Genomic DNA, 57,252 nt, shown 5'->3' on the forward strand with positions numbered 1-57,252 from the left:
ACCGCCAAACGGACGACGGCCAAGCGGACGGCGGCGAAACGCGCCCCGGCCAAACGCGCCACGGCGAAGAAGACCGCCACCCGCAAGACGGCGGCCAGGTCGAAGACCGCGTCGACGCGTCCACGCACGACCAGGACGACGACCGCCCGGCGCACCGCCACGCGCCGTGCGGCCACACCGGCCAAGGCCGCGTCGAACGGCGCGGTGTCGGCGGCCTCGTCCTCCACGCTGGTCGACCCGAAGACCCATGCGATGGCCTCGGGTGCCTCGTCGCCGAACGGCGGCGTCCTGTCCGGGATGACCCGGACGTCCCACGGCGGTTGACGGAGGTGGGATCCTCGACGGTGCAGAGCCCTGCCCCGCGTCCGAAACGCGGGTCGGGGCTCGGCCGGTGAGTGGACGAGCCTACGGAGGACACATGGACGACAAGCAGATCCTGTCGCGCATCGACGCGTTCGTGGCCGAGGAGGCCGAGCTGCGCGACAAGCTCCAGAAGGGGGAGCTCTCGCAGGCGCAGGAGCAGCAGCGCCTGCGCGCCCTCGAGGTCGAACTCGACCAGTGCTGGGACCTTCTCCGCCAGCGCCGCGCCCGCCGCGACGCCGGTGAGAACCCGGACCAGGCCGCGGCCCGCCCCGCCAGCGAGGTGGAGGGCTACCTCCAGTAACCCCGCCCCGCTCCCCACCCCGACTCGACCAAGGCGCACCACGGCCGGCAAGGGCCCGCCCCGGGTGACGCCTCTCAACCCCCCAACGGGCCCACGTCCTTTCTGGGACGCCTGTGGTCATCCGGTGACAAACCAGGACGCCGCAGGCGTCCTTTCGTCTCTGCGGGACGCACAGGGCTCCGGGGAGGTATCGGCTTGACCGGTGCGCGGTTCGGCGCGTCCAGGACGCGTCAGGGCCTTCGTGTGGGCTGCACCGGCCCGAGTCGTGCTTCTTCTGAACCGTTTCGCAGGCCCGTTGGGGGTTCTGGTCGTGTGGGTTTGGCCGGATTCGGCCGGGGGATAGCGGTCGGACGCCAACCTGAGCCCGCCGTGGTGTCATCTCATGTGCCAAGGACGGCACCGGACGGGACGCCGTCGCCAGGGGAAGAGGGCTTCACCGTGAAGGGCCTGCTGCAAGCCGCGACCGCCGGGACCGCTCTGGCCGTGGCCGTACCGTTCTTGGCGCTGACGGAGTCGTCGGCGTCCGCGTCCGCGCAGGCCGATCTGGCCTCAGCGCCGGGTCAGGCCACCGCGCAGGGACGCGTCCACGCGCCGATCCCCCTGCGCGTGCGCGGTAAGGCGAACCGCTTCGGCCAGACCCACCGGCGCCTGCCGAACGGCACGTCCGTCCCGCTCCGCTGCTCGGTCACCGGCCAGCGCATCTACGGCGACCGCACCTGGTACCGCCTTGCGACCTCCCAGCGCGAATACGTCGCCGCCCACTACGTGGACATCGTCTCCGGCAGCGTCCCCCGCTGCTGACCGGGGCGGATGGCGCCTGAGCAGGGACGGCGCGGGCGTGGGAACGAAAGAGCCGTCCACCTCGAGGCGGACGGCTCTTCGCGTGCGCTCGCCGGGCTCGCGGGCTCGCGGGCTCGCGTGGCTCGCCGGGTTCGCGTGGGCTCGTTACATGCGTTCGGGCGTCGGGACGCCGAGCAGGTCGAGGCCGGTGACCAGGGTGCGCAGGGTGAGGGCGCACAGGGCCAGGCGGGACTGCTTGGTCGGCTCGTCCGGGGCCTTGAGGACAGGGCAGGTCTCGAAGAAGGCCGTGTAGGACGAGGCGAGCTCGAACAGGTAGGTCGCCAGGCGGTGCGGCTCGGCGGTCTCGTAGGCGCCCTTGACGGCGGCTCCGAAGCCGAGCAGGTGCAGGGCCAGGTCGCGCTCGGCGGGCTCCTTGAGCGTGATGGGGCCGTGGGCGTCGTCCGGGGAGATGCCACCCTTGCGGAAGATCGACCTGATCCGGACCACCGCGTACTGGAGGTACGGGCCGGTGTTGCCCTTGAACGAGATCATCCGGTCGAAGTCGAAGATGTACTCGCTGTCGCGGGCGACGGAGAGGTCGGCGTACTTGACCGCGCCGATGCCGACGGCCTCGACGATGGCGTCGCGGGTGGCGGCGTCGAAGGAGTCGTCGGGGTTGAGCTTGTCGTACTCGGCGCCGGCCCGCTCGACGGCCTCGTCGAGGAGCTCGGCGAGCTTGACGGTGCCGCCGGCCCGGGTCCGCAGGATCTTGCCGTCGGTGCCGAGGACGTTGCCGATCTCCGCGTGCTCCAGCCGCATGCCGCCCTTGACCCAGTCGGCCATCCGGGCGACCGCGAAGGCCATCTGGAAGTGCAGGGACTGCGGGGCGCCGACGACGTAGATCACCCGGTCGGCGTGCTCGGTGTCGGACCGGTACCGGATGGTCGCCAGGTCGGTGGTGGAGTAGTTGTAGCCGCCGTCCCGCTTGCGGACGATCACCGGCAGCGGGTCGCCCTCGCGGCCCTTGAAACCGGGCGGGAACACCACGAGCGCGCCGTCGCTGATCTCGGCGATGCCCTTGTCGGTGAGCTCCTGCGCGGTCGGGTTGAGCAGGTCGTTGTAGAACGACTCGCCCTTGATGTCGTCGTCGGTGAGCGTGACGCCGAGCCGCGTGTACACGTGGTTGAAGTACCGCTTGGACACGTCCACCAGGACCTGCCACAGCCGCATGGTGTCGGGGTCGTGCGCCTGGAGCCGGACGACCCGGGTCCGGGACCGTTCGGCGAACTCGGGGTCGGAATCGAACTTCTGCCGGGCGGCCTGGTAGAAGGCGGTGAGGTCGCTGACGGACGAGTCGTCGCGCTCGGCCGCGGCCACGCCGATGTCGAGCAGGTGCTCGATCAGCATGCCGAACGGGGTGCCCCAGTCGCCGACGTGGTTGTCCCGGACGACGTTCTCGCCGAGGAACCCGGCGATCCGGGCGATGGCGTCGCCGACGATCGTGGTCCGCAGGTGCCCGACGTGCATCTCCTTCGCCACGTTCGGCGAGGAGTACTCGACGATCACCTTCTCCGGGTGCTCGGCCTTCGGGACGCCGAGCCGGTCGTCGTCCAGGGCGGCCTGGGCCTGCCCGGCGATCCAGCCGTCGGCGAGGGTGAGGTTGATGAAGCCCGGCCCGCTGATCTCGACCTTGGAGACCAGCCCGTCCACGTCGAGCCTCGCCACGATCTCCTCGGCGATGCCGCGCGGGTTCTGCTTCTCGCCTCGCTCCTGGGTGAGCGGCTTGACCAGCGACATGGCGACGTTGGCCTGCAGGTCGGCGAACTGCGACGGTCGGATGACCGGGTCGGTGTCCGCGAACGACGGTCCGAAGGCGGCGGCGAGCGCGGCCCGGACCCTGTCAGCGAGTACGAGTTGCGGGTCGGACATGTCTCAAGGTTAACGGCGTGTGGGTGTGGATCCGGTAATGGTTTGCTGTTTGAGGCCCTTGAGCACGAGCGTCAGCAGGACGGCCGCGATCGCGGCTATGCCGAGCCCGTAGGCGTCGTTGACGAAGTTGTCCGGCCGCAGCGCGAAGAAATGCCTCAGCCAGGGGACCGCGAGGACGATCAGGAAGGCCGCTCCCATCGCCGCGACCAGCCCGAGCCGCCACCAGTTCCACGGCCGGGCGATCAGCACCAGGACCCACAGGGCCAGCAGGAACAGCGAGATCGTCGAGGAGGACGAATCCTCCTCGAAGGAGCTGTTGAGGTTGCGGGTGGCGATCCAGTAGCCCGCGAACGTCGCGACGCCGCAGGCCACCCCGGCCGGGATCGCGAACCGCAGGACGCGCGGCACGAAACCGGGCCGGGCGCGTTCGGCGTTGGGCGCGAGGGCCAGGAAGAACGCCGGGACGCCGATGGTCAGCGTGCTGATCAGGGTGAGGTGCCGAGGCAGGAACGGGAACCGCACGTGCATGAGCCCGACCAGCACCGACAGGATGATCGAGTAGACCGTCTTGGTGAGGAACAGGTTGGCGACCCGCTCGATGTTGCCGAGCACCCGCCGCCCCTCGCCGACCACGTACGGCAGGGTCGAGAACCGGTTGTCGAGCAGGACGATCTGCGCGACGGCGCGGGTGGCGTCGCTGCCGGAGCCCATGGCGATGCCGAGGTCGGCGTCCTTCAGCGCGAGGACGTCGTTGACGCCGTCGCCGGTCATCGCGACCGTGTGGCCCCTGGCCTGCAGGGCCGCGACCATGTCGCGCTTCTGCTGGGGGGTGACGCGGCCGAACACCGAGTTGGCCTCCAGCACCCCGGCCATCTCCTCGACGCCGGACGGCAGGGACCGGGCGTCCACGGGGTGCTCGGCGGACGCCAGGCCCAGCGTGGACGCGATCGCGCCCACCGACGCCGGGTTGTCCCCGGAGATGACCTTGACCTTGACGCCCTGCCGGTCGAAGTAGGCGAGGGTCTCCTTGGCGTCCGGGCGGATGCGCTGGCGCAGCACGACCAGCAGCGCGGGCCGGGCGGTCGCGGCGACGTCGAGCCGGTCGGGCTCGGCGAACGCGCCGTCCGGGACCCGGACGAGCGCGAGGACGCGCAGCCCGGTGGAGCCGAGGTCCTCGGCCTTGGTGCGGGCCGGGTCGTCGGCGGAGAGCAGCACGTCGGCCGCGCCGATCACCCAGCTGCCCCGCCCGGCGAAGGACGCCCCGCTCCACTTGCGCGCGGACGAGAACGGGACGGCGGTCTCGCGCGTCCAGCCGGGATCGGCGATGTCGAGGCCGTCCCGGACGGCCAGCATCGTGGCGTTCGGGTCGGGGTCGGTGCGCGCGAGCGCGGCGAGCGCCCGGTCGCCGGGGAGGTCGTCGTCGAGCGGGACGATCTGGTCGAGGTCCATGCCCGGCTCGGTGAGCGTGCCGGTCTTGTCGACGCACAGCACGTCCACGCGGGCGAGGCCCTCGATCGCGGGAAGCTCCTGCACCAGCGTCTGCCGCCGCCCCAGCCGGACGACGCCGACCGCGAACGCGATGCTGGTCATCAGCACCAGGCCCTCGGGGATCATGGTCACCACGCCCGCGACCGCCCCGGTCACGGCGTTCGACGCCCCGCCCGCCGACCGGAACTGGCTGACGAACAGCAGGATCGCGGTCGGGACGATCAGCCAGGTGACGTACTTGAGGAACCGGTTGATGCCGTCCATCAACTCCGAGCGGGTGAGGGTGAACCGGCTGGCCTCCTCGGTGAGCCGGGCGGCGTAGGCGTCCCCGCCGACCTTCGCGGCGGTGAACGCGCCGCTGCCCGCGACCACGAAGCTGCCCGACTGCAGCTCGTCGCCGGGCCGCTTGTGGACGGGGTCGGCCTCGCCGGTGAGCAGCGACTCGTCCACCTCCAGGCCGCTGGAGGAGACCACCGGGCCGTCCACGACGATCTTGTCGCCGGTGCCGAGCGTGATCAGGTCGCCCTGGACGACCTCCTGCTGGTGCAGCTCGCGGGCCTCGCCGTCGCGGACGACGCTCACCTGCGCCTCGCCGACCACGGCGAGCCGGTCGAGCGTGCGCTTGGCCCGTAGCTCCTGGATGATGCCGATCGCCGAGTTGGCGACGATGATGCCGCCGAACAGGCCGTCCTGCCATGCCCCGAAGATCATCACCAGCGCGAACAGGCTGCCGATCAGGGCGTTGAAGCGGGTGAGCACATTGGCTCGGACGATCTCCCCGACCGACCGGCTGGTGTTCTGCGGCACGTCGTTGACCCGCCCCGCCGCCACCCGCTCCCGAACCTGCGCCTCACTGAGCCCCCGCGGACTCACTCCACCTGGGCCGCTCGAAGGCGGGTCGGCGTGGTCCGGTGTGGCCGGAGTCGGGCCGTCCGGTGCGGCGTGCTGCGGTTCCGTCATCGTCCCCCCGTTGTTGCCCCATTCCCCATGATCGACTGGGACGACCGCGAGGGGCTCAGCGGCCCCCGGCGCCCCGCTCCGGCCGGTCGGCCGGGTGCCCCGTGGCCGGTCGCGCCGCCGTGTCGGCGTCCGCGTCCGGCCTCCGTTCGTCCTCACCCTGTTCAACGGGTGACGGCGGAGAAACGTTGGGGTCGTTCGTGTCGGGAATTTCACGCGGCCCGGGCTCGTCCGGTTCGCCGGGTTTCCGGGCGTCCCTGCCCTCCCGCGCGCCGTCCTTGGACGCGTCGTGGTTGCCGTGCGGCCAGCGCGGGAACCGGGACGTCCTCGTCGCCGCGACCTGGTCGCGGATGCGCTCCACGATGCGTCCCGCCGCCAGCTCGTGCGCGAGCAGGCAGGCCGAGGTGACCGCGCGGGCCTCCGACGCGCCGTGCGCGATGATCACGGTGCCGTTCAGGCCGAGCAGGACGCCGCCGCCGTAGGTGTCGGAGTCGAACCGGTCCTTCAGCTCGGTGAGCTTGCGGCGCTGGAGCAGCGCGCCCACCCGGGCCGTCCGGGACGAGGTGACCGCCTCCCGGAGCTCCCCGAACGCCGTCCGGACGGTGCCCTCCAGGGTCTTCAGCGCGACGTTCCCGGTGAAGCCGTCGGTGACGATCACGTCCACCTTCCCGGCGAGCAGGTCGTGGCCCTCGACGTTCCCGGCGAACTCCACGCCGTTGTGACCGGACGCCAGCAGCTCGTGCGCGCGCTTGGCGAGCTTGTTGCCCTTGCCCGCCTCGGAGCCGATGTTGAGCAGCCCCACGCGCGGGCGCGCGAGGCCCAGCCGGATCTGCGCGTAGGCGGTGCCGAGCGCGGCGAACTGCACCAGCGTCTCCGGCTTCACGTCCGCGGTCGCGCCCGCGTCCAGCAGGACGGTCGGACGCGGGCGCGTGGGGAGCGTCACCGCGATCGCGGGCTTCATCACGCCCTGCTGGCCCTTCAGGCGCAGCCGGGACGTCGCGACCACACCGGCCGTCGACCCGGCCGAGACCAGCGCGGACGCCCGGCCCTGCTTCACCAGGTGGCAGGCGATCGCGACGGACGAGCGGGGTTTGCGCCAGCTCGCGAGCGCGCCCTCGCCCATGTCGAGCGCCTCGTCCGCGTGCACGATCGGGATCTCACCGGCGATGCCGAGCCGGTCGAGCCGGGCCCGGATCCGCGGGGCCTGTCCCACCAGGACGACCCGCACGCCGTGCTCGCGGAAAGCCTCCACCGCGCCGTCGATGATCTCGTCGGGCGCGTGGTCGCCGCCCATCGTGTCCACGGCGATCGGCGCGGGCCGGAGACGTGGGTCGGCCGTCACCACGCGCGCCCGCGCGTCGTTGGCCTCTCGTGCGCGCGCGTCCGCCGCCGGTTGGGTGCCGCCAGTCGGCGAGGGCCGTGCCTGCTCGCCTTTGCCGGTCATCAGCACTCCAGAAGGGACGGGGAGAAACACGCCGCGCCGCGACGGGGCAGCTCATCGCATGCTATCCAGCGATCGGCGAGCCCCCGTCGTCCCCACCCCGCGCCCCACCGTCCCTCGACCCCGGAGTCGGTCGGGACCTGGCCTGAGGCGCGTTCGAGCGCCCGCGCGCCGGTCCTGGGGCGGGTCAGCTCTTCTTGCGGCAGTCGGCGCCGAGGCAGGTGGCGTTCTGCACCAGGGGACGGCCGTTCACCAGGATCGTGTAGTACTGGTCCTGGGTGGCGCCCTCGCCCGCTCCGATGATCTGCACCCGCTGGTGGTCGGACGTGCTGGAGGTGCAGTTCACCCGCATCTTCCTCTTTGTCCACCCCAGGGAGTCCGCGCAGGTCAGGGTCGATTTCAGGGAGACGCCGCGGTGCGCGAGCTCCTCCCCGCCGGCGCGCGCCACTCCGGTGCGCAGCGCGTTCTGGGACTTGTAGCGCAGCTCCTTGGTGTCGTGGAACGCCAGGTAGGCGAGGCCCGCGGCGCCCACGGCGACCACGATGCCCACCGTTCCGAGGACCAGGGCCTTCGCCCGGCCCTTGAACAGGCCCCTGAACAGGGCCTTGACCCGGCCTGGGATCAAGGCCTTCATCCGGCCCACGACCAGGGCCCTCATCCGCGAGATCTTCACGGCTGTAACGTCACCACTCGGGCACCCGGCCACGCCTGGGCGGCCCCGGATTTTTGTCGATCATGCGATCTCGTTGCGAGCCCTTCACGCCCGGCCCGGCGTGTCGCCGACGACACCAGGGCCAGAAGTCGGTCGGACGCAGGCCGGACTCGGGGACGCCCAGCGGTCTGTGGGACGTGCAGGCGGAGCGCTGCCGCGCCCGGAAGCGGACGTGTCAGACCGAGCGGTGGCAGCCGGTGCCGAGGCAGTCGCGGTCGATCAGCACCCGACCGCCGACGGTCACCTGGTAGCGCTCATGCGGCGTGGACGTGTCGGCGGACGCGACCGTCCCGCTGATCTCGACGGGCTCGCCGGTGGTGGTGCGCGCCATGCAGGTGATCCGCACCTCGTCGAACGCGCCGGTCGGGGGCGTGCTGCACACGGGACGCCTCTGCAGCTGGACGCCCTTGGCGCGCAGGTCGGCGATCGCGCCGTCCGCGACCGCGTTGCGGTACGCGCCCTCGGAGATCCGCTGCATCACGCCGCATCCGCTCAGGCCCGCCACCGTGAGGCCCGCGACGACCGTCACGCCCACCCGGCGCGCCCGGGCTCCCGTGCGAGCACTCCACCTCATCGGACGATCCCGTGGGCGCGGTCGACGGCGTCCGCGACGGCGTCGGGACGGTCGAACTGGACCATGTGCGGACAATCCGGGAGATCGACCTGGTTGCCGAGCGGGGACATCCCGGCGAGGCGGCGGTGGCAGCCCGTCCACTCCAGTGCGTCGCCCGCGTCGGCGAGCGCGGTCAGCACCTCCAGCGGGACGTCCGGGAGGGGACGGCGCGCGCGCAGGGCCAGCAGGTCGGCGGCGGCCTCGCGGTAGGCGACGTCCTCCGCGATCACGGTGCCGAGCACCGCGCCGCGCCCGTACACCGACCGGACGACCTCCGGCGGCACCGGCTCGCCCCGCCCGGTCACCTGTTTCAGCGTGACGCGCCGTCCGAACGGGCCGATCACGCGGGAGAGCCGGGTCGCCTCCAGGCCCGCGCCCGTCGCGCGCAGCACCGGGTGGACGGCCGCGCTGATCCGTAGCCCGGCGCAGTTGACGCGTTCCTCGCAGCTCGGGTCGACCAGCACGAGCGCGCGCACGAGCTCCGGATAGAGCCGGGCCAGCCCCTCCGCGTGGAATCCGGCCATCGAGTGCGCGACGACGGTCACCGGGCCGCCGCTCGTGCGCGCGAGGTCGGCGAGGACGGCCACGTCCCGGCGCAGGCTCGCCGGACGGCGCGCCGCGGGGCTCAGCCCGAGCCCCGGACGGTCGAACGCGAGGACCCGGTACCGGTCGCTGAGCAGGGCGATGACCGGCTCCCAGTCGAACCAGGCCCCGCCGAGGCCCGTGCTGAGCAGCAGTGTCGGCGCGTCCGGCGGCCCGGACTCGACGACGTGCACGCGTTCGCCCCCGGCCACGGCGATGCGCCCGCCCTCGGCGACCGGCTCGTCCGCCGTGTCGGCCCACTCCGCCGGTACCCGCTGGCTTGCCTGTTCGCTGCTTGTCACAGGGACGTCGTCTCCCTCGCCTGGACGGGACGGGCGTGCGGCGCGCGCCGCGCGGCGCGCCAGTCGGCCCAGAGCGCCCACGCGATGGTGAGCAGGCCGAGACACAGGATGCTGATCTGGATCCGCTGCAGGATGCCGAGCCACTCGCCCGCCACCATCGCCCCCACCGTGCCGAGCGCGAACACCGCCTCGACCACCGCGAGCAGCCAGCCGAACCGGGCCAGCGCGGGCCACCAGCCGTACCGGCGGGCCGCGATGGACAGCGTGAGCAGCGCCGCGACCCCGCAGGCGATCACCGCGCTGCTGGTCACCGAGTGGAACGAGTGTGAGAAGGACACCTGGTCGGCGCGCTCGCGCAGCGCGCACCAGGTCTCGAGGCTGGGCGCGCAGTCGAGCGGGAACAGGGCGTCCCCGATGGCGCAGAGCCCGAACAGGCCGAGGAAGGTCCAGCCGACCGTGCTCCAGAACCGGCGGCGCAGCGTGGCGAGCGCGGTGCCCGCGACGAGGATCGACAGCACCCCGGTGACCAGGTCGCCGCCGCTGTAGACCAGGTGGAACGGCTGGTCGCGCGCGGAGAGCTCGCTGACGTAGCCGTTCACGACGTCCAGCGAGGGGCTCAGCAGGTGCTCGAGCATGAACGTGGCGTAGCTGACCCCGGCCACCGCCGCGAGCAGCGCCGCGAACAGCGGCGCCACGCCGGGCCGCACCGCCGCCGTCCCCGCATGCGGCGCCCGCGCCCCCGCCTCCTCGGCGGACCGGGCTGTCTCGACCTCCCGGGCAGTCCCGGCCTCCTGGACGGTCGCGGATTCTTGGACGGTCCTGGATTTCTGGACGGTTCCGCCTTTCAGGACGGTCTCGCCCTTCAGGACGGTCCCGACTTTCGGGACGGTCTCGCGCTCCTGAGCGGTCCCGGATTCCCGGGCGGCCTCAGATCTGCGAGCGGCCTCAGATCTGCGAGCGGCCTCGGACCCCTGTGCGACCTTGGGGTCCTGAGCGATCTCGGACGCCTGAGCGGGTTCGGGCGCCTGGGCGGGTTCTGGTTCTCGGACGGTCTTGGGGTTCTGGGCGTTCGCGTCCAACCGCGCCCCCTCGGTTCGCGCCGCGTCGCTTTCCGTGCTCGCTCGGTCACTGTCCGCGCCCGCCGGGCCGGTTTCCGGACGCGGCGGGTCAGGGGCCCGGCTTGGACGGGGCGTGGCGTCGTTCGGGCGTGTCGGGCGTGGTTCCGGGCGTGCGGCGACCGGGCCGGAGCGGCTCGTGGCCGACGCCTCCGGCCGTGCGTCGTGCCCGGTCGCCTTCACCGGTCCCCCTCAGCGTCGGTCGCGGCCAACAGCACCGGGGCGCCCGCGCGATCCCTCGCGGAGTCGCCCGCACTGCGTCGAACGCCCCGCGCGCACCGAGCGTTCCCTTCGCAAGTATCTCCCCACCAGCATAGGCAGACGGCCCGACTCGCCACTTTTACGCGCCGTAGTCGTTGTACCTGATGCGAGCGGGGGCGCCGTTTCCGGATCGACTTCGGGGAACTCGCGCTGACCTGCATCTTTGTACCGGTTAGGGGGTATCCATTCGGCATGTGCGCATTTTCGACGCTTCAATGGGGGTGGCCCGGACCTGACAGATGACTGTGCGTGACGAAGCGAACCCCCCTGCGGGTCAGGCTTCCCGGACGGTCACGTCCGGTTCAGGCTCCCGCATCCCCGCTGACATCCAAGGAGTACCCACACGTGACGATGGTGAACGACGCGGCTCCCGACACGCGATCCTCTGGTCGCAAGTTCCGCGCCTTCACGGCGAAGCACCTGGACGAGCTGACCGCCCGTGCCGGACTCTCGCCGGACCAGCAGCTCGCGGTACGGGCGGTGGCGACCGTCCTGCCGTTCCGTACGAACGCCTACGTCATCGAGGAGCTCATCGACTGGTCCGCCGCGCCGGACGATCCGATCTACCGGCTGGTCTTCCCGCAGGAGGACATGCTGCCGGAGGAGGACGTCGCGCACCTGGCGGGCCTGCTGCGCCGTGAGGCGCCCAAGGCCGAGGTCGAGGCCGCCGCGCACGCCGTCCGGATGAAGCTCAACCCGCATCCCGCGGGGCAGATGGAGCTCAACATCCCGACGTTCGGCGACGGCAAGATCCCCGGTCTCCAGCACAAGTACGACGAGACCGTTCTGTACTTCCCCAAGCAGGGGCAGACCTGCCACGCGTACTGCACCTACTGCTTCCGCTGGGCGCAGTTCATCGGCGAGGCGGACCTCAAGATGGCCGGTGACGAGCCGGCCCAGCTGCGCGAGTACCTGCTCGCGCACCCCGAGGTGACCAGCGTCCTGTTCACCGGCGGCGACGCCATGATCATGGGCGAGCCGGTGCTGCGCCGCTACCTCGAGCCGCTGCTCGACCTGGAGCAGCTGGAATCGATCCGGATCGGCACCAAGTCGCTGGCGTACTGGCCGCAGAAGTTCGTCACCGACCCGGACGCCGACGAGATGCTGCGGCTGTTCGAGCAGGTCGTCCAGTCGGGCAAGAACCTGGCGTTCATGGCCCACTTCTCGCACCCGCGGGAGCTGGAGCCCCTGATGGTCGCCGAGGCGTGCCGCCGGATCCGCGACACCGGAGCGGTCATCCGGACGCAGGCCCCGCTGATCCGCACGATCAACGACGACCCGAAGGTCTGGGAGGACATGTGGCGCACCCAGACCCGCATGGGCCTGGTGCCCTACTACATGTTCGTGGAGCGTGACACCGGCCCGCAGGACTACTTCGCCGTGCCGCTGGCCGACGCCTACGAGATCTTCCGGGACGCCTACTCGAGCGTCTCCGGCCTGGCCCGGACGGTGCGCGGCCCGTCCATGTCCGCGACGCCCGGCAAGGTCTGCGTGGACGGCGTCCTGGACCTGTTCGGCGAGAAGGTGTTCGCGCTGCACTTCATCCAGGCGCGCGACGCGTCCCTGGTGAACCGGCCGTTCTACGCCAAGTTCGATCCGAACGCGGTCTGGCTGGACGACCTCAAGCCCGCCTTCGCCGACAAGTTCCCCTTCCAGGCGTAGGCACGGGCATGACCGGGGAGTCCGTGGGCGGAACTCCCCGGCCGCCGGCGCCGGGCCCCGGTCGTGACCAGTCGGGGCCCGGTCCAACGACACGCGTGACACGCCGTGTCTCCCTCGCGCGCGAGGGAGAGCCGGACGCGAGCGGCACCGAGCGGCCCCTCGCGCGGGCGCGCGGGGGTCAGCGCAGGTGGCGGGCCAGGGCCAGGGACGCGCATGCCGACGCCAGGCCGAACAGGGACATCGTGACGCCGGGGGAGAGGCCCTCCGCGAGCGCGCCCGCACCGGCCATCGCGCCCGACTGGAGGGTCATCGTGCCCGTGGTGAGCAGGCCGAACGCCTGCCCGCGCCGGTCCTCGGGGACGGCGTCCACGAACCGCTGCTGGATGCTCAGCTCGTAGCTGAGCCCGGCCGCGCCGAGGAGGCCGAGGACGCAGGCGAGCGCGATGCCCGGCCTCAGCAGGAACAGCACCAGCGGCAGCCCGTTCAGCAGTGCCAGCGGCAGCCCGATCCGCTCGCGCGGGCCCGTCGGGACGAACCGTCCGACGACGAGGTTGCCCAGCAGCATCCCGGCGGCGATCGCGGCGAGCACGAAGCCCGCCTGCTCCGGCTTCCCGATGGACGCGGCGTAGGGGATCACCACGCCCTCCGCGCCGGTCGCGAGCGCCGCGGGCAGCCACATCGCGAAGAGGCCGCCGCGCACCACCGGGTCGCGGAACAGCGTCCGGTTGACCCGCCACGTCTCGCGCGCGGCCCCGCCCTCCCGCTCGCCCTGGACGCGCGGCGGGCGGGCCGACAGCCCCACCCGGGCGAGCACGGCCGCGCATCCGGCCGTCCCGCAGGACAGCCAGAGCGTGTTGGACGGTCCCACGGCGGCGATCAGCAGCCCGCCGCACGCCTGCCCGGCGATCTGCGCCCCGCCCGCCGTCATCGTGAAGACGGACCGGCCCAGCACGTAGCCGCCGTCCCCGGGCAGGATCTCGCTGAGCATCGCCCACGTGGACGCGGACGCGAGCGGCATCAGCAGGCCGAGGCCGAACATCACGCACAGCGTGCCGCCGACGGGCAGCACGTCGACGGCGAGCAGGGAGGCCGTCGCCGCCTGGACGAGGTAGACGCCCACGAGCAGGCGGCGCGGCGCGAGCCGGTCGGCGTGCGACAGCAGCAGCGCGCCGCCGATGACGTAGGGGAACATCTCGGCGGTGTAGGCGAGGGCCGCGAGCAGCGGCGATCCGGTTCGCTGGTACACCAGGACGGAGAGCGCGAGCATCCGCACCATGTCGCCGCCGACGAGGATCACCCGGAGCGCGAACAGGACCCGGAACTCGCGGACGGCGAAGATGTCGCGATAGGCGACCGAGGCGGGGGACGTGGTCGAAGTCGTCGTCACGAAACGCACCATCGCGGCATATCGCCGCCGACGCTAAGGTTTCGGGCAGGAGCGAAACATGGCGTGGATCGAGGTCGGTCCAGGGGATGTCACCGCCTCGAGGTTCGCGGTGTCACCCCTGATAGAGGTCACCAGCGCGCTCGGCGTCCTGGCCGGGCGGACCGAGGTCGGCCCGCTGGAGCCCTGGGTGCGGCGCGCGCGCCCGGCGTTCCGCGGGCTGATGGACGACCCGTCGGTGCGGGCGCTGGCCTACCTGCGACGGCGCGGCGGCTACATGGCCGACTTCGTGACGCCGCCGCCCGAACGCGTCCACATCACCCTCGACGAGCAGCTGGCACAGGTCAGGGCCACGCCGCTGGGGCTCGCGCGGCACGAGCTGGCGCAGAACCGGGCGGGTCTCGCCGCGCCGGACCCGGGGGTCCGCGCCGTCCTGGACTCGCCCGAGGTGGTGGCGCTGTTCGCGCACGCCCTGGCCAGGGCCTACGCCGCCCTCATCGCGCCCGACTGGCCCACCATCCGGACGATCTTCGAACGCGACGTCCTGTACCGGGCGGGCCGCTTGGCGGTCTACGGCTGGGCCGAAGCGCTGGCGGGCCTGTCCCCGCGCGTCCACTGGCACCCGTCCGAGACCGGCGGACTGATCGAACTCTCCGGACTGGACGGCCCGCGGGTGACCCTGAACGGCGCCGGACTCCTCTTCCAGCCCTCGGTCTTCGCCGGACTCGGCTACTCGACCGAACCGCCCTGGCGGAACACCCTCTCCTACCGGGCGCGCGGCGTCGCCGTCCTCTGGTCCCGGCACGCGCCGCCGAACGACGGCCTGCCCAAACTCATCGGCCGGACCCGCGCCGAAGTCCTCCGGGCCCTGGACGAGCCGACCACCACGACCCGCCTGTCCGCCCTGCTCACCATGAGCCTCGGCAACGTCGGCGACCATCTGGCCGTCCTGCGCGACTGCGGCCTGGTCGCCCGCGACCGGTACGGACGCGCCGTCCTGTACCGCCGTACCGAGTTGGGCGACGCTCTGCTCAACAGCGAAGTCCCACCCTGAGTCCTGCGGCTAGTAACGCAGAAGCGCCCTGACTTCGAACCCGCCGTCCGGAGTTGACCCGGCCTTGAACTCGCCCTCGTGCGCGAGCGCGCGTTCCCGCATCCCGATCAGCCCGTAGCCGCCACCGGACGTCCCGCCCCGCGCGGGCCCGGTGTCGTGCACCTCGACCTCAACCCGTCCTGGCCGGTTCCGGACAATTACCCGGCACCGCGCGGACGCCTCGGCATGCCGTCCCACGTTCGTGAGCGCCTCCTGGACGATCCGGAACGCCGCCAACTGCACCCCACCCGGAACCTCGTCCTCGTGCAGATCGCCCGGGTGCAGATCGAACCGCGCACCGGCGGCGGCGGCGAGAGCGGGCAGCCCGCCCAGGCCGGGCGTGGGCTCCAGGACGGCCTCCTCGGCGTCCCCTCGCAACACGCCGAGCATCGCCCGCATCTCGCCGAGCGACCTGCGGCTGACCTCCTCGATCACCTCCAGCGCCCGCCGCGCCTCCTCGGGATGCTCGGCCACGACGTGGTTGGCGACCCCGGCCTGGACGGCGATCAGGCCCATTCCGTGCGTCACCACGTCGTGCATCTCGCGCGCGATGCGGAGCCGTTCGTCCGTCCGCGCCCTCTCGATCTCGCGCTCGGCGTTCCGCCGCCGCTCGGCGACGGCCCGTCCCACCGTCCACGCGCCGCCGAGCAGCACCAGCCCGAGCAGCGCGCGCGGCAGGACGGTCCCGACCGCGCCCGCCGGCGCGCCCGCCATCGCCAGGCCCACCGCGCCCGCCGCGGTGAACCCGCCGACGACCCCGGTCGAGGGCCAGCGCGGCGCGATCGGTCCGGACGCGACCGTGTACAGCGCGAGCGCCGCCGCGAGGAACGCGCCCGCGCCGACCGCGATCCCCAGGACCGACATGGCCGCCGACACCGCGAACACCGCGACCGGCCACCGCCGCCGCACGACCAGCGGCGACGCCGCCGCCACCGACACCACCCACGCCTCGGCGTCCAACGGCTGAAGCCCCGCCAGCGGCGGCAGGACGGCCAGCCCGCAGGCCATCGCCACGTCCCAGACCGCGTGCCTCATCGCCCCCACCCCGCCGCCCGGCTCGTCGCCGCCCGTCCGCCTCCGGGGCCACCGGCGTGTCATCGTCCGGCCAGGCCGGACTCGTAGGCCACGATCACCAGCTGGGCGCGGTCGCGCGCGTGGAGCTTGCTCAGCAGCCGTCCGACGTGCGTCTTCACCGTCGGCAGGCTGAGCCGGAGCCGCTCGGCGATCTCGGTGTTGCTCAGCCCCTCGGCGATCAGCCGCAGCACGTCCCGCTCCCGGTCCGTGATCCCGTCGATCGCGACCTCCGACCGTCGCGAGAACGCCTCGACCAGCCGCCGCGCGACGGACGGCGCGAGCATGCTGTCCCCGGACGCCACGACCCGGATCCCCTCCAGCAGGTCCGCCGGACGCGTGTCCTTCAGCAGGAACCCGCTCGCGCCAGCCCGCAGCGCCGCGAACACGTACGCGTCCAGGTCGAACATGGTCAGCACCAGCACCCGCGCGCCGCCCGTCTCCGGGTCGCCGCAGATCCGCCGGGTGGCCTCCACGCCGTCCAGGACGGGCATCCGGACGTCCATGAGCACCACGTCCGGCCGCAGCCGCCGCGCCATCTCCACCGCCCGCTCCCCGTCGCCCGCCTCGCCGACGACCTCGAGGCCGGGCGCGGAGTCGACGAGCAGCCGGAAACTGCCCCGCAGCAACGCCTGGTCCTCCGCGATCAGGACCCGAACCGCCTCGCTCAGAACGCCTCCCCGCCGTCCGGAATGTCGGAAGCGTAGCCCTCAGACGTCCCGTCGCCGCAGCACGGCCAGCCCACCGGCGACCGCCGCGGCCACCCACAACGCCAGCACCGCGCCACCGAGCGCGAGCCCCAGCTCGCCGTGCTCCGGCCGGACGGCCAGCAACCGCGCCCCCGCCCGGTCCGGCAGCAGCCGCGCCACGCGCCGGCTCGACTCGGAGATCGTCAGCAGCTGCGACCCCACGGTGACCAGCGGCAACAGGACCGCCAGCGGCACCAGGGCGTTCTTCGCCATCATCGTGAGCCCGGCGGCGAGCACGCACATCGACGTCAGGAACAGCACGGCCCCGGCCAGCGCCCGCGGCACCCCGCTCTCACCCAGCGACTTCCCGTACGGTCCCAGCGCCACCTGCGTGACCAGGTCGGACACCACCACCGAGAACGCCACGACCGGCAGCGCCGCCACCACGACGGCCAGCAACTTCGCCGCGTGGAACCGCGCCCGCCCCGGCACCGCGAGCAGTGCGGGCCCGAGCGGGTCCCCGGACACGGCCAGCACCCCGAACACGATCAGCGCGAGCATCCCGTACTGGACGCCGTCGAACCCCGCCTGCTGCGCGGTGAAGTCCGGCCGCAGCATCGAGCTGTGGGAGTCGAGCGCCTGCCGTCCGGACAGGCCGTTCAACGCCCCGACCCCGACGCTGACGACCGGGACCAGCGCCAACGCGACGAGCGGCCCCCGGACCGTCCGCAGCTTGACCAGCTCGGCACGCACCAGGTCGATCACCGCACACCACCCGTCAGCCGCAGGAACTCGTCCTCCAGGTCGCCCGTGAACGCGGACGTCTCGGCGTCCGCGACCAGCCGCCCACGGGCGACGACCACCAGCCGGTCGGCCGTCCGGGCCACCTCGCCGATGAGATGACTCGACACGAGAACCGTCCGCCCCTCCGAGGCGAGGCCGCGCAGCAGCCCGCGAAGCCACCGGATGCCTTCGGGGTCGAGTCCGTTCGACGGCTCGTCCAGGATCACGATCGCCGGATCGCCGAGCAGGGCCGCCGCGAGCCCGAGCCGCTGCCGCATCCCCTGCGAGTACCCGCCGACGCGCCGCCGTCCGGCGTCCGCGAGCCCGACCAGTTCCAGCACCTCCCGGACGCGCCGCGCCCCGATCCGCTGGGAGCGCGCGAGCCACAGCAGATGCGCGTACCCACTCCGTCCCCGGTGCGGCGCGGCCGTCTCCAGCAACGCCCCGACCTGGCACAACGGACGGTCCAGCTCCGCGTACCGCCGTCCGCCCACGAGCGCCCGCCCCGCGTCCGGCGAGGCCAGCCCGAGCATCACCCGCATCGTCGTGGACTTCCCGGCCCCGTTGGGACCCAGGAACCCGGTCACCACCCCCGGCCGGGCCGTGAACGACAGATCGTCCACGGCCGAGACCGCCCCGTACCGCTTGCAGAGCCCTTCGACTTCGATCACGCCCCCACGCTCACAGCCTCCGGCTGAGAGCACATCGACCTTAAGTCCCTCAACCCTGAGGACGACGCGGCGGCGCCTGGGACGGCGCTACCTGCGGCCCCTCGACTCCCCGGCTCTCATCCGCGTCGTTCCCCCATGTCCTGCTCGGAGACGACGAGCTGGACGCTTCCGGGGGTGTGACCGCTGGGCGCGAAGGTCACGTACCACGTCCCCTTCACCTCGGCCTGCGGGACGACGTGCTCGTCGAGATCCCAGCCTTCGCCGGGCGCGTTCGCGGAGAGCATGGCGCCGACCAGGCTCGGGGACGCGGGCCACGCCTCCAGTCTCACGGGCAGGTGACGCGCGTCGAGTTCCGCCTGGAGCCGTGCGGGATCGGCCCCCGGATCGCGGACGACGACGTCGACGTACCGTCCGTCCCGGGAGATGCCGAGCGCTTCGGCGGACCGCTGCCCGCCCGGCCAGCCGATCGCCACGGCCACGACCGTCGCCACGGCTCCGACGGCCAGCGCGAACCGCCGCCGGACGCGCACGGCGTTCCGGGCAAGACCAGCTCCTTTCCGACACCCCTCTCATGGCCGGCTCCGCCGATGCATTACAGGCCGCTCCGCGCGCCCGCAGGTCGCCTCTCGCTCCCGTCCCGCTCGGTCAGGAAGGCGCGCACGGCGTCGGCGAAGGGGCCCAGCGCGTCGTGGTGGACGACGTGACCCGCCTCGATCGCGACCAGCCTGGCCACCGGCAGGCGGTCGGCCATCTCACGCGCGTGGGACGCCGACAGCTCGTCGCTGCGCGTGCCGTGGACCAGCAGGGTCGGGCAGGTCAGCGCCTCCCAGTCGGCCCAGTGATCACCGTTGAGCGCCTTCTGGGACGACACCGTGTCGGCGATGTCGAACGAGAGGCCCCAGCCGTCCTCGCGCTGCCGCAGCGAGGTCTCCACATAGGGCGCGAGCGTCCCGAGCGCGGCGACCAGCTCCTCGCGGGAGGCCGCGTGCGTGGGGATCCGCAGCGTGTACTCCCAGTCGGCGTCCACGGCGGCGCCGATGTCCTCCACGATCAGCGCACGCACCCGCTCCGGGTGCCGGGCCGCGAACTGGTAGGCGTTCACACCGCCGAGCGAGTGCCCGAGGGCCACGGCGGGCCCGAGGCCCAGGTGGTCGTGGAAGGCGACGAGATCGGCGACGTAGTCGTCGCGTCCGTAGCCTTCCGCCCGGTCCGATTCACCGTGTCCGCGCTGGTCGAGGGCGATGACGCGCCACTTGGGCGCCAGGGCCCCGGCCAGCGCCGCGAACGCGGACGCCTCGTTGTAGTGGCCGTGGAGGGCGAGCAGCGGTGTCCCCGGGCCGCCGAAGTCCAGGTACGACAGCCGCCGCCCGTCCACGGAGAGGAATTCGCGCATGATCGGAATGCTAGGCCGGGAGGCCCCGGCGGTCACAGGCCGGAGGCGAGCTTCAGGGTGAGCGCCCCGGCGATGATGGCGGCGAAGGACAGGAGCTTGGGGAGGGTGATCCTCTCCTTGTAGATCAGGGCGCCGAACAGGACGGTTCCGATGGAGCCGATGCCGGTCCAGATCGTGTAGCCGACGCTGACGTCCAGGGTGCGGAGGGCGAGGCTGAGGGTGAAGATGCCGCCGCTCGCGGCGAGCAGGGTGAGGACCGAGGGCCACAGGCGGGTGAAGCCGCGGGTCGCGTTGGTGCCGAGGGCGAAGGCGATCTCGAAGACGATGGCGAGCGCCAGGAAGAACCAGGCCATGGGAGGGCTCCGTTCCGGAACGAGGGGGTCAGGACGAGGGAGGGGTCAGGAGGAGGCGGGGGAGAGCTTGTCGGAGAGCTTGAGGCCGAGCACCCCGCCGATGATCAGGACGAAGGCGAGGGCCTTCCAGACCGTCATGGACTCGTGGAAGATCACGGTGCCGAGGGCGACGGTGCCGACCGAGCCGATGCCGGTCCAGACGGTGTAGCCGACCCCGACGTCCAGGGTCTTGAGGGCCTGGCTGAGGAAGTAGATGCCGCCCGCGGCCGCCCCGGCGGTGAGCAGGGACGGCCCCAGCTCGGTGAAGCCGTGGGTGGCGTTGGTGGCGAGCGCGAACACGACCTCGAACACGGACGCGATCAGCAGGTAGATCCAGGCCATCGGGGGCCTCCCAGGTATTTGTATGTATATGCAAGTTCTTGACGAGCAAGAGTATGCATGTACAAGTAAGCTGGTGTCAACGAGCTCGGAGGGGGACGGCGTGATGGCGACGACGCTGCGGGGGCGGGACGACGTGCGGCTGTGGAACCGGGTCCTGGCGCTGCACGCGCGGGTGGAGCAGCGGCTCGGGACCGTCCTGCAGCGGCAGCACGGTCTCGGCCTGTCGGAGTACCGGGCGCTGGCGCTGCTGGCCGAGGCCCCGGACGGCGAACTGCGCATGCAGGACCTCGCCGCCGGTCTCGGGCTCAACCAGAGTTCGGTCACGCGCCTGGTCGGACGGCTCAACGACGCCGGTTTCAGCTACCGCGACCTGTGCCCGGACGACAAGCGCGGCGTCTACACGGTGATCACCGACGCCGGACGGGAGCGTCACCGGCAGGCGGCTCCCGCCTACGAGGAGGTCCTCACCGCGACCCTGGACGAGGCGGAGGAGACGGCCGAGGTGCTCGCCGGTGCCCGCCGGACCAGTGAGGCGGCGAACACCGCGCCCACAAAGTGAAGCGCAGACGGTGAGGACGCCGCGCGGGCGCCCTCACCGGACGGCGGTCACCGGGAGGCGTAGACCGGGACCAGGCTGGCGCGGGCCAGGGTGTGCGCGGTGATGTTGAAGCCGACCGCGGCGGGCATCGTGTCGGACGGGATGCCCAGCGACTCCACGTCCAGCGCGTGGACGGTGAAGACGTAGCGGTGCGGGTCGCCGGGCGGCGGGGCCGCGCCGCCGAACGCCTTGTCGCCGTAGTCGTTGCGGGCCTGGACACCGATCTTGGCGTCGGCGGCGCCCGCTCCGGTGGGCAGCCCGGTCACGTCGGCCGGGACGTCGAACAGGACCCAGTGCCAGAAGCCGGAGCCGGTGGGGGCGTCCGGGTCGTAGCAGGTCACGGCGAAGCTCCTGGTCTCGGCGGGAAAGCCCGACCAGCGGAGCTCCGGCGACACGTTGCCGCCGGAGAACACGTGCTTGTTCGTCAGGTGCGCGCCGTCGGCGATGTCGTCGCTCTCCAGCGTGAACGACGGGACCTGCGGCAGATGCTCGTGCGGGAGCGGCGGCTTACCGGCCATGGTCAGTCCTCCTCCTGATAGCCATATTCCCCATACCTATCAGGCCCCCGCAGTGTCACCGCGCAGCGCTGCACCGGCCCCGCCCGTCCCCCTGAACGCGAAGACCCCGCTCCCGGCCGGGGCGGCCGAAAGGCGGGGTCTTCGGGAAGAGCGTTCTACTTCTGGGTGGCCTCGATGTAGGCGTCCAGGACCGTGTCCGGGTCGCCGTCCATGCGCATCTGGCCGTCGTCCAGCCAGATCACCCGGTCGCAGGTCTCGCGGACCACGTCGAGCTGGTGCGCGACCAGGAAGACCGCGCCCGCCTCCTTGCGCAGCTCCTCGATCCGGCGCTTGGACTTGGTGCGGAACTTGGCGTCGCCGGTGGCGAGCGCCTCGTCGATCAGCAGCACGTCGTGCGTCTTGGCCGCGGCGATCGCGAACCGGAGCCGGGCGCCCATGCCGGACGAGTACGTCCGCATCGGGTAGTTGATGAAGCCCGGCTTGAGGCCCGCGAAGTCGACGACCTCCTGGTACTTCTCCTTGGTCTCCTGCGGGGTCATGCCCATCGCCAGGCAGCCGAGGACGACGTTGCGCTCGCCGGTCAGGTCCTTCATGAGGGCCGCGTTGACGCCCAGCAGGGACGGCTGGCCGTCGGTGTAGACGCCGCCGCGCGCCGGGGGCAGCAGGCCCGCGATGGCCTGGAGCAGCGTGGACTTGCCGGAGCCGTTGGTGCCGATCACGCCGACGGCCTCGCCGCGGTAGGCGACGAAGGACAGGCCCTTGATCGCGTGCACCTCGGTCATGCTCGGGCGCTTCTGCCGCTTGATCACCCGCGACATCGCGGACGCGGCGTTGCCCTTGCCGCCCGCGCCGTACACGCGGTAGACGATGTGCAGCCCGTCCACCACGACGATCGGGTCGCGCGTCGGGTCGATGTCCACGGGGTTCTGTGCCAGGTGGGCGTTAACCACGGCCGTATCGCTCCTCGGCACGGTAGAAGAACATGAACCCGGCCACCAGGGCCACCACGGCCCAGATCAGAGCGTAGATCCACAGCTGGCTGGTCGAGTGGTTCCCCGCCAGATGGTGCTGGACGTGGTGCCGGTACTTGCCGAGCAGGGTGTGGCGGCTCAGCTCCACGTACACATAGCCCGGGTTCATCTTGAGGAGCTCGCTGACCCACGCGTGCGTCTTCAGGAAATGGCTGCTGGTCATCAGGCCCGGGAGCGAGAAGATCACGCCGGACAGGTACAGCCAGGTGCGGGTGACGAACGGCAGCAGCTGGGTGATGTCGCGGTTGAACGCGCCCAGCCGGGCCATCATCATCCCGGCGCCCACGTTGAACATCAGCTGCAGGCCGACGACCGGGACGAACATCAGCATGTGGAGGCCGATGGGCTCGCCGAACGCCACCACGATGATCATCAGGACGACCAGCGACAGCAGCAGCTGCTGGAACTCGACGACCGCGATCGCCAGCGGGAGCGTGGCGCGGGGGAAGTGCAGGGCCCGGATCAGCGACAGGTTGTCGCCGACCGACTTGGACCCCGACTGGATGGAGCGCTGCATGAACCCGAACATGAACACGCCGGTCACCAGGAACGGCAGGAAGTCCGGCAGGTCGCGCGAGGTGTTGAGCAGCAGTCCGAAGATCAGGAAGTAGACGCCGACGTTCAGCAGGGGCGTGAGCAGCTGCCACACCTGGCCCAGGCGCGAGTCGCTGTACATCGCGATGTTCTTCGCCGAGGCGAAGGCCCAGATGAAGTGGCGCCGCTCCCAGACCTCCTGGAGGTACTTGCGAAGCGAGGGGCGCGCCGAGCTCTGCTTGAGGCCGAAGCGGGCGGCGTAGGCGGCCAGGGACTCGCTGCTCCCGAGATTCATGCGTGGAGGTTCCGCGAGTGTGCCGACCGACTCGCCACCCGAGGCGCCGGTCGGTTCCGGGTGACTCATGCTCGGAAGCCTATTGCAGGCCGTGCTCTGTGCGAGACGTTCGCCCTTATTTGAGGCCCCACAAGGACCGAAAAGGGGAGGATCTGGGACGCTCTGCCGGGTTGTGGGCAACATCACACCGAACGTCGCTCCGGACGACCCGCCGAGGAGGCCCTGACCGTCCGCTTGCGATCTGCGGGGAATCTCGGCGCGCCGGTGGGGGATACCGGTGTCATGCCTGCGACACACCGAACGTCACCGTTCTCGCCCCCTTCGCTCACGGGCGGCGGGCCGGGCGGCGGCGGAGGGCCGCTCGCACGTCTCGGCCGCCTCGACCGGGACGCGTTCGAACGGGTCGCCGCGGCCGAACTGCCCGGACTCGAAGGGGTCCTGCCCCGGCTCTCGCGTATCGCCGACCACGGGGTCCTGTGGTTCGGCGCCGCCGCGGCCCTCGGCTCGTCCGGGCGGGCACGGCTGCGCCGCGCCGCGCTCCGCGGCCTGGCCGGGATCGCCGTGGCCAGCCCGGTCGTCAACCTGATCGGCAAGCAGGCGTTCCGGCGCCGCCGTCCGGTCGTGGACCTGGTGCCGCCGGTCCGGATCCGGTGGAAGCTGCCGACCTCGCACTCCTTCCCGTCCGGGCACTCGGCGTCGGCCGCCGCGTTCGCGACGGGGGTGGCGATGGAGGCCCCGCCGGCCGTCGCCCTCCCGGTCGCCGGGGTCGCCGCCGCCGTCTGCTTCTCCCGCGTCTACACCGGCGCCCACTACCCGGGGGATGTCCTGGCCGGAGCGGCGGTCGGCGCCCTGGCCTCCCTCGGCACGCGGCTGCTGTGGCCCGCCCGTCCGGCGGTCGCGAAGGTCTCGCACACCACCACCGAGCAGATGGTCGTCCAGAGCGACGGACGCGGCGTCGTCGCCGTCGTGAACATGGCGTCGGGCTCGAACACGCCCTCCGGCCCGGACGGCCGGGACGACTCGCCGCTGCCCAACCGCGCCGAGTCGGTCGCCAGGGTCCTCGAACGGGAGTTCCCGGCCGCCGAGATCGTCCGGTTCGAGCGCGGCGGCGACCTGGCCGCGACCCTGGACGAGGCCGCCGAGCGGGCCGAGGTCCTCGCCGTCGTCGGCGGCGACGGGACGGTCAACGCCGCCGCCCGCGCCGCGCTCGCCCACAAGGTGCCGCTGCTGGTCGTCCCGGGCGGCACGTTCGACCACTTCGCCCGCGCGCTCGGCGTCGAGACCGTCGCCGACGCCGTGACCGCCTACCGGGACGGACGCCTCGGACGCGTCGACGTGGGCCGGGTCACGCCGGGCGACGTCGTCTTCCTCAACACCGCGAGCTTCGGCGCGTACACCGCCCTGGTCGCCCGGCGCGAGCGGCTGGAGGGACGGCTCGGGAAATGGCCCGCGCTGGCCGTCGCCGCCGTCCGCACGCTGCGCGACTTCGACCCGCACGAGATGATCGTGGACGGGCGTACCCGCACGGTCTGGCTGGCGTTCGTCGGCAACGGCGTCTACTCCTCGCACGGCCCCGCCCCGACCTGGCGGACGGCCCTGAACGACGGGGTGTTCGACGTCCGGGTCGTCGAGGTGGCGCGGCGCGTCCCGCGCGTGCGGGCGCTGGCGTCCGTCCTGGGCGGCGGCGTGCGCCTCGGCCCCGGCTTCCGGACCTGGAAGAGCGGCGCCCTGGACCTCACCGACCAGACCGGCGAGTTCGAGTTGGCCTTCGACGGGGAGATCACCGAGCTTCCGTCCACGGTCCGCTTCACCGTCGACCCCCGGGCGCTGCAGGTCTTCGTCCCGCGCCGTCCGCGCTAATAGGCGCCCGTGAGCGGAAGGGCGCTCAGGCCGGTCACCACGGGTGAGCCGTTCCATCGGGGCGACCCGGCCAGGGCCGGACGGGGAAAGCGGAGCGTGGCCTCCTCCAGCAGGATGCGGATCTCCAGGCGGGCCAGGGCGGCGCCCAGGCAGAAGTGCGGGCCGAAGCCGAAGGCCAGGTTCGGCCCGGACGGACGACGTGCGATGTCGAAGCGGCCCGCGTCGTCCCCGAAGGCGGCCGGGTCGTGGTCGGCCGCGCCGAACAGCAGCATCACGTGCTCGCCCTCGGCGATCACAGCGTCGCCGAGCGGGACGTCCCGGGTCGCGGTGCGCAGGAAGTAGGCCACGGGCGACGTCCAGCGCAGGATCTCCTCGACCGCCGAGGGCAGCAGGCCCGGCCGGTCGCGGAGGGTCGTCCACTGGTCCGGACGCGTCGCGAACGCGTGCAGCCCGCCGGAGATCGCGTGCCGGGTCGTCTCGTTCCCGGCGACCAGCAGCTGGATCAGGAACATGACCAGTTCGAGGTCGGTCAGCCGGTCGCCGTCCAGTTCGGCGAGGGCGAGCCGGGAGATCACGTCGTCGCGCGGGTCGGCGCGGCGCCGGTGCGCGGTCTCCAGGAGGAACGTCCCGCACTCGACGCGCAGGGCGTTCCGCTCGTCCTCGGGGAGGCCGGACGTGCCGGGGACGATCGCCTCGGTCCAGCGGTGGAAGCGCGGCCAGTCCGCCTCCGGGACGCCGAGCAGGAGGCAGATCACCTGGAGCGGCAGCGGGACGGCCAGCTCGGCGACCGCGTCGAACTCGGGCGGCAGGCCCTCCAGCAGGGCGCGGACGCGGTCCCGGACGGCCTCCTCCAGCTCCCTCATGACGGCCGGGCGGAACGCGGGCGCGACCAGCCCCCGGTACCGGGTGTGGTCGGGCGGGTCGGTGTGCATGATCGTCGGCGGCGCGTCGTAGGCGCGCCCGATCTCCGGGATCAGGATCCCGTCCCGGGACCGGAACGCCTCGGGATCGGACGCGATCCGGTGCACCTGCGCGTGCGACCCGGCCACCCACAGCGGCAGCGCCGGATGCCGGACCGGGCTCTGCGCGCGGATCCGCGCGTAGAGCCCGAGCGGATGGCCGGAGCCGAACGCGCCGTCCGGGAAGTCCTCGGCGATCACTGAAGGATGCCGCTCGGGCGCGGGATCCCGGCGGCGTCGCAGAGGGCGAAGTAGGCGCTCAGCGTGGACTCGGCGTCGACGACTCCGCTGATCTGACCTTCCTTGTCGTACTCGATGAACGCGCCCTGGACCACGAAGAGGATGTCGGTGTCGTCGTCCAGGACGGTCAGCGTGTGGACGGACCCGGGCGGCTCGTAGATGTAGGTTCCGGCGACGTAGTCGACGCCGTACTCGGCGTACCGCCAGCGTCCCGCGAACGTGTGCGCGTGGACGCCGCCCGTGTGCTTGTGCGTCGGCAGCTGGAACCCGGCGGCGAACCGGTTGCGGACGACCCAGGTGTCCGCGGACGCCCGCAGCACCTTCAGCCCCACCGGACCCGCCTGGACCCACGGGATGTCGTCGTCGTGGACGTGCCCGACCGTGATCGCCTCAGTCATAAAGCAAACGCTAGGTAGGTGACACGGTCCGCGCAAGGGTCCGACGGCGTTCCGGTCCGGTCCGGTCCGGCCCGATCCGGTCCGGCCCGATCCGGTCCGGCCCGATCCGGCCCGATCCGGCCCGGTCCGGCCCGGTCCGTCCCGGCCGTGCGGTCGCTCAGCGGGTCCTGAGCATCCACCGGATGGCGCGGCGGGCCTGCGAGGTGAACTGGGCGCTGTCGTTGACCTGCGGGAACGGGCCGTCCGGCACGGGCACCTCGAGGAACTCGCAGAGCGGCTCCCAGCCCTGCCTCACGTCGTAGACCAGCAGCCGCTCGGCCGGGACGGCCTCGACGACCTCGGCCGTGTGCCGCTCGAACCACGCCACCAGCCCCTCGTCGTCCAGCTGGACGAGGCTCTGCAGTTCCGGCAGGGACGAGACCATGTCGAGGATGAGGGCGAACCGGGTGCCGAGCAGCGAGGACAGCTTGTACAGCACCTGTCCGGGCGGGCTGTGGAGCGCCTTGTGCTGGGCCAGGATCGTGGCGCGCATGCTCGCCACCCAGGACCGCGGGTCCCGGACGCTCAGCACGACCTTCGCCTCTTTGTAGTGGGCGGTCGTCTCGCGCCAGTACGCGGCGGACGGCCAGTCCACCGACGAGCGGTAGCCGCTGAACAACGTCTCCCAGGGGACGGGTTGGCCGTGTGTCTTGGCATGCCATGCCCGGGCCTGCTCGGAGTGCACCACCTCCGCCATGTGGTGGCACGGACCGAAACCGAGCTGTTCCAGTGCGCTCTTCAGGGACAGGGTGCCGGTGCGCCCGTATCCCGCGCCGATGACGTCCACGTGACGACCGTCACATTCCACCTTGATCCGGTCAAGACGGTCGCGGGGCGTGTGACGGAGACCTGACAGAAAAGGGGATCATCCGGGCCTCGGGGGCATTTCGGGACGTCCGAAGAGGGATCACTCCTCTCCGCGCCGAAATGATCACCCTCTGAGGCTGGCGGCCTGACCTGCGAAGACGCCATGACGACGGCTGAGGGGGAGGATCGGTTTACCTCGGGTGAGCTATGTCATTCGGGACGTCCGAAAGTGGGCACTCTGCGGTCGGCTGTGCGTAACGTGAGCCGGGTTGTCCACTTTTGGGGGTGCTGCCTGATCATGGTTCGGCATCGGAGGAGGCGCCCGAAACCGAGGGAACGGATGCGCCGGTGGGTGCCCGTGATGATCGGTGTTCCCGTCGCGGTCGTGGCGCTCGGCGGGGGGTACGCGCTCGCGTCGGGAGGCGGTTCGGAGTTGCGGGCGGCCATGGGGACGGACCCCGGAGGCGACGGCCGGGCGAAGCCGACCAGGGCGCGGCCCGCGGTCGCCGGTCCGCGCGACGGATCGCGGCAGCTCGCCAGCTACACCACGGAGTTCAAGCCCGGCGAGGCCCGGGTGAAGAACATCCGGATCGGCGCGAAGGCCATCGACGGGCACGTCGTCCCGGCGGGCGGCGCGTTCTCGTTCAACAAGGTCGTCGGGCCGCGCGGCGCGCGCCAGGGCTACGTGCCCGCCCCGACGATCGTCGGCTCCCGCCTCGTGGACGACCTGGGCGGCGGCATCTGCCAGGTCTCGGCCACGCTGTGGAACGCGGTGTTCGAGGCCGGACTCAAGATCAAGGAGGCCCATCCGCACACGCTGTGGATGGAGGAGTACCCGCAGGGCCGCGAGGCCGCGGTCGCCTGGCCGTCGCTCGACTTCGTCTGGCGCAACGACTCCGGCAAGCCGATCCGGGTGCAGGCGCGGGTCACCGGGAACGCGCTGACCGTCTCGCTCTGGGGCACGCCGAAGTACCAGGTGAAGACCACCTCGTCCAAGCGGTACGCCCTCACCCGCGCCGGGACGTTCACCGACGCGGGCCGCCGCTGCGTGCCGATGCCGGGCGGGCCCGGTTTCCAGGTCGACGTGTACCGGACGCTGTCCCTCTCGGGCCGGAAGGTCCGCCGCGACCGCTTCCACACCGTCTACCAGCCGGAACCCAAGGTCACCTGCACCGGGCGCTGACCGGCTTGTCGGGATGTTCCCGGCAAGTCCGATGAAGGTGCGCTACGGTCGCGGACCATGGAAACTCCGGATTTCAGGCGAAGGGACTTCGGCAGACTCGCGGCGCTCGGCGTGGGCGGACCCGCGCTGCTCGCCGCGTGCGGCGAGGGCGGCGGCGCGCACGACGCGTCCTCGGTGGCGGCGACCCGCAGTTGGAAGGTCAGCGGGCAGGCCCTCTCCGGGATGGGCGGCTTCGACGCGACGGTCAAGAGCTTCATGCAGGCGCGGAACATCCCCTGCGGCCAGCTGGCCGTCGCCCGCAAGGGCAAGCTGCTGCTCGCGCGCGGCTACACCTGGAGCGCGAGCACCACGCTGAAGACGTCCCCGACGTCGCTGTTCCGGATCGCCAGCATCTCCAAGCCGATCACCGCCACCGCGGTGCTTCGGCTCATGCAGGAGGGCAAGCTCAAGCCGACCGACAAGGTCGCGACGCTGCTGAAGCTGCCGACCACCGCCGACCCGCGGCTCAAGGACGTGACCGTCCTGCGGCTGCTGCAGCACCTCGGCGGCTGGGACCGCGACAAGTCGCCCGACCCCATGTTCCAGGACGCCGCCATCGCCAAGGCCCTGAGGAAGGGCCTGCCGGTCAGCCGCGCCGACATCATGAAGTGGGAGTCCGGCCGCAAGCTCGACCACAAGCCCGGGTCCACCTACTCCTACAGCAACTACGGCTACATGCTGCTCGGCCGGATCATCGAGAAGGTCTCCGGCCAGTCCTACGCCGCCTACGTCCAGTCGAAGGTGCTCGGGCCGCGCGGCATCAAGCGGATGAAGCTCGCGCACGGCCTGACCAAGGCCACCGGCGAGGTTCCCTACTACTCGTCCTACAAGGGCGCGACCGTCTACGACAACAGTGGCAAGCAGGTCGCGTTCCCGTACGGCGGCTTCAACATCGAGAACATGGACGCCCACGGCGGCTGGCTCAGCACCGCCGTGGACCTGACCCGCTTCGCGCAGATCTACGACGGCGGCACGTCCGTGCTGAACACCGCGTCGATCTCCCGCGCGTTCGCCAAGCCGGAGACCGGGGTCAACGCCAGCGGCTGGTACTACGGCACCGGCTGGATGGTCCGGCCCGTCACCGGCGGGCGCAACACCTGGCACGACGGCAGCCTGGCGGGCACGAGCACCCTGCTCGTCCGCCGCTTCGACGGCCTGACCTGGGCGGTCCTGTTCGACCAGCGCCAGGAGGGCAGCCAGCCGTCCTACGGCGACATCGACGGTGCGCTGCACAAGGCCGCGAACGCCGTCAGGACGTGGCCGACCGGCAACCTGTACGGGTCGTACTTCTAGCCTTCCAGGGCCCGGACGCGGGCGGCGCGCGCGAACTGGTCGTCCAGGCGACGCGGGAACGGCATGATCCGGTGCCGTTCCCGCCACGGCGCGAACTGCCGGACGGCGTTGAAACCGCCCGCCGTGACGATCCGCTCCGCGCGCGCGCCGAGCGGCCACGCCGGATAGACGTCGTGATGGACGACCTCCACCGGCAGATCGTCCGGACGTCTCGGAGCGACGAGAGTGAACCGGGGCGTCCGGACGCCTTCGGCGGCGGCCATGTCGGCGGCGTAGGCGACCAGTTCGCAAATCTCGTCGTCAGGCCCCGAATGGACGATCAGCCACCCCTCGACCTCGACGCTGGGCTCGGCAGGCGGGTCGACCAGCTCCAGCGTTCTCACCTCGCCGGAGACCGCACGCAGGTAGTCCTCGTGCGCGCGCGACAGCGGCTCACAGATGTAGGTGACGTCGATTCGCGGACGGACGTCAGGCAGCAGCTTCTCGTAAACGGGCCACCGCAGCAGCCGAGCCAGATGGACGATCCGAAACCCGCCCTCCGGAACCTCCAGCTCACCGTTGATCCCGGCCGGGAACGCATCGATCCACACCTCGTCCGCCTCCACGCCGGACAGCGACGGCACGACCGGCCACTCCGGGACGACCCGCGCGGCGAACGGCGAGTCCGACACCAGCGTCACCGGCTCGCCGTCCCGCCCGAGCGCGCGCAGCGCGGCCCGGACGCGGGTCAGGTGCCCGAGGCCCGCGCCGCGCGCATAGCAGGCGATCACTCTGTCTCGGCGAGAACGCGCAGGTATCCGGCCGTTTCGGCGTCCGGGGTGAAGTCGCGGCGGATCCGCTCGGCCGCGGCGGCGCCGAGCTTGGCCAGCTCGGCGTCCGACGCGGACACCGCGCGCCGGACCGCGTCGCGGCAGCCGTCGGCGTCGCCCGCCGCGAAGGTGAAGCCGATCTCGTCGTCCGCGACGTCCGCGAGGCCGCCCGCGTCCGAGCACAGCAGCGGGACGCCCAGCGCGGCGGCCTCCAGCGCGACGTTCGGCATCCCGTCATAGAAGGAGGGCAGCGCGACGAGGTCGCACGCCGCGTACACCGCCGGGAGGTCGTACCGCTCCTGGAACGGCAGCACAGAGTGCGCGAACCGGCCGAGCCGCGTGGTCACCGCCTCGTCCGCCTCCCCGGCGAGCACCAGGTGGAAGGAGCCGGAGGGGAGCGCGTCGAGCAGGAAGTCCACGCCCTTCTTGGCCTTGAGCTGCCCGACCAGGCCGAGCGTGCGGACCCCGTCCGCGACGTTCGCCGCCCGCCACTCGTCCGCGCGCCGCCGCTCGGACGGCAGCAGCTCCCAGGACGAGGTGTCCACGCTGTTCGCCACGAACGCCACCTCGGCGTCCGGCACGAGGGCCTTGACCAGCGGAATGTGCGACCGTGCGACGACGCAGACCCGCGCGGACGCCCGCAGCGCGTCGGTCAGCGAACCGCGCCGCCGCATCGAGAAAGGGCCGACGTCGATGTCGTTGCCCCGCAGGAGCGTGACCAGCGAGGCGTCCAGCAGCGAGGCCAGGACGGTCGCGGCCAGCGGCGCGAGCACGCCGCCGAACGCCACGACGTGCGTGTATCCGGTCATGCGCGCGGCGGTGAGCTGCGTCCAGAGGCGGCGCAGCGCGTGCTCGGGGTCGGTGCCGAGCGGCGCGGTGAGCCGCCGCCCGCCGACCTCGCGCCGCAGGTCCCAGGGGAGGTCGCGCCTGGTCAGGTGGACGAGGTCGATCTCCACCCCGGCGGCGCGCAGCCCCCGCACGATCCGGTCGCATGACTCGGACATGCCGCCCTTGCTGGGCGGATAGTGCTCAGTGACCCAGAGGACCCGCGCCATCAGCTGTCCACGAGCCCGTCGCCGTCGGAGTCCCAGTCGCCCCCGGCGTCCCCGTCCGAGCCGTCCCATTCGCTCCCCCCGGCGAAGTCGCCGGACGCCGCCGCCCAGTCCCCGCCGCCGGGCTCGAACGCGTCGCGGTCATTCTGGTCGAAGGACGGATACCAGGTGCTGGAGCCGTACACGGTCGGCGTGTTCTCGTAGTGCGTGCGCCGGTAGCCGTACGTCCACGACCGGTGGTAGGCGCTGTCGGCCACCTGCCGTGAGCACTCGGGGCAGAGGCCGTCGGAACCGAAGTGCTCCGGGCAGACGGGCCGTCCGCACGACGGGCAGGCTCCGGCGGCGGGCCGGCCGCAGCGGCGCAGCACGAAGAACCCGCTGAGCAGCGAGCAGGCCACCGGACGGTTCGGCGGCGGAGCCGGAGGCATCGGCGGCGTGGTCAACGGGACCTCCTCGTGGTGGCCGCGGACGCGCGCGGCGGCGTCCAGCGGAACAGCTCGCCGGTGACGGTCAGGATCTGCCCGAGCGTGCGGTGGTCGTCGTGCGTGGACACCTTCGCCGACGCCCGCAGCACCGTCCGGCCGTTCTCCTTCTGCTGGACGCGCACGGTCAGCCACCCCGGAGCGCGCGGCGCGGGCTCCGCCACCGCCATGCCCTTCGGCAGCCGTCGCGTCGCCCGGACGGCCCGCGCGGGCTTGCTCTTCGTCTTGGTCTTGATCTTCCCGTTGCGGTTCTTCTTGACGATCCGCCGCTGCCGCACGCGATCGACGACCGCGAGCTCCAGCACGCTCCCGTCGCGCAGCTCGGCCCGGACGACCAGCCAGGGGTCGGTGTAGAACGTCTCCCTCACCGACCGGATCGGCGGCCGGACGCTGAGAGTGCGGGATTCGCCGCTCTTGTCCGAGACGACCGGGCCGCGCAGGTCCGTCGTCACGCCGAGGAACGCGCCCGGCTCCATGTCCTCCTGGAGGACGCGGAGCATCGGGACGACCGTCGAGGCCGCCCGGTCCGGGACCTGCCACTTCCGCCGCGTGATCGCCTGCCCGTGCGCGGCGAGGCTCGCCACCAGCGCCGTCCAGTCGGCGGACGGGAGCGTCGCGGAGAACCGGCGCTCCTCGACGAGCTGCCGGTGCAGGGGATGCAGGCGCTCCAACGCCTTGCGCTGCTTACGCCAGAACATGCGTCACCACCGATCGACGGGCAGGAGGGACAACGTACGGTAAACCTCCGCGAGCCGGGCACGCGAGTCCGTCCAGGTCAGCGTGCGCGCGACGTGCTCTCGTGCGCGCGCGCCCATGGCCCGCGCCTGCTCGGGATACTCCAGCAGCACCCGGACGGCACGGGCGAGTTCGGCCGGACGGTCCGCCGGGACGAGCCGTCCGTGCTCCCGGTCCGTCATCAGCTCGCGCACGACCGGGAGGTCGGACGCGACGACCGGGGTCCCGGCCGCCATCGACTCCAGCACCTTCAGCGGCGCGCAGCCCTGGTCGAGGTTGCGGGCGCAGGCGGTGAGCGGCGCGACCGCCAGCTCGGCGTGCTCCAGCCAGGCCGCGACCTCCGCGTGCGGGACGGTGAAGCGCCACTCCACCCGGTCCTCGACGCCCAGATGCCGGGCCAGCCGCCGCAGCGGCTTCGCCCGTTTCGGCGGGACGGACGAGCAGACCACCAGCCGCAGGTCGGGCAGGTCGGCGAGGCGCGCGAACGCCCGGAGCAGCACGTCCAGGCCCTGCCAGGGCTGGAGCGCGCCGACGTAGACGATGTACCGGCCGGGCGCGTCCTCGGGCCTCGGACGCGGCTCCGGGACGTCCGCGCCGTTCGGCACGACGGTGATCTTCTCGTCCGGGATCCCGTACGCCCGGACGGCCCGCGCGTTCACCCGCGACGGCACGATGACCGCGTCGGCCGCCTCCAGGCAGCGCCGCTCCAGCTCGCGGATCTTGGCGAGCGTCCGCTCGGGGACGCCCGGACGGGTGTGCCGCAGCTCGATCGACGGCAGCCCGTTCACCTCGTACACGACCTTGTACCGGCGGTCCGGCGCGGACACGACGGGCAGCGCGCCCCACGGATCCCGGACGTGCACCAGCTCCAGCGTCCCGGCGTGCTCGGCGACCAGCCCGGCCACCCACGCCGAGAACGCCTCGAACCGGTCGAGCAGGTTCGGCACGGCGTCCCCGAACCGGACGATCTCCCGCGCGCCCTCGACCTGCCGGGACGGCAGCCATCCGCCGCCGGTCACGCCGAGCAGCCCGCCGCCGGAATGCGTGAACAGCTCGTCCGCCATCTCCGCGATGTGGACGGACGCGCCCTTCGTCGACGGGAACAGATCGAACGCGAAATAGGCCGCACGGTGCTTCATACGGTTCATATCGCTCATAGGACGGCCGGCGCGATCTCCCGGTGCCACGCGATCTGGTCGGCGAGGCCGTCCGCGAGGGCGATCCGGGGCGTCCAGCCGAGCAGGTCGCGGGCCAGCGACGGGTCGGCCCACGTCCGGTCGGCGTCCCCGGCGACCGGCGCGGCGTTCTCGATGTCGGGCCGGACGTCCAGGATCCGGCCCAGCAGCCCGATCGCCGTCCGCACGGTCACCGGCTCCGGATGCCCGACGTTGATCGCGGTCCCGCCCGGCACCCCGGCCGTCACGGCGGCGAGCGTCGCGGCCACGACGTCGTCCACGTGCGTGAACGAGCGCGCCTTGCGGCCGTCGCCGAACACCGGGAGCGGCCGTCCCGCGAGCGCCGCCTCGGTGAACCGGTGGAAGGCCATGTCCGGTCGCTGACCAGGGCCGTAGACGGAGAAGTACCGCAGGACGACCGTGTCCGGACACCGCCGGGCCAGCCGCTCGGCCGCCACCTTGCTGACCGCGTACGGGCTGGCGGGCGCGAGCGGATCGTCCTCGCGGGTCGGACGGTCCCGTCCCGCCGAGCCGTAGACCGACGAGCTGGACGCCACGACCACGCGCCCGCCCGCCGCCGCCAGGACGCGCCGGGTCGCGACCACGTTGTCCCGGTGGATGTCGTCCTCGGCACCCCACGACGACCGGATCCCCGGCCGCCCGGCCAGATGGACGACCACGTCGGCCGAGGTCAGCGGCCTGAGATCAGCGGACGCCAGGTCGAGTTCGACCTTCGGGAGCGTGAGCGCGTCCCACGTCCGGCGGGCGGCGCCGGGCGCGAGGGCGCGGTCGGGCGCGTCCACGGCCAGCACCTCGTGCCCGGCCTCGGCCGCCGCCTCCACCACCCGGCTTCCGATGAACCCGGCCGCCCCCGTCACCACAATCCGCACCGAAGCACCATACAAACCCTGGAATGGTGCCCGGCGACCACGAACGGCCGGCGAAACGCCGCCTCGGCGCTGGTCAGCGTGCGCGGACGACCCGCTTCTCGTCCCAGACCGGCTCCGGCGCCTCGACGACCGACCCGTCCGACCGGAACACCACGAACCGGTCGAACGACCGCGCGAACCAGCGGTCGTGCGTCACCGCGACGACCGTCCCCTCGTAGGACTCCAGGCCCTCCTGCAACGCCTCGGCGCTCGCCAGGTCGAGGTTGTCGGTCGGCTCGTCCAGCAGGAGCAGCGTCGCGCCGCCGAGCTCCAGCAGCAGGATCTGCAACCGCGCCTGCTGCCCGCCCGACAGCGTCTCGAACGGCTGCTCCGCGCAGAACTGCAGCTCGTACCGGGCGAGCGCGTTCATCGCGTCGTTCCTCAGCCGCGCGTGCTCGGTCATGACGATCTCGCACGGCGTGCGCCCGGCCAGGTCGGGACGGGCGTGCGTCTGCGCGAACAGCCCCGGCACCACGCGCGCCCCGAGCCGCGCGACGCCCGTGTGCGCCACCGGCTCGACCGGCGTCGCGCTGCGCGGCAGCTCCTCCGCCACGTGCGCGAGCAACCGCAGGAAGTGCGACTTCCCGGACCCGTTCGACCCGAGCACCGCGACCCGCTCGCCGTACCAGAACTCGGCACCGAACGGCCGCATCAGCCCGGTCAGCTCCAGGTTCTCGCAGATCACGGCCCGCTTCCCGGTGCGCCCGCCGCGCAGCCGCATCTTCAGGCTCTGGTCGCGCGGCGGGACCTCCGGCGGCCCGGCCTCCTCGAACTTGCGCAGCCGCGTCTGCGCCGCCTGGTACCGCGACGCCATGCCGTCGTTGTACGTGGCCTTCTGCTTCATCGTCAGGACGAGCTGCCTGAGCTTGGCGTGCTCCTCGTCCCAGCGGCGGCGCAGTTCCTCCAGCCGCTCGTTCCGGTCCCGGCGCGCGGCGGCGTACGTCGCGAACCGGCCGCCGTGGATCCAGACCGTCCCGCCCTCCACGGTCACGATCCGGTCGGCCGCCCGGTCGAGCAGCTCCCGGTCGTGCGACACCAGAAGGACCGTCTTGGACGTCTCGCGCAGCCGATCCTCCAGCCAGCGCTTCCCGGGGACGTCGAGGTAGTTGTCCGGCTCGTCCAGCAGCAGGACCTCGTCCGGGCCGCGCAGCAGCGCCTCCAGGACCAGACGTTTCTGCTCCCCGCCCGACAGCGTCGACACGTCCCGGTACCGGCACCGCTCGTACGGGACGCCGAGCGCGGCCACCGTGCAGGAGTCCCACAGGACCTCGGCCTCGTACCCGCCCGCGTCGCCCCACCCGGCCAGCGCCTCCGCGTACCGCATCTGCGACGGCTCGTCGTCCCGCTCGACCATCGCGAGCTCGGCTGCGTCCAGCACCCTCGCCGCGTCGCGCAGGCGCGGCGAGGCCGTGGTCAGCAGCAGGTCCAGCACGGACGACCCGTCCCGGACATTTCCGACAAACTGCCGCATCACACCGAGTCCGCCGCTGTGCGCGACCGACCCCTCCTGGGGCGTCAGGTCCCCGGCGATCGTCCTCAGCAGCGTCGTCTTCCCAGCCCCGTTGGGGCCGACCAGCGCGGCCGTGATCCCCTCCCCGACCCGGAACGACACGTCCTCCAGCAGTATCCGGCCGTCCGGCAGCGTGTGACTGACGTGCCCGACCTCGACGTGTCCCATGGCCCAGGATCCTCCGAAGCCGACCCGCCCCCGGTCAACCGCTTTTCCGGAGCGGCTTTTCCGGCCCGGCCATGCGCATCACGTATCGCACTGATGTCATTACGGAGAGTAAGGTAAGGTTCGTTCTGTGCGTGCAGTCCGGTTCCAGCAGGTATCCACCCGGCCGTCGGCCCGGGTGATGCTCGTCCTGCTCGCGCTGGTCACCGCCCTGATCGTGCCCGCCGAGATCGAGGCCGCCGCCCTGACGGGCGAGCCGCCGACCGTCCAGACCGCCTCGCCCGGCTGCGGCGACGAGGACGACGGCCCCGGCCGTCACGGCGGGACGTCCGCCGTCCGTCCCGCGAGCGCCCAACCGGGACGTCCCGGCAGCGTCCGCCTCCCGCGCGCCCAGGCCCGCGCCCTCGCCCCGCCCCTTCCTTCGCCGATCCTCGTCCCGCGCGCGACCACCCCGGTCGTGGCGGCGGGCGGCCACGGCCGCGCCCCCGGCGCGGGGCTCCTCATCACCCTTCGCGTCTCCCGTACGTGATCGTCCCCGGCGGCCGGCCCGCACCGGGTCGTCCGCCCGCGCGCTCACTCACGTGCAGGACGATGCGGAGGACGCCATGCGCGTCAAGGACGTACACACCAGCAACGAGAGATGGCGCTTCCACTGCCCCCGCTGTGTCTGGACCTGGGAGCAGGTGTTCGAAGCGCGCCTGAGCGGTTGCCATACCGCCTGGTACCACGACGGGCTGCCCAGCCAGCCGCCATGGATCGACCCGGGATGCCCCGCCTGCGGGGCGTCCGCGAAGGCGTTCCCAGGCGGCTCGCTGATCCCGCCGCAGCCATGACGCGTCGATCCGCGTCCTGTCCGGAACCTCGGCCGGACGCGGATCGACCAGCGAGGACGAACCTCAGCCTGCGGAGAGAACCGACGTCAGCCGGGCGACGGCGTCCGCGACCGGCACCTTGACGGTCTCGCCCGTGGCCCGGACGGTGTGCTCGACCACGCCCTCCGCGAGGCCCCGGCGCCCGACGGTCAGGCGGTGCGGAATCCCGGTCAGCTCGATGTCGCGGAACTTCACGCCCGCCCGCTCCGGTCGGTCGTCGATCACGGTGTCGACCCCGGCCGCGCGCAGCTCGCCGTACAGGCGCTCGGCGGTCTCGGCCACCTCGGGATCGTCGGTCTGGGCCGGGACGACCGCGACCGCGAACGGCGCGACGGCCTCCGGCCAGACGATGCCCCGGTCGTCGTTGTGGGTCTCCACGATCAGGGCCAGCGCCCGCTCGATCCCGATCCCGTAGCAGCCCATGAGCGGGTGGACGCGCCCGCCGTCCGCCGCCAGGACGGTCAGGTCCAGCGCGCGGGTGTAGCGGTCGCCCAGCTTGAAGATGTGACCGACCTCGACCGCAGGGAAGACCTCCAGGGCCGTCCCGCAGGAGGCGCACGCCTCGCCCGCCGTGACCTCGCGCAGATCCGCCCAGGCCGGGGACGGGATGTCGCGCGCCACGTCAACGCCCCGCAGGTGCACGCCGTCGCGGTTCGCCCCGGTGAACATGTTCCGGCGTCCGCGCAGCGCCTCGTCCGCGAGGACGGGCAGGCCGGTCACGCCGACCGCGCCGAGGCTGCCGGGCAGCGCGCCCAGGGCGTCCCTGATCTCGTCGGGCTCGGCCGCCCGGATCTCGGTCGCGCCGGTCGCGTCCAGGAGTTTCTGCTCGTTGAGGGCATGATCACCGCGCAGCAGGACGAGCGTGAGCTTGCCGTCCAGCAGATGGACGAGCGTCTTGATCTGCCGGTCGGCGGACGCGCCGAACCCGGAGGCCAGGTCCTCGATCGTCCGCACGCCGGGCGTGTCGAACGCCTCCGGCGCGTCCCGGCCGTCCTCGTCGCCGATCTCCGTGTCGCCGGTCTCGGCGAGCCGGGACACGGCCGTCTCGACGTTGGCCGCGTACCCGCAGGACGGGCAGTGGACCACGGTGTCCTCGCCCACCTCGGCCGGGCAGGCGAACTCGGTCGAGTCCGTCCCGCCCATGGTCCCGTTGGACGCCTCGACCGGAATCGCCGGGATCCCGAGCCGCTCGAAGATCCGCGCGTAGGCCGCCTTGTACGCCTCGAACGACGCGTCCAGGCCGTCCTGGTCGGCGTCGAAGGAGTAGGCGTCCTTCATCGTGAACTCGCGCACGCGCAGGAGCCCGCCCCGCGGACGCGGCTCGTCCCGGAACTTGGTCTGGAACTGGTACCAGTGCTGCGGAAGCTGCCTGTAGGAGGTCAGTTCGAGGCCCAGCGTCGTGAAGATCTCCTCGTGCGTCATGCCGAGGGCCAGCTCGTTGCCGCGCCGGTCGGCCAGCCGGAACATCTCCGGGCCGATCTTCTCCCAGCGCCCCGACCTCCGCCACGGCCCGGCCGGATGCAGCGCCGGGAGCAGCATCTCCTGCGCCCCGATCCGCTCCATCTCCTCCCGGACGACCTGGATGATCCTCGCCCGGACCCGGACCGCCAGCGGCAGCAGTGAGTAGTGCCCCGCGTGCAGCCGCCGGACGTACCCCGCGCGCAGCAGCAGCCGGTGGCTTGGCGCGTCGGCGTCCGCCGGATCCTGCCGCAGGGTCGGGACGAACAGGTGTGACCAGCGCATGCGGCGACCATAACGGTGTGGACGCGCCGCGGGCATCGCGTTATTGGACGGTGGCGCGCGTCAGTACCCTTGGGGGCGTGAGTCGAGAAGGTGTGACACCGCAGAGCGAGGATTTCTCCGCCTGGTACAACGAGCTGGTCGTCCGCGCCCAGCTGGTGGACCGTGGCCCGGTGCGCGGCACGATGGTCATCCGACCGTACGGCTACCGGGTGTGGGAGCTGCTCCAGGCCGACCTGGACCGCCGGATCAAGGACGCCGGGCACGACAACGCGTGCTTCCCGATGTTCATCCCGGAGTCCTACCTCAAGCGCGAGGCCGAGCACGTCGAGGGCTTCTCGCCGGAGCTCGCGGTCGTCACCATCGCGGGCGGCAAGCAGCTGGAGGAGCCGCTGGTCGTGCGGCCGACCTCCGAGACGGTCATCGGCGAGTACATGGCCAAGTGGATCGACTCGCACCGCGATCTTCCGCTGCTGCTCAACCAGTGGGCGAACGTCGTCCGCTGGGAGATGCGCCCCCGGATGTTCCTGCGCACCACCGAGTTCCTCTGGCAGGAGGGGCACACCGCGCACATCGACGAGGCCGACGCCATGCGCGAGACCATGTGGGCCCTGGACGCCTACGCCTCGGTCGCCCGCGAGCTGGCCGCGATGCCCGTCATCGCCGGTGAGAAGACGCCCGGCGAGCGGTTCGCCGGGGCCGTCCGGACGTACACGATCGAGGGCATGATGCGCGACGGCCGCGCCCTGCAGGCCGGCACCTCGCACTACCTCGGCACCAACTTCGCCAAGGCGTTCGAGATCCAGTACCAGGACGAGGACAAGAACCTCACCCTGGCCCACACCACGTCCTGGGGCATGTCCACCCGCATGATCGGCGGCGTGATCATGACCCACGGCGACGACAAGGGCCTGGTGCTGCCGCCGCGGCTGGCGCCCCACCAGGTCGTGATCGTCCCGATCGGGCGCAAGGAGCAGGGCGAGCAGGCCGCCGCCGAGGCCCGCCGCCTGGCCGGCGCGATCAAGGCCATGGGCATCCGCGTCCACGTCGACGACAACCGTCCGCAGCTCTCGCCCGGGTTCAAGTTCAACGAGTGGGAGATGCGCGGCGTGCCGATCCGCATCGAGCTCGGCATGCGCGACATCGAGAACGGCGTCGCCACCCTCGCCCGCCGCCTGCCGACCGTCGAGGGCCAGGGCAAGGAGCAGATCCCGCTGGAGAAGGTGCCCGAGCTGCTGCCCGGCATCCTCAGCGACTTCCAGTCCTTCCTGCTCGCCCGCGCCGAGGCGTTCCGCGAGGACCACACCGCCAAGGTCGCCACCTGGGACGAGTTCTCCGCCCAGGTCGCCGGGGGCTGGGCCCGCGCGTTCCACTGCGGCCGCACCGAGTGCGAGGACGAGATCAAGGCCGACACCTCCGCCACCCCGCGCGTCATCCCCATGGACGCCCCGGAGGAGACCGGAACCTGTGTCAAGTGCGACCAGCCGTCCGCGTACGGCAAGCGCGTGATCTTCGGCCGCGCCTACTGATCCATCGAACGGGAACGGGCCGGGGCGATCAGCCCCGGCCCGTTCCCGTTCGCGGTCTCAGTGGAGGGTCGGCGGCAGGACGCGCAGGGCCAGCATGGACACGTCGTCCCGCAGGTCGCCGTCGCAGAAGTCGAGCAGGGACTGCTCGACCGCGCCCAGCATGCCGTCCACCGGCCCGGACGCGTGCGCGGCGAGCGTCTCCAGCAGCCGGTCCTGCCCGTACTGGCGGCGCGCCACGTCGCACGCCTCCAGCACGCCGTCCGAATGCAGGACGAGCGTGTCGCCGGGCGCGAGGTCGAGCGTGTCGAGCCCGGCCTCGAAGTCGTCGAACAGCCCGAGCGGCACGCCGCCCCGGGACGCCGTCCTGATCACGCCGTCCGCGCGGACCACGATCGCGGGCGGGTGCCCGGCGATCCCGAGCGTCACCCGCACGCCCTCGCCGTTCGGCGCGATCCCCGCCAGGACGGCCGTGACGAACCGGTCCTCGCTGAGCAGCGCCTCGTTGACCGTCGCCAGCACCTCGCCCGGATGCTCCCGCCACCGCGACACCAGCCGGACCGCGTGCCGCGCCGTCGCCGTGACCGCCGCCGCGTCCTCGCCCTTGCCGCAGACGTCGCCGAGCACCAGGCCCCAGCCGTCCTTGGCGGGGAACGCGTCGTAGAAGTCGCCGCCGACGTCCGTGCCGTGCGTCGCCGAGGTGTACCGCGCGGCCAGCTCGACCCCGTCGATCTCCGGCAGCGTCCGCGGCAGCAGGCTCGCCTGCAGCGACGCCGCGACCTCGGCCGACCGCCGGTACATCCGCGCCGCCCGGATCACCAGGCCCAGGTACCGGCCGATCCGCTGGCAGACCGACAGGTCCAGCAGCGCGAACGGCCCGTGCTCGCCGCTGCCCGCGAGGGTGATCGTCCCGATCGTCTGGTCGCCGTCGGTCACCGGGACGCACAGCACCGACGTCGCGCCGATCACGCCCAGCACCGGACGTCCGTCCTCGCAGGAGCCGAGCAGGTCGGCCTCCTCCGCGTGCGCCCGCAGCGCGCTGTGCCCGGACTCGAACACCGTCCACGGCAGCGTCCCCGGCGCCGGATCCACCTCAGCGAGCCGCCGCGCCGCGTCCTCGGCCCCCTCGTCCTCGCCGGGGCCCTTGACCACATGCCGCCGCGGCGTCCCGTCCCCGTTCCGGACGCCCGCCGCCTGCCCGCCGCCCTCCGCCGGGCGCTGCGGGACGAGGTCGATGAACACCCACTCGGCCAGCTCCGCAGCCAGCAGCCGCGCGCACCGACGCACCGCGACGGTCTCGTTGAACACCGGCTCGTCCAGCAGCATCTCGGTCACGGCGGCCATGACGTCCATCCGGTGCACCAGCGACGCGACCGCCTCGTCCCCGGTCACCTCCACGCCCGTCGCCGCCGTCTCGGGCGCGGCCCTGGCAGGGGCTCTGGAAGGGGACTCGGGCCTGGACGTGGGCGCGGGGTCGTCGACGGGCGTTGTGGTCGGCCCGGCGACCACGACCACCATCGGGTCGGGTTCGCCGCGGATCCAGACGCGCGCCAGCGTCACCACCGCGTCCACCGGCCGCCCCCCGCCGAGGAACCGCACCGGCACCCGGCAGCGCCGTCCGGTCCGGATCACGGCGGCGAGCTGGGACCGCAGCGGCGCCCGCGTCGCCAGATCGCAGAACGCGGTGAACTGCTTGCCCGACACGTACCCGGTGGACGTGCCGAGCAGGTCAGCCGCCTGCCGGTTCACCCGCCGGACGCCGATGTCGCGGTCGAGCAGGAACAGCGGGACCGGCGCGTCCGAGAACACCGTCTTCAGGACGCGCCGCTCGTCCTCGGCCGCCGCCGCGCGCCCGGCCGCTCCGCTCCGCTCGCCGCCGACCGCCTGCAACGCCGCGACCGCGAGCTCCAGCTCGACCAGCGCCGCGTCCAGCGTCGCCCGCGCGTCGGCGTCGGGCAGTTCCGAGGAGCGCCGCAGCTCCTCGATCCGGTCCTCCAGGCCCGCGACCTCGCGCAGCACGCTTTCGGGGTCGAGCTGCTCGGGCATCGAACCCCTCCCTGTCCTCGGCTCCGCACGCTGACACCGGCCCGCGTCCCGCGACCCACCGGCGCGACCCGCCGGCCGACCTTCGCAGCCTATTCCCGGATTGGCACCCCGTGTACGGGAAGGAACCCAGCGGCCCCGATCATGCCCGGCCCCTCCGAACATCCCGATTCACCCGCCCTGCCCGTTCGCCCAGGCTCCCCCGCGCCTCGCCGTGAGCCCTGCCCCCGCCCCACCACCCCCTCCGAACCCCGCGGCCTCGACACCCCACCCGCCCCGACACAACCCCGCCCCCGGCCCACCGACTGAGACGACCACCACCAGACCGATCCGCCCCCGCCGCCGGGCGGGACACGGGAGCGGCAAGGACCCCGCCGTCAGGTGTTACCGCCTTGACGGGTGGCGACTGCCACCGATCCGCCCCGCCGCCGTGGCGAACCACGAGGGCGGCAAGGACCCGGCGTCTGGTGGCACCGCCTCGACGGGTGGTGACGGCCACCACACGCAGCCGATCCGCACCGCTCCCGTGGCGGGACACGGAGCGCAAAGGGCTCGCTGTCAGGTGGTACCGGTTCGGCGGGCGGGGGTGATCAAGAGCAGGGGGCGTCGATCAAGGGGGGGAGGGGGCTTGGGTCAGGTGACGTCTCGGCCGCCGACGATGCGTTGGGCGAGGGCGGTGAGTTTGAGGTGGCGGGTCTGGGAGATCCGGCGCATCTCGGCGAACGCCTGGTCGGCGTCGCAGCCGAGGGCGTGCATCAGGATGCCCTTGGCCTGGTCGACGATGGCGCGGGACTCCACGGCCTCCTTGAGCTGGGTGGCCGTCCGGTGCACCTCGTCGTACTGGAGGGCGTTCGACACGGCGGCGCTGCCCTGGGCGGCGAGCAGCGACGCCAGGGCGTGCTGGCCGGGGGCGAGGCTGCCCGGCGACACCCCGTAGAGGGTCAGGGTGACCAGCACCGGCGGATTGTCGTGCGGGGTCGTGCTGAAGCACCGCACGCCGCGCCGCAGCATGTCGGTCGTGGCCTCCGACCAGCGGGTCTCGGCCAGCACGTCGTCCGCCGCGAGGGGCCGCCGGGTGGTGACGACCTCGAACACCGGGCCCTTGCCGCGCGCGAGCTGCCGGTCGGTGATCTCGGCCAGCTCCGGATGGCTGGCCGCGTGCGCGAGCGGCTCGGGCGCTTCGGAGCCGTCCGCCGCGTCCGGGACGACCCAGCGCACGCCGGACGCTCCCGCGCACCCCGGCACCGCCTGGGCGGCGAGCTCGGACACGCGGGCGAGCGTCCCCACGTCGGAGGACGCGCCGACCACGCCGAGCCGGGCGATCTCCACGGCAAGACGGTCGGTCAACACGGTGGTGGGCGGCACCCTCCTGACGGTATCCCCTCACCCCACAGAACGGACCAGACCGCCTAAACGTTGGGGGGCGCCCTCCAGATTTCTTCGAGCGCGGGAGCCGACAGCCCGTCCCGGCCCACCAGGTCGCCCAGCGAGACGATCCCGACCGGCCGTCGCGCCGCGTCCACGACCGGGAGCCGCCGGACGGCCCGCTCCCGCATCAGCCGGACGGCCGTGCTCGTGCGGTCGTCCGGCCGGACGGTCACCAGGTCCGCCGTGCAGACCTCCCCGAGCGAGGTGATCCGGGCGTCCAGGTCCTCGGCCAGCGCGCGCACGACGATGTCCCGGTCGGTCACCATGCCGCAGAGCCGTCCGCCCACCGTGACCAGCACGTCGCCTATGTCCTCGTCCCGCATCAGCCGGGCCGCCTCGTGCAGGGTGGCGTCGCGTGGAAGCGACCGCGGCCACACGGTCATCACGTCGCTCACCCGTGGTTCTTCAGGGGACATCGCCGGTCCCTCCGTTCGCGCATATGTCCCTCTACGCGCGCGCCTTACCCGCGGTCGGGCCGGGTATGCCGAACGGCCCGGAGAGGATCCCCGGGCCGTTCGGGAACGGCGGTTCAGAAGTCGAAGACGCGCCCGGTGCGCGAGCGCATGATGCAGTCGTTCCCGTACTGCTCCCGGAAGCGCACCGGCCTGCCCCGCCAGCGTCCCGCGGCCCGCGCGACCACCGGGTGGTAGATCATCGGGCAGACCTCGTTCCGCGTGGGCCTGTGGTCGAACATCCCGCCCGACGCGGCCAGATCCGCGCACGCCCCCGCGGCCTTCGGATGGTTCCCCCCGGCCGGATCGCACTTCAGGACCACGTACCGCGTCCCGGAAGTGTTCCCTGTCGGATAGGCCAGCGTCAGCCGCAGAACCGTCCTCCCGACGACCTCACGTGTCCGGGAGACCTCACGTGTCCCGGAGATCTCGTGTGTCCTGAAGGTCCCGTGTGCTTCGGAGGTCTCCCGCGTTCCGGAGGCCCCGCGCGTCCCACCGGCCCCGTGAGCCCCGCTGCCCCCGCGCCCGCCGGTGACCGCGCCTTCCGCGGGCGCCGCGGTCACACCGACGGTCAGCGCCCCCATGAGGACGCCGGCGACCAGGTGCTTCATATGCACTCCCCACGCTCGGAGAAGAATGGTCGCCCAATGTATCTGAATGACTACGGAACGTGGGTGATATCGCCGAGATCGGAAACGTGGGAAGGTCCCGCCATCACGGGGCTGATGGCGGGACCAAGATCAACGCCCGAAGCGGGCGGTAAAGCGCGAAACAGCGGAACCGGACGCGGCGCGAAGAAGGAGAGCGGACCCCTTTCGGACCGCCCCTGCGGGTATTTCGCCGGACGAGCGGACGCGACTCAGGCGGCCAGTTCGTGCGTGACGCGCGACGGGTGGTCGGCGAGGGCCTCGCGGAGCTGCTTGCGGCCGCGGTGCAGGCGGGACATCACGGTCCCGATGGGGGTGCCCATCATCGCCGCGATGTCCTTGTAGGCGTAGCCCTCGACGTCCGCGAGGTAGACGGCGTCCCGGAAGTCCTGCGGCAGGGAGCGCAGGGCGGTGACGACGCGCTGGTCCGGGATCCGGTCCAGGGCCTCGGACTCGGCGGACCGGAAGCCGGAGGAGTGCGCCTCGGCCTGCGCGATCTGCCACTCCTCCAGCTCCTCGGAGCCGGCGCGCTGCGGCTCGCGCTGCTTCTTGCGGTAGGTGTTGATGAAGTTGTTGGTGAGGATGCGGTGCAGCCAGGCCTTGAGGTTCGTGCCCTCCTGGAACTGGTGGAAGTTCACGTACGCCTTGGCGAGCGTCTCCTGCACGAGGTCCTCGGCGTCGGCGCTGTTGCGGGTCATCCGGACGGCGCTGGCGTAGAGCGGGTCGACGAAGGGCAGGACGTCGCGCTCGTAACGGTCGACGTCGTGGCGGAGGGTCTCGTCCTGTGGACGGACGGCCATGGTCACTGCGGTCATCGTCGCTCCCCGAGGGTCGTGGGCCGGGTGGGCCCAGGTGGCGGACGCGCGGTCGGCGCGTCTGGTTCGGGCGGACGGACCGCCCCTCGTGCTCTCTGGTACGTGCCACCGGCCCGATCGGTTCGGCGCGGACGTGCGTCGCGGTGCGCGTTCGAGCCGGGGGCTCGTGTGCGCACGCGGCTTCTCCCGGAAGGGTGAGCGTTCGCGTCGTGCGGGGTCTCGGCCTCGCATGGAGGGTGGGCCGAGGGAGGGAGTGGGCCGGATCGGCTGCGCCAGGGCGACCCCGGTTCGCGGGACGTCGCGGGCCTTGCCTGATCGAGCCGTCCACTCGATTTCGGTGGCGTTCTCACTGAGTAAGACGCTTGGGACGGTCCAAAAGGTTGCGTGGCGTCGGTCACAATAAGCGGCCAACCGTCCCGATCCACGCCAGATGGACGGTATAGAGCCGAAACGGCCCGCGCAACCCATTTTTCGGACCTTCGCATTCTCGGAGTGGCCATTCGGTGACTCTCTGTGGAAATGGCTCAGGGCCGCCAGACCCTGTGGTCTGACGGCCCTGTTCGGCCACCTCACGCTCACGCCTTGTCGAAGGTCTTCTTGGCCCAGAGGTAGGAGACGGCGGTGAGGCCGGCGCACCAGGCGATGGCGATGGAGGCGCTGTGGCCGATCGGGGTCCCGAGGAGCAGGCCGCGGACGGTCTCCATGATCGGGGTGAAGGGCTGGTACTCGGCGAACCAGCGCAGGACGGTCGGCATCGAGTCGGTGGGGACGAAGCCGCTGCCGAGGAAGGGCAGGAAGACCAGGGGCATCGGGGCGTTGCTGGCGGCCTCGGGCGTCGGGGACTTCAGGCCGAGGGCGACCGACAGCCAGGTGATGGCCACCGCGAACAGGGTGAGCATCCCGACCGCGCCCAGCCATTCGACGGGTCCGGCGTCCGGCCGGAAGCCGATCGCCAGGGCGATGCCGACGAGCGCGGCCATGCCGAGCAGCTGCTGGACGACGCTGGCGACGACGTGGCCGGTCAGGACCGAGGCCCGGGAGATCCGCATGGTGCGGAAGCGGGCGATGATGCCCTCGGTCATGTCGGTGGCGACCATGACGGCGGTGCCGGTCGCGGCCGTGGCGGCCGTCATGAGCAGGATGCCGGGGACGACGTAGTTGATGTAGGCCTCGCGTCCGCCGCCGAGCCCCTTGCCGAGGGTGCCGCCGAAGACGTACACGAACAGCAGCAGGATGATGACGGGCGTGACGACCAGCTGCACGGTCATCGACGGGTAGCGGACCAGGCGCTTGAGCTGCCGGCGGGTCATGGTGGACGAGTCGCGCAGCGCGAGGGCGAGGGTGCTCATCGGGGGGTCTCCTGCTTCTGGCCGGTGAGGGTGAGGAAGACGTCGTCGAGGTCGGGGGTGTGGACGCCGAGGTGGGCCGGTTCGACGCCCGCCGTGTCCAGGCGGGCGAGCAGGTCGCGCAGGGACGCGACGCCGCCGTCGGAGGGGACCTGGAGGGTGAGCCGGTCCTCGTCGGACGGGTCCACGAAGCCCTGGCCGAGCGCGCCGAGGGCGTCCTTGAGCGCGTCGTCGGTCGTGAACCGCAGCGACACGTGGCCGCCGGGGATGAGCCGCTTGAGCTCCTCGGCCGTCCCCTCGGCGATCAGCCGTCCGTGGTCGAGGAGGGCGATCCGGTCGGCGAGCTCGTCGGCCTCCTCCAGGTACTGCGTGGTCAGGAAGATCGTGACGCCGTCCCGGACGAGTTCGCGGACGATCTGCCACATCGAGCGGCGGCTGCGCGGGTCGAGGCCGGTGGTCGGCTCGTCCAGGAAGATCAGGCGCGGGTCGCCGACCAGGGTCATCGCCAGGTCGAGCCGGCGCTGCATGCCGCCGGAGTAGGTCCCGGCCGTCTTGCGCGCCGCGTCGACCAGGTCGAAGCGCTCGAGCAGCTCGGCCGCCTTCCGCCTGCCGTCCTTGCGGGACAGGTGCTTGAGGTCGGCCATGAGGAGGAGGTTCTCCTCGCCGGTGAGCAGCTTGTCGACGGCCGAGTACTGGCCGGTGACGCCGATCGCGCCCCGCACGTCGTCCGGCCTGCGGGCCAGGTCGTGCCCGGCGACCCGGACGGTGCCGCCGTCGGCCGGGATCAGGGTGGACAGGATCTGGACGGTGGTGGTCTTGCCCGCGCCGTTCGGGCCGAGCAGGGAGAAGATCGTTCCTTCGGGGACGGTCAGGTCGATCCCGTCGAGCACGACCTTCTCGCCGTTCTTGTCGCGGTAGGACTTGCGCAGTCCGGTCGCCGCGATGGCCGGGTTCGTCATGATGCTGTTCCTCCGGGGGGCGTGCTGGTCAGAGGCTGCGGGCGACGATGTCGCCGTAGGACGTGGTGGCGTGGATGTCGAGCTCGGTTCCGCCGTCGTTCCTGAGGTCGTTGGTGATGCGGCCGTGGCCGGTCCCGGCGTCCAGGGCGGCCGAGACCCCGGCGGCGGCGCCGACGGAGATCCCGCCGGCCTGGGTGGTGAGGCTGACCGTGCCGCGGACGGCCTCGGCGATGGTGATGTCGCCCTTGCTGGTGGTGACCTCGGCCGGGCCGTTCAGGCGGCCGACCGTGATGTCGCCCGCCTCGGTGGTGAGCCGGAGGGACGCGGCCTCGTCGAGCTTGACCGGGCCGTGCGCGCTCTCGTAGGTGACGTCGCCGAGGCGTCCGACGCCCCGGAACTCGGCGCTGGCGGTCTTCGCCTCGACCCGGGACCCGGCGGGCAGCTGGACGGTCACCTCGATGGCGCCGGAGGAGCCGAAGTACTGGTTCCCGACGGTGGTCTCGATCCGCAGGACGCCGTCGGCGTAGGCGACCGTGGTCTGCTCGGCCGCCTTCTGGTCGCGGCCCTTGGAGGCGTCGGCGGGGCGGATCTCGACGGCGGTGTCTTCGCGGTCGGCGGCGATCAGCTGGACGCGTCCGGCGGGGATGTCCAGGACGGCGGCGATCGGGGCGGGGGTGTCGAACTTCTGCATCGTTCTCTCCTTGCGGCTCGCTTGCGGTTCTTCGTTTCGAACAACGCAAACGCTACGTTGCATTTCCAGATCCCGCAACAATCTCGTTGCGCTGAAAACCTGGTTCTGCAGGTCAGGGCATCGAAATCATTGCAACAGTCTGAAAGACAACGCAACGGACGCGGCCATGAGCGTTGCAACGAAATGACAGTGAACGCTAAGCCGGAGCCGCCAGGGGAAGGCGAGGGGGCACTGCCCGGTGTCGTCTCCAGGGAACGGGGTGGGGGCGGTGGCGAGGGTGGGGGAGCTCGGTAGGAAATTGTCGCTTTTGCGATAGATCGATTTCCGGTGCCCCTCTCGTCGGATCTGTAGTGTCGATCGGGTGGACGCCGGGCTCCGTCGGAGCCGGGGTCGTCGGGGAGTGGGCGCCGTGGGAGAGAGACTGACGCTGCCGGTTCCGGAGAACCTGCACGCGACCTATGCCGTGGCGCTCGCGGCGCCACCCGCCGACCCGCGTGAACTGGCCCGCGAGCAGGTCGCGCGCCTGATCCGGCCGCCGCTGCGCGATCTGGTCCTCGGGATGCTGGCCAGCCCGCTGCTCACCCTCGACCTGCGTCCGGCCGCCGAGTTCCCCCCGCTTCCGATGGACCTGCTCGCCGCGTACGGGGCGTCCCGGGCCGAGCTCGGGGCGCTGTCCGCCGCGTCCCACCTGCTGGCCGTCCGGGCCGCCTACCGTCCGGGATGGCCGCCCGCGCACGAATGGGCGGCGCGGGCCGTCGCCGGGGCGGTCGGGACGGCGCTGAGCATGCCCGTCGTGGACGGCTTCACGCCGCAGGTCCTCGGCCGGGACCGGCTGGAACGGTCCCTCCCCGGCCCGGACGGGACGGTCCGGCTCACCGACTGGATCCTGCTCCCGCACACGGGCGGACCGCACGGCTTCTGGTTCACGACCAACGGGCTGGCCCGTTTCGGCCTGCCCGAACTGCTGACCGAGAACGTCCCGCCGACGCTGGTCGAACCGTGGGGACGGCTGCTGAACGGCCTGTCCCGCCGCCTCCTCGACCTCTGGGTCGAGCGCCTCCACGCGGACGAGCTCCCCGTCTTCGTCGACCTCCCCGAGGTCGTCTCCGTCGGCCTCCAGGACGTCGCCGCAGCTCAGGGGATCGAAGAGCCGATGCTTCGGGAGGTGTCGGTCCGGCTGCGCCTGGACGAGCCGCAGGGCGACGCCCCCGCCGTCCTGACCGTCCTCGCCGCCGAGGACGGCCCCGACCGCCTCGAACACCTCTGCGCCGCGCTTTTCGGTCCGTCTTGAACCTTCGCTGTCGCGGGTGTGCGGCGGTGACCGTCCGAGGAGAAGATGATCAGCTCAGAGCTTGCCGACGATCTTGTTCTCTGCACAGGATCGTGGACGTGAGATTCGGCCCACGCGACCACCCCGGCCCGCCCGACGAGCCCGGCGATCACGAGCCCGTCCGTCCGCCGCGCGCCGTCCCGCCCCCGGCCGCCCCGAACCCGTCCGCGCCCCGGCTCCCGCGCCGCCGTCGGCCGTCCCCACCGGACCGGCCGGTTCCGCACCCCGGCGACGTCCGAGTGGCGGGCGGCCCACCCGGCCAACCCCGCGCCCTCGACCCGTCCGTGGCCCCTCACCTCCCTTCATCACCCCCCACAACACCTCCAGCCCCACCCACTAACCCACCGCCCACGCCCGCCAGCTCGCCATTTCCGCCCGCGCCTGCGGGATCGCCGCCAGCGCCCGGAGGCGCGCCACTTCCGTCCTCGCCCTTGAACCCGCCGCCCGCGCCCGCGAGCTCGCCTCCTCCTGCGGCTGCGGGTTCGCCGCCCCCGGCCTCGCCCATGAACGCGCGGCCTTCGGCGCCCTCGCTGCCGCCTGCGGCTCCTGGTCCGCCTCAGGCGGCGACGCCGTTCGGGCCACCCCCACCGCCTCGGCCGGTTCCCCTGCCGCCTGCGGGTCCCGCTCCGTTCGGCCCGTCCGTCGGGTCGTCTGCGCGGCAGCCCTCCGACTGGACGCCTGTCGCCCCCGAGCGCGGCCAGGACCCGCCCTCGCCCGCATCCGGCGACCTCAAAAGCCCCGCGGAGGCCCAGGCACCCCCGCGCGGACCCGATTCCTCGGCGTCCAACGCGGACGATCCGTGGACGACTGTGCGCGGCGCGGCCGGTCCCACGGCGTCGCCCACCCGCGTCGACCCGCTGCCGACAGACGTCCCCGCCCCGCAGACCCCGTCGCCGGACGCTCCTGACCCTTGGAGAAGCGCGCCCAGGCCCAGCGCACCGGAACGCGCGCAGGCGGTCCCCGAACCCGGCCCGCCCGCTGATCCCGCCGTGGACGACGACGAGCTCTGGATGACCGTGCGCAAGCCCGAGGCCACCGGACCATCCGTCACCCGCCGCGACCCGGCATCGTCCGAGGCCGACGAGGTCCCGACGGCCCCGGAGCCCGCGCCCGCGCCCGCCGTGCCGCCGTCCGAGGTGAGCCCGCCGTCCTTCGGCACGGACACCGCCGCGGAGACCCCCGCCGCATCCGAGCCGGTCACCCCGTCCGAGGACGCGTGGACACCGGCTCCCACAGCCGGACGTCACCGCTCCCCAGAGCCCGCCACCGAACGCCCGTCCGGACATCCCGGCAACCACAGAAGCCCCATGGAAACCAACGGCCTCCCAGACGACCACCCCGCCCTCGAACCCGAGCCGACCGAGGACGACAACCGTCCCCCTGAGCCGCGACGCGACTTCGCCGAGCAGCCGAACCGTCCGTCTCGAACGAGACCGGACGTCACCGCGCGCGACCGCGTGCCCGCCGCGCCCTCACCCTGGCGCGCGCAGCGTCCGAGGCCCGCGGCACCGGCCGAAGACATGTCCCGCCTGGACGCGCGTGCCCGCAGAACCCTCGTGGACGAATTCGTCGGAGCCTTCGTCGGCGGCCCCACGTGGCAGGCGCTGCTGGTCGTGCTCGAAGGGGCGTTCCCGGGGCTCGGCGTCGCGGCCACCCTCGCGACCAGCACGGACGAGATCTGGCGCGAGATCGCCGCACTGGACGAGCGCGGAGCGGTCGCGCGGATCGGCATACCGCTGTGGCTCGGTCCCTCGGGCTTGGAGGTGGACCTCAGCGCGCACTGGCACTCCACGCCCGGCAACGGGGGTCGTCCTCGTCCGCGCGCGTCACGGCCGTACCGGCAGGCGCTGGTCGTCGACACCATCGATCCGCTTCGCTACCACCGGCCGGTCAGCGGCCCCAGCTCACCGCACGACCGTCCCTTCGATCCCGACGCCTTCGACCTCGAAACGGACCCGCCCGAAGGCGTCCCGCCCTTCGACACCGCCAGGTTCGCCCCGGCCTTCGACCAACCGGGGGAGAACGACCACGGGCGGGCCCACGGCGACGACGAGGACGACACGGGAGTCGTGATCGTCGCGGACCTCACCGCGGCCGGCGTCCGCGTCCTGGACGCGGTGACCGTGTGGCGCTTCGCGTCCCGCATCATCGCGGACACCCTGCGCGACCCGCGCCGTCCCGAGACCTGGGCGCGAACCCGCCGCACACTGCGTTCCCTGAGGCGCGTCGTCGTGGTCGACCCTCGCCTCGGCCTGGGCCTGTGCCTCGGCCTGGACGACCGGCACACACCCCGCTGCCTCCTGGTCTTCCGCATCGAACGCACGGAGGTGGCGACGCCCCGCTTCGTCCGCCCCTGAGTCCGAGGCCGAGACCAAGAACGCGCCGGGCGGGCGACAGGTCACCCATCCGGCGCGTCATCTCACAACCGTCACTCCTCGGCGCGAAGCCAGCTCAGGTCGCACTGCTGGGAGTCGGGGAGCGCGCGGACGCGGGCGACGAGTTCCCGGGGGTCGACCTCGTTTTCGGCGAACGACGCCGCCCCGGTGTCCTCCGAGAGCAGGCCGCACAGCAGGTCATCCTGCGCCCGGACGGCGATGAACAGGCCGAACCGGACGAGCGCGTCGCCACGCAGGTGCGCCAACTCGGTGAGCAGCGCAGCCAGCCCCGACGGATCCTGCGGGTCGTACAGTCCGCGCGCGTACGCGAACATCTCCTCCGCCAGCGCCTCGGAACGCCGTCCGGACAGGTAGTAGGACGTCCCCATGAACCCGCCGCCGCCCACTCCGGCGGTTCGCTGGTCGCGGATCCGCACCCGCAGCCCGAACTCGGTGGCGGAGCGTTCGAACGCCTCGATCAGCAGCGCCTCCGCCTCGCCCTCCTCGCTCAGGACGACCCCGGAGACCACGCCCTTCTCGGACGCGAGCCGGTCGAGCATCTCCTGATGCAGTTCCCGGACGTCCTGCTCGACGACGTCCAGGGACCGGGCGAGCGCGCGCTGCGCCTCGCGGTCGAGGTCCAGCTCGGCGACCTGCCCGGACAGCATGCCGAGTTCCTTCTCGACCCGGTCGACCCGATCGGTGAGCGCGTCCAGGTGGCCGACCAGCTCGGGCGACGGGGCCTCGACTCCGAGGGGCTGCGGTGGCTCCTCGGGCGGGGGAGCCTGAACGGACCGGTCCAGGTCGGCGCGCATCGCGTCCTGCCGCCGGGTGAGGTCGGCCACCCGGTCACGCAGTTCGCGCAGCTCGGCCTGCGCGCGGGGGAGTCGCTTGTCGGACGCCAGATACAGTTCGCGCCCGGCGATCGCCAGGCATAGCAGCACCAGGATCACTGTGGTGGTCATACGGCTCCCTCGGGGGCAGGCACCGCACTCAACCTAACCACCCGGGACCGAACTAACCCCAGCCGCGACCCAACTCGCCCGAATCGCACGCCTGTCTCCCGGTCTTCACCCCGTCCCCACCCTTCAACGGACACTCCAAACCCCAATTCCGGACAGCCGGGGTGGCTAGCCGAAGAGGTCGAGCATGTCGGCGAAGAAGTCGGCGCCCTCCACGATGCCTTCCGCCATGCCGTCGACCACCGCGTGCGCCGCCACGTGGGCGGCGGCTCCGGCGACGATGCCGCCCGCGATGACCACGCCTGCGGCGGCCACTTCCGCACCCGGGTGGTAGTACGGCGCATGGTGGTGATGGTGCCCGTGGGCGTACATCGGCGGACCGTGCACGGCCGGTGGATAGGGCGCCATCGGCGGCGGAGGCATGCCGGGGCCGGGCGGCATCGGCGCGGCCCCCGGCGGGAACGGCGCGGCGCCTGGAGGCGGCGGGAACGGTGCCCCAGGAGGACGCCCCGGCGGCATCCCCGGAGGGACGGCACCGCCGGGCGGCCCCGGAGGCGGTGGGTACGCGTGCATGCCGGGACCAGACGCAGGCGCCCCAGGGAAGGGCGGCCCCCCAGGCGCACCATGCGGCACCCCCTGAGGCCCTGGCCCATGACCGGGCATGGGCCCGTTCGGACCCGGCATGGGACCAGGCGGGACGGCCGCTCCTCCAGGCCCCATGGGACCAGGCGACGGCGGGCCCGGAGGCGGCGCACCGGGAACGCCATGGGCCGCCGGGGGCATGCCCGGTGCCGCATGGGCCGCGCCCGGCCCCGGAGGCATGGGAGGAGCGCCGAAGTGCGCCGCGCCAGGAGGCACCCCCGGCCCGGGAGGCATTCCCGCGCCTGGCGGCATGGGAGGCCCACCCGGACCGACCGGATGGGGAGGCATGCCAGGAGCTCCCCCCGCGCCCGGACCAAAAGCAGGCGCAGGCGCGCCAGGACCGAAAGCGGGACCGGGAGCCCCTGAGCCCGGAACCGCTGGCCCAGGCCCGGGCCCCATCGGCCCAGGCATCGGAGCACCCGGCGGAGGCACGGGAGCACCGGGCCCAGGCGCTGGGCCGAAGCCGCCAGGCCCCGGGGCGGCGGGCCCGAGAGGGCCGCCCGGCCCGGGACCACCAGGCGGCATCCCAGGGAGGCCCGGAGGGACGGGGTGTGAGCCGCCGGAGGCGGGGCCGAACCCGGGCGGCAGGGCCGGAGGGCCCGCGACGGGCGAGGCCGCGTGGGCTCCCGGCGGGCCGGGGCTGTGGTCGAGGCTCGGAGGCAGGACGACGGCGGACTCGAGCCACTCGGTGAGGCGGGACGTCCAGTCGCTCTCGCCGGACTCGGGGTGGTCGACGACGAAGACGCCGTAGGAGTCGTCGTCGTAGGGGGCCGAGCGGTCGTGGGCGCGGAGCTTGAAGCCCATCGTGGTCGGGCTGGCGATGAAGGTGAGGCCGACGCCGCCGAGCCGGCCGCGGTACTGCGGCGGCGGGGCGAGCTGGATCTCCTGGTGGAACGGGAGCTGCTGGGACAGGCCCTCCACCCTGGACGTGTGGAAGGCGACCGTGGAGATGGTGAAGCCCATGCGCGCGGCGGCCTGGAGCACCCACTGCTGGGAGCGCAGCGGCTCGACCGAGATGGGGTCGACGTCGCCCGGGTCGTGCCCGCCGCGGACGTCCACCTCGGTGCACAGGCCGAGGGTGAAGCCGGGCAGCTCGTGGCCGAGAACGGTGGTGAACGGCAGCTCGTACGGGAGCGGGATGGAGAACGGCAGCGCCCGCTCCTCGCCGGGGCCGAGCATGAAGGAGCGGGTGAGCGCGCCCCGGTAGGCCTCGGGACCGGCGATGTCGCGGCCGTGCGGGTCGCGCATGCGCGGCATGAGCGCGATCGTGACGTGCCGGATGTCGGTGGGGGCGGCCCCGCCGCGCAGGTGGACGTTGCCCGCCACGACGCCGCCGGGCGCGCAGCGCGGCTCGGCGAGGACGGTGTCCACCGACGGTCCCGCGTATCCCACTGGACGATCCCCTCTCGTCTTCGGACGACCCGTCATCCGACAAGCGGCACACTACGCCCAGCGGATCCCGGCGGCCGAACGGCCGCCGGGACTGTGGATAACTACTTCGCCGTCACGCTCACGGTCGCGTACCCGAGCTTCTCCAGGGGCTCCCGGATCTGCGACGCGTCGCCGACCGCGATGACCGTCAGTCGCTCGGTGTCGACGTGGGTCGTGTACGCGCGTGCGATCGACTCCGGCGTCGCGGCGCGCACGGCGGCGAGGTAACGGGACGGGTAGTCCGTGCCGAGGCCGCTCGCGGACGCGTCGGCGAGTTCGGCGGCCACCGCGCGGGAGGTCTCGTACTCCCCGGGCGCGCGGTCGGCGAGGGCGCTGATCGCGGCGGTCGCCTCGTCCGCCTCGACGCCGCGCTCGCCGATGGAGCGCAGCTGGGTCAGGGCGTCCGCGACGGCGTCGCCGGTCACTTCGGTGTGGACCGAGCCCTGCGTCACGAAGACGCCGCAGTACGGCATCCGCAGGATGCCCGTGCGCACGCCGTACGTGTAGCCCTTCTCCTCGCGCAGGACGGCGTTCAGCCGCGACGTCAGGCCGCCGCCGAGGACGTGGGCCGCGACCGACAGCAGAGGCCAGTCGGAGTTCGTGCGGTCCGGGACGCTGTGGCTGATGTTCAGGTACGTCTGCACAGAGCCGGGACGGTCCACGATGACGATGCGCGGCGCGTTCACGGGCGCGATGGTGTCGGCCGCCGGAAGCGCCGGGCCGGACGAGGCCCAGCCGGAAAGCGCGTCCGCGAGGGTCGCCTCCACGTCCGTGCCCGCGATGTCACCGGCGACGACCGCAGTGGCCTCGGCCGGGACGACGGAGCCGAAGTACGCGCGCACCGCGTCGCCCGTCAGCCCCTCCACGGACGCGCGCGAGCCCCCGGTCGGACGCGACGCGCGCGCCTCTGCCGGGAACAGGACCGCGCGCAGTTCGCGTGCCGCGCGGGAGCCCGGGTCGGCGTCCTCCTGCGCGATCTCCTCCAGGCGCTCGTTCACCAGGCGCCGGACGTCCGAGT

The 57,252-nt window shown here is 72.6% G+C and carries 53 protein-coding genes and 1 pseudogene (2 of these 54 only partly in view); 13 read left to right on the plus strand and 41 right to left on the minus strand.

The features are described 5' to 3' along the window. The 3 genes from P696_RS56325 to P696_RS0129405 form a co-directional block, all read left to right on the plus strand. Window positions 1-324 carry the 3' portion of a histone H1-like repetitive region-containing protein gene (locus P696_RS56325; RefSeq protein WP_157429988.1) on the plus strand. It extends 399 nt beyond the left edge of the window, so the window shows 324 of its 723 coding nt (coding positions 400-723); the start codon falls outside the window, past its left edge; it ends in the stop codon at window positions 322-324. 94 nt (window positions 325-418) lie between these two features. Next, window positions 419-664: a DUF2630 family protein gene (locus tag P696_RS0129400; RefSeq protein ID WP_026415128.1), complete on the plus strand. Its 246-nt coding sequence runs from the start codon at window positions 419-421 to the stop codon at window positions 662-664. A gap of 438 nt (window positions 665-1,102) precedes the next feature. Beyond that, window positions 1,103-1,465, plus strand: coding sequence for a hypothetical protein (locus P696_RS0129405; RefSeq protein ID WP_026415129.1), 363 nt, complete (start codon window positions 1,103-1,105; stop codon window positions 1,463-1,465). Window positions 1,466-1,609: 144 nt separating this feature from the next. On the opposite strand, the gene argS is transcribed toward P696_RS0129405, so the two are convergent. The 7 genes and pseudogenes from argS to P696_RS58420 all read right to left on the minus strand — a co-directional run bounded on the left by argS (window position 1,610) and on the right by P696_RS58420 (window position 10,547). After that, window positions 1,610-3,373, minus strand: coding sequence for an arginine--tRNA ligase (gene argS, locus P696_RS0129410; RefSeq protein ID WP_026415130.1), 1,764 nt, complete (start codon window positions 3,371-3,373; stop codon window positions 1,610-1,612). Between the two features lie 9 nt (window positions 3,374-3,382). After that, the gene (locus P696_RS0129415; RefSeq protein ID WP_084338380.1) at window positions 3,383-5,821 is read right to left on the minus strand and encodes an HAD-IC family P-type ATPase; all 2,439 of its coding nucleotides are present in this window, start codon (window positions 5,819-5,821) and stop codon (window positions 3,383-3,385) included. Between the two features lie 295 nt (window positions 5,822-6,116). Beyond that, window positions 6,117-7,112, minus strand: a pseudogene (gene plsX / locus P696_RS48950) (phosphate acyltransferase PlsX); the annotation flags it as partial. A 334-nt stretch (window positions 7,113-7,446) separates the two neighbouring features. Next, window positions 7,447-7,932, minus strand: coding sequence for a hypothetical protein (locus P696_RS0129425; RefSeq protein ID WP_051468338.1), 486 nt, complete (start codon window positions 7,930-7,932; stop codon window positions 7,447-7,449). Between the two features lie 214 nt (window positions 7,933-8,146). Next, entirely contained in the window at window positions 8,147-8,545 is a 399-nt protein-coding gene (locus P696_RS48955) for a hypothetical protein (protein ID WP_245627858.1), read from the minus strand. Next, a complete protein-coding gene (locus tag P696_RS0129435) occupies window positions 8,542-9,468 on the minus strand; it encodes an alpha/beta fold hydrolase (RefSeq protein ID WP_245627859.1) in 927 nt (308 codons plus the stop codon). Before P696_RS0129435 ends, P696_RS48955 begins: the two co-directional genes overlap by 4 nt. Then, window positions 9,465-10,547, minus strand: coding sequence for a DUF998 domain-containing protein (locus tag P696_RS58420; protein ID WP_245627860.1), 1,083 nt, complete (start codon window positions 10,545-10,547; stop codon window positions 9,465-9,467). The genes P696_RS0129435 and P696_RS58420 overlap by 4 nt, the downstream gene beginning before the upstream one ends. Window positions 10,548-11,195: 648 nt before the next feature. Between P696_RS58420 and P696_RS0129445 the strand changes: the two genes are divergently transcribed. Continuing rightward, window positions 11,196-12,506 (plus strand): KamA family radical SAM protein, encoded by a 1,311-nt coding sequence (locus tag P696_RS0129445; protein WP_034487700.1) that lies wholly within the window; start codon window positions 11,196-11,198, stop codon window positions 12,504-12,506. A gap of 178 nt (window positions 12,507-12,684) precedes the next feature. On the opposite strand, the gene P696_RS0129450 is transcribed toward P696_RS0129445, so the two are convergent. Then, window positions 12,685-13,893 carry an MFS transporter gene (locus P696_RS0129450; protein WP_026415135.1) on the minus strand — a complete coding sequence of 403 codons (1,209 nt, stop codon included), beginning with the start codon at window positions 13,891-13,893 and terminating at the stop codon, window positions 12,685-12,687. A gap of 109 nt (window positions 13,894-14,002) precedes the next feature. Here P696_RS0129450 and P696_RS0129455 point away from each other — a divergent pair, with 109 nt between their 5' ends. Then, a complete protein-coding gene (locus P696_RS0129455; RefSeq protein WP_245627861.1) occupies window positions 14,003-14,944 on the plus strand; it encodes an ArsR/SmtB family transcription factor in 942 nt (313 codons plus the stop codon). Window positions 14,945-14,953: 9 nt separating this feature from the next. On the opposite strand, the gene P696_RS48965 is transcribed toward P696_RS0129455, so the two are convergent. From P696_RS48965 to P696_RS0129495, 8 genes are all read right to left on the minus strand, one after another. Beyond that, on the minus strand, window positions 14,954-16,018 hold the full coding sequence (locus P696_RS48965; RefSeq protein ID WP_157429989.1) for a sensor histidine kinase: 1,065 nt from the start codon (window positions 16,016-16,018) through the stop codon (window positions 14,954-14,956). Window positions 16,019-16,077: 59 nt separating this feature from the next. Further along, on the minus strand, window positions 16,078-16,725 hold the full coding sequence (locus P696_RS0129465; protein WP_026415137.1) for a response regulator: 648 nt from the start codon (window positions 16,723-16,725) through the stop codon (window positions 16,078-16,080). Between the two features lie 39 nt (window positions 16,726-16,764). Further along, the gene (locus tag P696_RS0129470; protein WP_026415138.1) at window positions 16,765-17,508 is read right to left on the minus strand and encodes a hypothetical protein; all 744 of its coding nucleotides are present in this window, start codon (window positions 17,506-17,508) and stop codon (window positions 16,765-16,767) included. Next, window positions 17,505-18,197 (minus strand): ABC transporter ATP-binding protein, encoded by a 693-nt coding sequence (locus P696_RS0129475; protein ID WP_026415139.1) that lies wholly within the window; start codon window positions 18,195-18,197, stop codon window positions 17,505-17,507. The genes P696_RS0129470 and P696_RS0129475 overlap by 4 nt, the downstream gene beginning before the upstream one ends. A gap of 116 nt (window positions 18,198-18,313) precedes the next feature. Further along, the gene (locus tag P696_RS0129480) at window positions 18,314-18,727 is read right to left on the minus strand and encodes a hypothetical protein (protein WP_026415140.1); all 414 of its coding nucleotides are present in this window, start codon (window positions 18,725-18,727) and stop codon (window positions 18,314-18,316) included. A 62-nt stretch (window positions 18,728-18,789) separates the two neighbouring features. Continuing rightward, window positions 18,790-19,590 carry an alpha/beta fold hydrolase gene (locus P696_RS48970; RefSeq protein ID WP_051468340.1) on the minus strand — a complete coding sequence of 267 codons (801 nt, stop codon included), beginning with the start codon at window positions 19,588-19,590 and terminating at the stop codon, window positions 18,790-18,792. Between the two features lie 32 nt (window positions 19,591-19,622). After that, the gene (locus tag P696_RS0129490; protein ID WP_026415141.1) at window positions 19,623-19,943 is read right to left on the minus strand and encodes a DMT family transporter; all 321 of its coding nucleotides are present in this window, start codon (window positions 19,941-19,943) and stop codon (window positions 19,623-19,625) included. 45 nt (window positions 19,944-19,988) lie between these two features. Beyond that, window positions 19,989-20,324, minus strand: coding sequence for a DMT family transporter (locus P696_RS0129495; RefSeq protein ID WP_026415142.1), 336 nt, complete (start codon window positions 20,322-20,324; stop codon window positions 19,989-19,991). A 73-nt stretch (window positions 20,325-20,397) separates the two neighbouring features. Here P696_RS0129495 and P696_RS48975 point away from each other — a divergent pair, with 73 nt between their 5' ends. Beyond that, the gene (locus P696_RS48975) at window positions 20,398-20,883 is read left to right on the plus strand and encodes a MarR family winged helix-turn-helix transcriptional regulator (RefSeq protein ID WP_245627863.1); all 486 of its coding nucleotides are present in this window, start codon (window positions 20,398-20,400) and stop codon (window positions 20,881-20,883) included. A 47-nt stretch (window positions 20,884-20,930) separates the two neighbouring features. Here P696_RS48975 and P696_RS0129505 read toward each other — a convergent pair whose 3' ends face one another. The 3 genes from P696_RS0129505 to P696_RS0129515 all read right to left on the minus strand — a co-directional run bounded on the left by P696_RS0129505 (window position 20,931) and on the right by P696_RS0129515 (window position 23,300). After that, window positions 20,931-21,440 (minus strand): YbhB/YbcL family Raf kinase inhibitor-like protein, encoded by a 510-nt coding sequence (locus P696_RS0129505; RefSeq protein WP_211245890.1) that lies wholly within the window; start codon window positions 21,438-21,440, stop codon window positions 20,931-20,933. Window positions 21,441-21,595: 155 nt separating this feature from the next. After that, entirely contained in the window at window positions 21,596-22,390 is a 795-nt protein-coding gene (locus P696_RS0129510) for an ABC transporter ATP-binding protein (RefSeq protein WP_157429990.1), read from the minus strand. Beyond that, window positions 22,383-23,300 (minus strand): ABC transporter permease, encoded by a 918-nt coding sequence (locus P696_RS0129515; RefSeq protein WP_026415145.1) that lies wholly within the window; start codon window positions 23,298-23,300, stop codon window positions 22,383-22,385. Before P696_RS0129515 ends, P696_RS0129510 begins: the two co-directional genes overlap by 8 nt. 282 nt (window positions 23,301-23,582) lie before the next feature. On the opposite strand from P696_RS0129515, the gene P696_RS48980 reads away from it, so the two are divergent. Continuing rightward, window positions 23,583-25,160, plus strand: coding sequence for a bifunctional phosphatase PAP2/diacylglycerol kinase family protein (locus P696_RS48980; protein WP_051468342.1), 1,578 nt, complete (start codon window positions 23,583-23,585; stop codon window positions 25,158-25,160). On the opposite strand, the gene P696_RS48985 is transcribed toward P696_RS48980, so the two are convergent. The 3 genes from P696_RS48985 to P696_RS0129535 all read right to left on the minus strand — a co-directional run bounded on the left by P696_RS48985 (window position 25,157) and on the right by P696_RS0129535 (window position 27,583). Continuing rightward, the gene (locus P696_RS48985) at window positions 25,157-26,320 is read right to left on the minus strand and encodes a cytochrome P450 (protein WP_051468343.1); all 1,164 of its coding nucleotides are present in this window, start codon (window positions 26,318-26,320) and stop codon (window positions 25,157-25,159) included. The two genes, P696_RS48980 and P696_RS48985, sit on opposite strands and share 4 nt — an antisense overlap. Next, a complete protein-coding gene (locus tag P696_RS0129530; protein ID WP_026415146.1) occupies window positions 26,317-26,757 on the minus strand; it encodes a 2,4'-dihydroxyacetophenone dioxygenase family protein in 441 nt (146 codons plus the stop codon). The genes P696_RS48985 and P696_RS0129530 overlap by 4 nt, the downstream gene beginning before the upstream one ends. Before the next feature lie 157 nt (window positions 26,758-26,914). Continuing rightward, window positions 26,915-27,583 (minus strand): sulfotransferase family protein, encoded by a 669-nt coding sequence (locus P696_RS0129535; protein WP_026415147.1) that lies wholly within the window; start codon window positions 27,581-27,583, stop codon window positions 26,915-26,917. Window positions 27,584-27,964: 381 nt separating this feature from the next. Here P696_RS0129535 and P696_RS48990 point away from each other — a divergent pair, with 381 nt between their 5' ends. After that, the gene (locus tag P696_RS48990; protein ID WP_170026606.1) at window positions 27,965-28,786 is read left to right on the plus strand and encodes a VanW family protein; all 822 of its coding nucleotides are present in this window, start codon (window positions 27,965-27,967) and stop codon (window positions 28,784-28,786) included. A 57-nt stretch (window positions 28,787-28,843) separates the two neighbouring features. Continuing rightward, a complete protein-coding gene (locus P696_RS0129545) occupies window positions 28,844-30,118 on the plus strand; it encodes a serine hydrolase domain-containing protein (protein ID WP_064744152.1) in 1,275 nt (424 codons plus the stop codon). Here P696_RS0129545 and P696_RS0129550 read toward each other — a convergent pair. From P696_RS0129550 to P696_RS0129580, 7 genes are all read right to left on the minus strand, one after another. Next, window positions 30,115-30,888, minus strand: a complete 774-nt coding sequence (locus tag P696_RS0129550; RefSeq protein ID WP_026415149.1) for a hypothetical protein — start codon at window positions 30,886-30,888, stop codon at window positions 30,115-30,117. The two genes, P696_RS0129545 and P696_RS0129550, sit on opposite strands and share 4 nt — an antisense overlap. Next, window positions 30,885-31,982 carry a glycosyltransferase family 4 protein gene (locus P696_RS0129555; protein WP_026415150.1) on the minus strand — a complete coding sequence of 366 codons (1,098 nt, stop codon included), beginning with the start codon at window positions 31,980-31,982 and terminating at the stop codon, window positions 30,885-30,887. The genes P696_RS0129550 and P696_RS0129555 overlap by 4 nt, the downstream gene beginning before the upstream one ends. Further along, window positions 31,982-32,422: a hypothetical protein gene (locus tag P696_RS48995; protein WP_051468345.1), complete on the minus strand. Its 441-nt coding sequence runs from the start codon at window positions 32,420-32,422 to the stop codon at window positions 31,982-31,984. Before P696_RS48995 ends, P696_RS0129555 begins: the two co-directional genes overlap by 1 nt. Further along, entirely contained in the window at window positions 32,419-33,159 is a 741-nt protein-coding gene (locus P696_RS0129565) for a hypothetical protein (RefSeq protein ID WP_026415151.1), read from the minus strand. The genes P696_RS48995 and P696_RS0129565 overlap by 4 nt, the downstream gene beginning before the upstream one ends. Window positions 33,160-33,162: 3 nt before the next feature. Beyond that, the gene (locus tag P696_RS0129570; protein ID WP_245627864.1) at window positions 33,163-34,344 is read right to left on the minus strand and encodes a glycosyltransferase family 4 protein; all 1,182 of its coding nucleotides are present in this window, start codon (window positions 34,342-34,344) and stop codon (window positions 33,163-33,165) included. Between the two features lie 5 nt (window positions 34,345-34,349). Further along, on the minus strand, window positions 34,350-35,261 hold the full coding sequence (locus P696_RS0129575; RefSeq protein WP_026415153.1) for an NAD-dependent epimerase/dehydratase family protein: 912 nt from the start codon (window positions 35,259-35,261) through the stop codon (window positions 34,350-34,352). A gap of 73 nt (window positions 35,262-35,334) precedes the next feature. Next, on the minus strand, window positions 35,335-36,978 hold the full coding sequence (locus tag P696_RS0129580) for an ABC-F family ATP-binding cassette domain-containing protein (RefSeq protein ID WP_026415154.1): 1,644 nt from the start codon (window positions 36,976-36,978) through the stop codon (window positions 35,335-35,337). 127 nt (window positions 36,979-37,105) lie between these two features. Here P696_RS0129580 and P696_RS0129585 point away from each other — a divergent pair, with 127 nt between their 5' ends. Next, a complete protein-coding gene (locus P696_RS0129585; protein ID WP_157429991.1) occupies window positions 37,106-37,504 on the plus strand; it encodes a hypothetical protein in 399 nt (132 codons plus the stop codon). Window positions 37,505-37,871: 367 nt separating this feature from the next. On the opposite strand, the gene P696_RS0129595 is transcribed toward P696_RS0129585, so the two are convergent. Next, the gene (locus tag P696_RS0129595) at window positions 37,872-39,590 is read right to left on the minus strand and encodes a proline--tRNA ligase (RefSeq protein WP_026415157.1); all 1,719 of its coding nucleotides are present in this window, start codon (window positions 39,588-39,590) and stop codon (window positions 37,872-37,874) included. Window positions 39,591-39,667: 77 nt separating this feature from the next. On the opposite strand from P696_RS0129595, the gene proS reads away from it, so the two are divergent. Next, window positions 39,668-41,116 (plus strand): proline--tRNA ligase, encoded by a 1,449-nt coding sequence (gene proS / locus P696_RS0129600; protein WP_245627865.1) that lies wholly within the window; start codon window positions 39,668-39,670, stop codon window positions 41,114-41,116. 57 nt (window positions 41,117-41,173) lie between these two features. Here the strand turns inward: proS and P696_RS0129605 are convergent, their stop codons facing one another. From P696_RS0129605 to P696_RS0129640, 8 genes are all read right to left on the minus strand, one after another. Beyond that, entirely contained in the window at window positions 41,174-43,159 is a 1,986-nt protein-coding gene (locus tag P696_RS0129605; protein WP_026415159.1) for a SpoIIE family protein phosphatase, read from the minus strand. 630 nt (window positions 43,160-43,789) lie between these two features. Beyond that, window positions 43,790-44,521: an ANTAR domain-containing response regulator gene (locus P696_RS49000; RefSeq protein WP_051468346.1), complete on the minus strand. Its 732-nt coding sequence runs from the start codon at window positions 44,519-44,521 to the stop codon at window positions 43,790-43,792. A 44-nt stretch (window positions 44,522-44,565) separates the two neighbouring features. Continuing rightward, window positions 44,566-44,979 (minus strand): CBS domain-containing protein, encoded by a 414-nt coding sequence (locus P696_RS58425; RefSeq protein WP_026415160.1) that lies wholly within the window; start codon window positions 44,977-44,979, stop codon window positions 44,566-44,568. A gap of 134 nt (window positions 44,980-45,113) precedes the next feature. Then, complete coding sequence (locus tag P696_RS53085) at window positions 45,114-45,647, minus strand: SSI family serine proteinase inhibitor (protein ID WP_051468347.1); 534 nt, start codon at window positions 45,645-45,647, stop codon at window positions 45,114-45,116. A 248-nt stretch (window positions 45,648-45,895) separates the two neighbouring features. Continuing rightward, a complete protein-coding gene (locus tag P696_RS0129625; protein WP_170026607.1) occupies window positions 45,896-46,498 on the minus strand; it encodes a sigma-70 family RNA polymerase sigma factor in 603 nt (200 codons plus the stop codon). A 575-nt stretch (window positions 46,499-47,073) separates the two neighbouring features. Beyond that, entirely contained in the window at window positions 47,074-47,847 is a 774-nt protein-coding gene (locus P696_RS0129630; RefSeq protein ID WP_026415162.1) for an ABC transporter permease, read from the minus strand. Further along, window positions 47,844-48,803: a daunorubicin resistance protein DrrA family ABC transporter ATP-binding protein gene (locus tag P696_RS0129635; protein ID WP_026415163.1), complete on the minus strand. Its 960-nt coding sequence runs from the start codon at window positions 48,801-48,803 to the stop codon at window positions 47,844-47,846. Before P696_RS0129635 ends, P696_RS0129630 begins: the two co-directional genes overlap by 4 nt. Before the next feature lie 28 nt (window positions 48,804-48,831). Then, window positions 48,832-49,494 carry a DUF4097 family beta strand repeat-containing protein gene (locus tag P696_RS0129640; protein WP_026415164.1) on the minus strand — a complete coding sequence of 221 codons (663 nt, stop codon included), beginning with the start codon at window positions 49,492-49,494 and terminating at the stop codon, window positions 48,832-48,834. 409 nt (window positions 49,495-49,903) lie between these two features. On the opposite strand from P696_RS0129640, the gene P696_RS49010 reads away from it, so the two are divergent. Continuing rightward, window positions 49,904-50,785, plus strand: a complete 882-nt coding sequence (locus tag P696_RS49010) for a hypothetical protein (RefSeq protein WP_245627866.1) — start codon at window positions 49,904-49,906, stop codon at window positions 50,783-50,785. A gap of 1,028 nt (window positions 50,786-51,813) precedes the next feature. Continuing rightward, the gene (locus P696_RS56330; protein WP_026415165.1) at window positions 51,814-53,181 is read left to right on the plus strand and encodes a hypothetical protein; all 1,368 of its coding nucleotides are present in this window, start codon (window positions 51,814-51,816) and stop codon (window positions 53,179-53,181) included. A gap of 71 nt (window positions 53,182-53,252) precedes the next feature. Here P696_RS56330 and P696_RS0129655 read toward each other — a convergent pair whose 3' ends face one another. The 3 genes from P696_RS0129655 to P696_RS0129670 form a co-directional block, all read right to left on the minus strand. Then, a complete protein-coding gene (locus P696_RS0129655; RefSeq protein WP_026415166.1) occupies window positions 53,253-54,164 on the minus strand; it encodes a hypothetical protein in 912 nt (303 codons plus the stop codon). A gap of 165 nt (window positions 54,165-54,329) precedes the next feature. Further along, window positions 54,330-56,195, minus strand: a complete 1,866-nt coding sequence (locus tag P696_RS54980; RefSeq protein ID WP_170026608.1) for a sporulation protein — start codon at window positions 56,193-56,195, stop codon at window positions 54,330-54,332. Between the two features lie 101 nt (window positions 56,196-56,296). Then, window positions 56,297-57,252, minus strand: the 3' portion of a protein-coding gene (locus tag P696_RS0129670) for a M16 family metallopeptidase (RefSeq protein WP_026415168.1). The gene runs 403 nt beyond the window's last position; 956 of the gene's 1,359 nt are visible here — the last part of the coding sequence; its start codon lies beyond the right edge, outside the window — the gene reads right to left on this strand; its stop codon occupies window positions 56,297-56,299.

It is taken from the genome of Actinomadura oligospora ATCC 43269, from assembly GCF_000518265.1.
In the GTDB taxonomy this organism is placed as follows: Bacteria; Actinomycetota; Actinomycetes; order Streptosporangiales; family Streptosporangiaceae; genus Spirillospora; species Spirillospora oligospora.

What these genes read in the sequence shown, in the direction of transcription:
- P696_RS0129400 (WP_026415128.1), top strand. Translation starts at nt 419, where the DNA reads ATGGACGACAAGCAGATCCTGTCGCGCATCGACGCGTTCGTGGCCGAG.
- argS (WP_026415130.1), bottom strand. Translation starts at nt 3,373, where the DNA reads ATGTCCGACCCGCAACTCGTACTCGCTGACAGGGTCCGGGCCGCGCTC.
- P696_RS0129415 (WP_084338380.1), bottom strand. Translation starts at nt 5,821, where the DNA reads ATGACGGAACCGCAGCACGCCGCACCGGACGGCCCGACTCCGGCCACA.
- P696_RS48955 (WP_245627858.1), bottom strand. Translation starts at nt 8,545, where the DNA reads ATGAGGTGGAGTGCTCGCACGGGAGCCCGGGCGCGCCGGGTGGGCGTG.
- P696_RS0129445 (WP_034487700.1), top strand. Translation starts at nt 11,196, where the DNA reads ATGGTGAACGACGCGGCTCCCGACACGCGATCCTCTGGTCGCAAGTTC.
- P696_RS48965 (WP_157429989.1), bottom strand. Translation starts at nt 16,018, where the DNA reads ATGAGGCACGCGGTCTGGGACGTGGCGATGGCCTGCGGGCTGGCCGTC.
- P696_RS48970 (WP_051468340.1), bottom strand. Translation starts at nt 19,590, where the DNA reads ATGCGCGAATTCCTCTCCGTGGACGGGCGGCGGCTGTCGTACCTGGAC.
- P696_RS0129490 (WP_026415141.1), bottom strand. Translation starts at nt 19,943, where the DNA reads ATGGCCTGGTTCTTCCTGGCGCTCGCCATCGTCTTCGAGATCGCCTTC.
- P696_RS0129495 (WP_026415142.1), bottom strand. Translation starts at nt 20,324, where the DNA reads ATGGCCTGGATCTACCTGCTGATCGCGTCCGTGTTCGAGGTCGTGTTC.
- P696_RS0129505 (WP_211245890.1), bottom strand. Translation starts at nt 21,440, where the DNA reads ATGGCCGGTAAGCCGCCGCTCCCGCACGAGCATCTGCCGCAGGTCCCG.
- P696_RS0129515 (WP_026415145.1), bottom strand. Translation starts at nt 23,300, where the DNA reads ATGAATCTCGGGAGCAGCGAGTCCCTGGCCGCCTACGCCGCCCGCTTC.
- P696_RS48980 (WP_051468342.1), top strand. Translation starts at nt 23,583, where the DNA reads ATGCCTGCGACACACCGAACGTCACCGTTCTCGCCCCCTTCGCTCACG.
- P696_RS0129530 (WP_026415146.1), bottom strand. Translation starts at nt 26,757, where the DNA reads ATGACTGAGGCGATCACGGTCGGGCACGTCCACGACGACGACATCCCG.
- P696_RS48990 (WP_170026606.1), top strand. Translation starts at nt 27,965, where the DNA reads ATGATCGGTGTTCCCGTCGCGGTCGTGGCGCTCGGCGGGGGGTACGCG.
- P696_RS0129545 (WP_064744152.1), top strand. Translation starts at nt 28,844, where the DNA reads ATGGAAACTCCGGATTTCAGGCGAAGGGACTTCGGCAGACTCGCGGCG.
- P696_RS0129555 (WP_026415150.1), bottom strand. Translation starts at nt 31,982, where the DNA reads ATGGCGCGGGTCCTCTGGGTCACTGAGCACTATCCGCCCAGCAAGGGC.
- P696_RS0129565 (WP_026415151.1), bottom strand. Translation starts at nt 33,159, where the DNA reads ATGTTCTGGCGTAAGCAGCGCAAGGCGTTGGAGCGCCTGCATCCCCTG.
- P696_RS0129570 (WP_245627864.1), bottom strand. Translation starts at nt 34,344, where the DNA reads ATGAACCGTATGAAGCACCGTGCGGCCTATTTCGCGTTCGATCTGTTC.
- P696_RS0129580 (WP_026415154.1), bottom strand. Translation starts at nt 36,978, where the DNA reads ATGGGACACGTCGAGGTCGGGCACGTCAGTCACACGCTGCCGGACGGC.
- P696_RS0129595 (WP_026415157.1), bottom strand. Translation starts at nt 39,590, where the DNA reads ATGCGCTGGTCACACCTGTTCGTCCCGACCCTGCGGCAGGATCCGGCG.
- P696_RS0129605 (WP_026415159.1), bottom strand. Translation starts at nt 43,159, where the DNA reads ATGCCCGAGCAGCTCGACCCCGAAAGCGTGCTGCGCGAGGTCGCGGGC.
- P696_RS53085 (WP_051468347.1), bottom strand. Translation starts at nt 45,647, where the DNA reads ATGAAGCACCTGGTCGCCGGCGTCCTCATGGGGGCGCTGACCGTCGGT.
- P696_RS0129625 (WP_170026607.1), bottom strand. Translation starts at nt 46,498, where the DNA reads ATGACCGCAGTGACCATGGCCGTCCGTCCACAGGACGAGACCCTCCGC.
- P696_RS0129630 (WP_026415162.1), bottom strand. Translation starts at nt 47,847, where the DNA reads ATGAGCACCCTCGCCCTCGCGCTGCGCGACTCGTCCACCATGACCCGC.
- P696_RS0129635 (WP_026415163.1), bottom strand. Translation starts at nt 48,803, where the DNA reads ATGACGAACCCGGCCATCGCGGCGACCGGACTGCGCAAGTCCTACCGC.
- P696_RS0129640 (WP_026415164.1), bottom strand. Translation starts at nt 49,494, where the DNA reads ATGCAGAAGTTCGACACCCCCGCCCCGATCGCCGCCGTCCTGGACATC.
- P696_RS0129655 (WP_026415166.1), bottom strand. Translation starts at nt 54,164, where the DNA reads ATGACCACCACAGTGATCCTGGTGCTGCTATGCCTGGCGATCGCCGGG.